49 protein-coding genes and 1 pseudogene (1 of these 50 only partly in view) are annotated in these 56,328 nt (G+C 65.8%); 15 read left to right on the forward strand and 35 right to left on the reverse strand.

The window, feature by feature from the left end; all coding sequences use genetic code 11:
• Positions 1-980 (forward strand): annotated as a pseudogene (locus tag OEJ36_RS21500) (ribonuclease E/G); the annotation flags it as partial.
• Between the two features lie 171 nt (positions 981-1,151).
• On the opposite strand, the gene murB reads toward OEJ36_RS21500, so the two are convergent.
• From murB to OEJ36_RS21540, 8 genes are all read right to left on the reverse strand, one after another.
• Positions 1,152-2,171, reverse strand: coding sequence for a UDP-N-acetylmuramate dehydrogenase (gene murB / locus OEJ36_RS21505; RefSeq protein WP_263403288.1), 1,020 nt, complete (start codon positions 2,169-2,171; stop codon positions 1,152-1,154).
• Positions 2,168-2,626, reverse strand: coding sequence for a low molecular weight protein-tyrosine-phosphatase (locus tag OEJ36_RS21510; RefSeq protein ID WP_263403289.1), 459 nt, complete (start codon positions 2,624-2,626; stop codon positions 2,168-2,170). The genes murB and OEJ36_RS21510 overlap by 4 nt, the downstream gene beginning before the upstream one ends.
• Positions 2,626-3,390: a 3-deoxy-manno-octulosonate cytidylyltransferase gene (gene kdsB / locus OEJ36_RS21515; RefSeq protein ID WP_263403290.1), complete on the reverse strand. Its 765-nt coding sequence runs from the start codon at positions 3,388-3,390 to the stop codon at positions 2,626-2,628. The genes OEJ36_RS21510 and kdsB overlap by 1 nt, the downstream gene beginning before the upstream one ends.
• A complete protein-coding gene (locus OEJ36_RS21520) occupies positions 3,390-3,575 on the reverse strand; it encodes a Trm112 family protein (protein ID WP_021219506.1) in 186 nt (61 codons plus the stop codon). The genes kdsB and OEJ36_RS21520 overlap by 1 nt, the downstream gene beginning before the upstream one ends.
• 40 nt (positions 3,576-3,615) lie before the next feature.
• Entirely contained in the window at positions 3,616-4,620 is a 1,005-nt protein-coding gene (gene lpxK / locus OEJ36_RS21525; protein ID WP_263403291.1) for a tetraacyldisaccharide 4'-kinase, read from the reverse strand.
• Positions 4,620-5,060 (reverse strand): ExbD/TolR family protein, encoded by a 441-nt coding sequence (locus OEJ36_RS21530; protein ID WP_021219508.1) that lies wholly within the window; start codon positions 5,058-5,060, stop codon positions 4,620-4,622. The genes lpxK and OEJ36_RS21530 overlap by 1 nt, the downstream gene beginning before the upstream one ends.
• Positions 5,057-5,692: a MotA/TolQ/ExbB proton channel family protein gene (locus OEJ36_RS21535; protein WP_031287691.1), complete on the reverse strand. Its 636-nt coding sequence runs from the start codon at positions 5,690-5,692 to the stop codon at positions 5,057-5,059. Before OEJ36_RS21535 ends, OEJ36_RS21530 begins: the two co-directional genes overlap by 4 nt.
• Before the next feature lie 72 nt (positions 5,693-5,764).
• Positions 5,765-7,987, reverse strand: coding sequence for a DNA internalization-related competence protein ComEC/Rec2 (locus OEJ36_RS21540; RefSeq protein ID WP_263403292.1), 2,223 nt, complete (start codon positions 7,985-7,987; stop codon positions 5,765-5,767).
• A gap of 150 nt (positions 7,988-8,137) precedes the next feature.
• On the opposite strand from OEJ36_RS21540, the gene OEJ36_RS21545 reads away from it, so the two are divergent.
• Positions 8,138-8,668, forward strand: a complete 531-nt coding sequence (locus tag OEJ36_RS21545) for a DUF2062 domain-containing protein (RefSeq protein WP_263403293.1) — start codon at positions 8,138-8,140, stop codon at positions 8,666-8,668.
• Between the two features lie 83 nt (positions 8,669-8,751).
• Here OEJ36_RS21545 and OEJ36_RS21550 read toward each other — a convergent pair whose 3' ends face one another.
• The 3 genes from OEJ36_RS21550 to OEJ36_RS21560 are packed head-to-tail and all read right to left on the reverse strand — an operon-like array spanning position 8,752 to position 11,933.
• Complete coding sequence (locus OEJ36_RS21550; RefSeq protein ID WP_263403294.1) at positions 8,752-9,996, reverse strand: lipoprotein-releasing ABC transporter permease subunit; 1,245 nt, start codon at positions 9,994-9,996, stop codon at positions 8,752-8,754.
• 1 nt (position 9,997) lies between these two features.
• Positions 9,998-10,681 carry a lipoprotein-releasing ABC transporter ATP-binding protein LolD gene (gene lolD, locus OEJ36_RS21555; RefSeq protein ID WP_162164733.1) on the reverse strand — a complete coding sequence of 228 codons (684 nt, stop codon included), beginning with the start codon at positions 10,679-10,681 and terminating at the stop codon, positions 9,998-10,000.
• Between the two features lies 1 nt (position 10,682).
• A complete protein-coding gene (locus tag OEJ36_RS21560; protein WP_043244256.1) occupies positions 10,683-11,933 on the reverse strand; it encodes a lipoprotein-releasing ABC transporter permease subunit in 1,251 nt (416 codons plus the stop codon).
• A gap of 96 nt (positions 11,934-12,029) precedes the next feature.
• Here OEJ36_RS21560 and OEJ36_RS21565 point away from each other — a divergent pair, with 96 nt between their 5' ends.
• Genes OEJ36_RS21565 through OEJ36_RS21575 form a run of 3 tightly spaced genes read left to right on the forward strand, consistent with a single transcriptional unit; the run spans position 12,030 to position 13,632 of the window.
• Positions 12,030-12,617, forward strand: a complete 588-nt coding sequence (locus OEJ36_RS21565; RefSeq protein ID WP_263403295.1) for a PilZ domain-containing protein — start codon at positions 12,030-12,032, stop codon at positions 12,615-12,617.
• A gap of 5 nt (positions 12,618-12,622) precedes the next feature.
• Positions 12,623-12,916 (forward strand): phosphodiesterase, encoded by a 294-nt coding sequence (locus OEJ36_RS21570; RefSeq protein WP_263403296.1) that lies wholly within the window; start codon positions 12,623-12,625, stop codon positions 12,914-12,916.
• The gene (locus OEJ36_RS21575) at positions 12,913-13,632 is read left to right on the forward strand and encodes a glycerophosphodiester phosphodiesterase (protein WP_263403297.1); all 720 of its coding nucleotides are present in this window, start codon (positions 12,913-12,915) and stop codon (positions 13,630-13,632) included. The genes OEJ36_RS21570 and OEJ36_RS21575 overlap by 4 nt, the downstream gene beginning before the upstream one ends.
• 290 nt (positions 13,633-13,922) lie before the next feature.
• Here OEJ36_RS21575 and sthA read toward each other — a convergent pair whose 3' ends face one another.
• The 4 genes from sthA to OEJ36_RS21595 form a co-directional block, all read right to left on the reverse strand.
• Positions 13,923-15,317, reverse strand: a complete 1,395-nt coding sequence (gene sthA, locus OEJ36_RS21580; protein WP_021219518.1) for a Si-specific NAD(P)(+) transhydrogenase — start codon at positions 15,315-15,317, stop codon at positions 13,923-13,925.
• 192 nt (positions 15,318-15,509) lie between these two features.
• On the reverse strand, positions 15,510-16,499 hold the full coding sequence (locus tag OEJ36_RS21585; protein ID WP_263403298.1) for an FAD:protein FMN transferase: 990 nt from the start codon (positions 16,497-16,499) through the stop codon (positions 15,510-15,512).
• Between the two features lie 52 nt (positions 16,500-16,551).
• On the reverse strand, positions 16,552-17,949 hold the full coding sequence (locus tag OEJ36_RS21590; RefSeq protein ID WP_263403299.1) for an amino acid permease: 1,398 nt from the start codon (positions 17,947-17,949) through the stop codon (positions 16,552-16,554).
• A 93-nt stretch (positions 17,950-18,042) separates the two neighbouring features.
• Positions 18,043-19,491 (reverse strand): glyceraldehyde-3-phosphate dehydrogenase, encoded by a 1,449-nt coding sequence (locus OEJ36_RS21595; protein ID WP_263403300.1) that lies wholly within the window; start codon positions 19,489-19,491, stop codon positions 18,043-18,045.
• Positions 19,492-19,643: 152 nt separating this feature from the next.
• On the opposite strand from OEJ36_RS21595, the gene mfd reads away from it, so the two are divergent.
• The 3 genes from mfd to OEJ36_RS21610 all read left to right on the forward strand — a co-directional run bounded on the left by mfd (position 19,644) and on the right by OEJ36_RS21610 (position 26,286).
• Entirely contained in the window at positions 19,644-23,087 is a 3,444-nt protein-coding gene (mfd, locus tag OEJ36_RS21600) for a transcription-repair coupling factor (RefSeq protein WP_021219529.1), read from the forward strand.
• A 20-nt stretch (positions 23,088-23,107) separates the two neighbouring features.
• Positions 23,108-23,632: a peptidoglycan binding protein CsiV gene (locus OEJ36_RS21605; protein WP_263403301.1), complete on the forward strand. Its 525-nt coding sequence runs from the start codon at positions 23,108-23,110 to the stop codon at positions 23,630-23,632.
• Positions 23,633-23,751: 119 nt separating this feature from the next.
• Positions 23,752-26,286, forward strand: a complete 2,535-nt coding sequence (locus tag OEJ36_RS21610) for a DEAD/DEAH box helicase (protein WP_263403363.1) — start codon at positions 23,752-23,754, stop codon at positions 26,284-26,286.
• Between the two features lie 7 nt (positions 26,287-26,293).
• On the opposite strand, the gene OEJ36_RS21615 is transcribed toward OEJ36_RS21610, so the two are convergent.
• From OEJ36_RS21615 to OEJ36_RS21630, 4 genes are read right to left on the reverse strand one after another with little or no spacing between them, the layout of a single operon-like run.
• Positions 26,294-27,031 (reverse strand): S-methyl-5'-thioinosine phosphorylase, encoded by a 738-nt coding sequence (locus OEJ36_RS21615; RefSeq protein ID WP_263403302.1) that lies wholly within the window; start codon positions 27,029-27,031, stop codon positions 26,294-26,296.
• Between the two features lie 10 nt (positions 27,032-27,041).
• A complete protein-coding gene (gene nagZ, locus OEJ36_RS21620) occupies positions 27,042-28,040 on the reverse strand; it encodes a beta-N-acetylhexosaminidase (RefSeq protein WP_263403303.1) in 999 nt (332 codons plus the stop codon).
• A 9-nt stretch (positions 28,041-28,049) separates the two neighbouring features.
• The gene (locus OEJ36_RS21625) at positions 28,050-28,574 is read right to left on the reverse strand and encodes a L,D-transpeptidase (RefSeq protein ID WP_184489229.1); all 525 of its coding nucleotides are present in this window, start codon (positions 28,572-28,574) and stop codon (positions 28,050-28,052) included.
• A gap of 44 nt (positions 28,575-28,618) precedes the next feature.
• Positions 28,619-29,326: a TetR/AcrR family transcriptional regulator gene (locus OEJ36_RS21630; RefSeq protein WP_263403304.1), complete on the reverse strand. Its 708-nt coding sequence runs from the start codon at positions 29,324-29,326 to the stop codon at positions 28,619-28,621.
• Positions 29,327-29,566: 240 nt separating this feature from the next.
• On the opposite strand from OEJ36_RS21630, the gene lexA reads away from it, so the two are divergent.
• Both lexA and sulA read left to right on the forward strand, forming a co-directional pair.
• Complete coding sequence (gene lexA / locus OEJ36_RS21635) at positions 29,567-30,175, forward strand: transcriptional repressor LexA (protein WP_031287703.1); 609 nt, start codon at positions 29,567-29,569, stop codon at positions 30,173-30,175.
• A gap of 11 nt (positions 30,176-30,186) precedes the next feature.
• Positions 30,187-30,648, forward strand: a complete 462-nt coding sequence (gene sulA / locus OEJ36_RS21640; protein ID WP_263403305.1) for an SOS-induced cell division inhibitor SulA — start codon at positions 30,187-30,189, stop codon at positions 30,646-30,648.
• 95 nt (positions 30,649-30,743) lie between these two features.
• On the opposite strand, the gene OEJ36_RS21645 is transcribed toward sulA, so the two are convergent.
• The 6 genes from OEJ36_RS21645 to fadB form a co-directional block, all read right to left on the reverse strand.
• Positions 30,744-30,977 (reverse strand): hypothetical protein, encoded by a 234-nt coding sequence (locus tag OEJ36_RS21645; protein ID WP_021219537.1) that lies wholly within the window; start codon positions 30,975-30,977, stop codon positions 30,744-30,746.
• A gap of 71 nt (positions 30,978-31,048) precedes the next feature.
• Positions 31,049-31,567, reverse strand: coding sequence for a DUF6586 family protein (locus OEJ36_RS21650; RefSeq protein ID WP_263403306.1), 519 nt, complete (start codon positions 31,565-31,567; stop codon positions 31,049-31,051).
• A 69-nt stretch (positions 31,568-31,636) separates the two neighbouring features.
• Complete coding sequence (gene topA, locus OEJ36_RS21655) at positions 31,637-34,246, reverse strand: type I DNA topoisomerase (RefSeq protein WP_263403307.1); 2,610 nt, start codon at positions 34,244-34,246, stop codon at positions 31,637-31,639.
• A gap of 114 nt (positions 34,247-34,360) precedes the next feature.
• A complete protein-coding gene (locus OEJ36_RS21660; RefSeq protein WP_263403308.1) occupies positions 34,361-34,597 on the reverse strand; it encodes a DUF1653 domain-containing protein in 237 nt (78 codons plus the stop codon).
• 148 nt (positions 34,598-34,745) lie between these two features.
• Positions 34,746-35,921 carry an acetyl-CoA C-acyltransferase FadA gene (fadA, locus tag OEJ36_RS21665; RefSeq protein ID WP_263403309.1) on the reverse strand — a complete coding sequence of 392 codons (1,176 nt, stop codon included), beginning with the start codon at positions 35,919-35,921 and terminating at the stop codon, positions 34,746-34,748.
• Between the two features lie 30 nt (positions 35,922-35,951).
• Positions 35,952-38,099 carry a fatty acid oxidation complex subunit alpha FadB gene (gene fadB, locus OEJ36_RS21670; RefSeq protein ID WP_021219542.1) on the reverse strand — a complete coding sequence of 716 codons (2,148 nt, stop codon included), beginning with the start codon at positions 38,097-38,099 and terminating at the stop codon, positions 35,952-35,954.
• A 475-nt stretch (positions 38,100-38,574) separates the two neighbouring features.
• Between fadB and OEJ36_RS21675 the strand changes: the two genes are divergently transcribed.
• Positions 38,575-39,387 carry a hypothetical protein gene (locus OEJ36_RS21675; RefSeq protein ID WP_021219543.1) on the forward strand — a complete coding sequence of 271 codons (813 nt, stop codon included), beginning with the start codon at positions 38,575-38,577 and terminating at the stop codon, positions 39,385-39,387.
• A 50-nt stretch (positions 39,388-39,437) separates the two neighbouring features.
• Here OEJ36_RS21675 and OEJ36_RS21680 read toward each other — a convergent pair whose 3' ends face one another.
• The gene (locus OEJ36_RS21680; RefSeq protein WP_263403310.1) at positions 39,438-39,875 is read right to left on the reverse strand and encodes a hypothetical protein; all 438 of its coding nucleotides are present in this window, start codon (positions 39,873-39,875) and stop codon (positions 39,438-39,440) included.
• 87 nt (positions 39,876-39,962) lie between these two features.
• On the opposite strand from OEJ36_RS21680, the gene OEJ36_RS21685 reads away from it, so the two are divergent.
• A complete protein-coding gene (locus tag OEJ36_RS21685) occupies positions 39,963-40,403 on the forward strand; it encodes a universal stress protein (RefSeq protein ID WP_263403311.1) in 441 nt (146 codons plus the stop codon).
• A gap of 20 nt (positions 40,404-40,423) precedes the next feature.
• Here the strand turns inward: OEJ36_RS21685 and OEJ36_RS21690 are convergent, their stop codons facing one another.
• Positions 40,424-41,110 carry a DUF6901 family protein gene (locus tag OEJ36_RS21690; protein WP_021219546.1) on the reverse strand — a complete coding sequence of 229 codons (687 nt, stop codon included), beginning with the start codon at positions 41,108-41,110 and terminating at the stop codon, positions 40,424-40,426.
• Positions 41,111-41,133: 23 nt separating this feature from the next.
• On the reverse strand, positions 41,134-43,053 hold the full coding sequence (locus OEJ36_RS21695; RefSeq protein ID WP_263403312.1) for an ATP-binding cassette domain-containing protein: 1,920 nt from the start codon (positions 43,051-43,053) through the stop codon (positions 41,134-41,136).
• A gap of 180 nt (positions 43,054-43,233) precedes the next feature.
• Between OEJ36_RS21695 and OEJ36_RS21700 the strand changes: the two genes are divergently transcribed.
• On the forward strand, positions 43,234-45,162 hold the full coding sequence (locus OEJ36_RS21700; protein ID WP_263403313.1) for a transglycosylase SLT domain-containing protein: 1,929 nt from the start codon (positions 43,234-43,236) through the stop codon (positions 45,160-45,162).
• 72 nt (positions 45,163-45,234) lie between these two features.
• On the opposite strand, the gene OEJ36_RS21705 is transcribed toward OEJ36_RS21700, so the two are convergent.
• The 3 genes from OEJ36_RS21705 to yegS all read right to left on the reverse strand — a co-directional run bounded on the left by OEJ36_RS21705 (position 45,235) and on the right by yegS (position 48,083).
• Entirely contained in the window at positions 45,235-46,038 is an 804-nt protein-coding gene (locus tag OEJ36_RS21705) for an MOSC domain-containing protein (RefSeq protein ID WP_263403314.1), read from the reverse strand.
• Between the two features lie 83 nt (positions 46,039-46,121).
• Complete coding sequence (locus OEJ36_RS21710) at positions 46,122-47,048, reverse strand: chemotaxis protein CheV (protein ID WP_021219550.1); 927 nt, start codon at positions 47,046-47,048, stop codon at positions 46,122-46,124.
• 129 nt (positions 47,049-47,177) lie between these two features.
• On the reverse strand, positions 47,178-48,083 hold the full coding sequence (yegS, locus tag OEJ36_RS21715) for a lipid kinase YegS (protein ID WP_021219551.1): 906 nt from the start codon (positions 48,081-48,083) through the stop codon (positions 47,178-47,180).
• A gap of 208 nt (positions 48,084-48,291) precedes the next feature.
• Here yegS and OEJ36_RS21720 point away from each other — a divergent pair, with 208 nt between their 5' ends.
• Positions 48,292-48,990: a pirin family protein gene (locus OEJ36_RS21720; protein WP_263403315.1), complete on the forward strand. Its 699-nt coding sequence runs from the start codon at positions 48,292-48,294 to the stop codon at positions 48,988-48,990.
• Between the two features lie 154 nt (positions 48,991-49,144).
• Here the strand turns inward: OEJ36_RS21720 and OEJ36_RS21725 are convergent, their stop codons facing one another.
• The 3 genes from OEJ36_RS21725 to OEJ36_RS21735 are packed head-to-tail and all read right to left on the reverse strand — an operon-like array spanning position 49,145 to position 53,896.
• A complete protein-coding gene (locus tag OEJ36_RS21725) occupies positions 49,145-50,704 on the reverse strand; it encodes an FGGY-family carbohydrate kinase (protein WP_263403316.1) in 1,560 nt (519 codons plus the stop codon).
• A 16-nt stretch (positions 50,705-50,720) separates the two neighbouring features.
• Positions 50,721-52,298, reverse strand: coding sequence for a glycerol-3-phosphate dehydrogenase/oxidase (locus OEJ36_RS21730; protein ID WP_263403317.1), 1,578 nt, complete (start codon positions 52,296-52,298; stop codon positions 50,721-50,723).
• A 2-nt stretch (positions 52,299-52,300) separates the two neighbouring features.
• Positions 52,301-53,896 (reverse strand): FAD-binding oxidoreductase, encoded by a 1,596-nt coding sequence (locus OEJ36_RS21735; protein ID WP_263403318.1) that lies wholly within the window; start codon positions 53,894-53,896, stop codon positions 52,301-52,303.
• 131 nt (positions 53,897-54,027) lie between these two features.
• Here OEJ36_RS21735 and OEJ36_RS21740 point away from each other — a divergent pair, with 131 nt between their 5' ends.
• Entirely contained in the window at positions 54,028-55,050 is a 1,023-nt protein-coding gene (locus tag OEJ36_RS21740) for an AraC family transcriptional regulator (protein WP_263403319.1), read from the forward strand.
• A 196-nt stretch (positions 55,051-55,246) separates the two neighbouring features.
• Here the strand turns inward: OEJ36_RS21740 and glp are convergent, their stop codons facing one another.
• Positions 55,247-56,328: the 3' portion of a gephyrin-like molybdotransferase Glp gene (glp, locus tag OEJ36_RS21745; RefSeq protein ID WP_263403364.1), read on the reverse strand. The gene runs 106 nt beyond the window's last position; only the last 1,082 of its 1,188 coding nucleotides appear in the window; its start codon lies off the right edge, out of view; the stop codon is at positions 55,247-55,249.

The raw sequence follows: 56,328 nt of genomic DNA on the forward strand, positions 1-56,328 counted from the left end.
GCGAAGGCCAGGAAAACCGCCGCGAACGTGGCGAGCGTCCGCCGCGCGAAGAGCGCCAGCCCCGTGAAGAGCGCGCCCCGCGCCCCGAGCAGGTTGCCGCCGAGGCCAGCGAAGAAGAACTGCTGAACAACGAAGAGCTGCTGGATGATGCCGATGGCCAGGAAGGCGCCGAAGGCGACCGCCCCCGCCGCCGCTCCCGTGGCCAGCGTCGCCGTAGCAACCGCCGTGAGCGCCAGCGTGAAGTCGAAGGCGAAGAAGGCGAGGAAGGCAGCGAAGAGGCCAATGTCGATGGCAGCGTCCCCACCGCCGTTGTCGTGACCGCCGTCGCCGCAGAAGTGATCGCCGAGCAGGTCGAAGGCCAAGCCAGCAGCGAGCCAACCCAGGTCGAAAGCGCCGCCAGCGAAGCCACGGTCGCAGCCCCTGCCGCCGAAGCCGTCGCCCAGGAGCAGGAACCGGTCGAAGCGATCGAGACCAGCGCCCCTGCCGTGATCGAAAGCGAAGTGTCCGTCGTGGTCGTCGAGCCGGTTGCCGAAACCGTGGTCGAAGCCCCCGTCGAGACCGCTCAGGTCACAGAAGTGGAAGCACCGGCTCCGGTCGTGGCCCCTGTTGTCGAAGCCGAACCGGCTCCTGCCCCCGCGGCAGCACCGGTAAGCGCCGGTGGCCGTGCGCCGAACGATCCTCGCGAAGTACGTCGCCGTCAGCAGGAAGCCGAGCGTCTTGCACGTGAAGCCGCCGCAGCCCCCGTGGTAGAAGCCCCGGTGGTCGAGGAAGCTGCTCCGGTCGTGGTTGAAGTCGCCGCTGAGCCGGCGGCGGAAGCCCAGCCCGAGCCCGTTGCTGAAGCTGTCGTGGAAGCCCAGGAAGTTGCGGAAGAGCCCAAGGTCGAAGTGACCGAGGCCAGCACCGAAGCTGCCGAAGCAACCGTCGCTGACGAAGCGAAGGAAGAGGAAGAAGCCAAGGACGAGTCCAAACCGACCGTCTAAGGCCCTGCCTGAATGAACAAGGGATGCCTCGGCATCCCTTTTTCTTTGGCACGAGAAAAGTGCCCGCCCCGCCCACCGTCCACCGCAACCTGCGCACCCTCCTCCCCTCACTGCACCGCAAATGAAAAAGGGACGCCTGAGCGTCCCTTTGTCTATTGCGTGCAACCCATGTCAGAGCAGATTGGGCTCCATCTCCAGCGCCACACCAAAGCGTTCGGCGACATCGGCCTGGATACGCTGCGCCAGGTCCAACAGCTGCAGGCCGGTAGCCGCACCATAGTTCACCAGAACCAGGGCCTGCAGGCGATGAACACCCGCATCGCCATCACGGAACCCCTTCCAGCCGGCACGCTCGATCAGCCAGCCTGCGGCCAGCTTCACCTGGCCATCGGCCTGGGGGTAGGCCACCAGGTCCGCGTGTTCGCCACGCAGGCGCTCGGCCAGCTCGGCCGGTACCAGCGGATTCTTGAAGAAGCTGCCTGCATTGCCCAGTTGAGCCGGGTCCGGAAGCTTCTCGCTGCGGATGGAGCAAATGGCGCGGCTCACATCCAACGCCGTGGGAGCATCGACGCCCTGCTCCTGCAGCCGCTGGCGCACAGGCCCGTAGTCGAGGTGCAAGCTCAGCGCGCGGCTCAACTTGAAACGAACTCTGAGGATCAGCCAGCGGCCGACCTCACGCTTGAACAGGCTGTCGCGATAGCCGAAGGCGCACTCTTCCAGGCTGAAGTCACGCAGCTCGCCACTCAGGCGGTCCATCGCGGTCAACCCGGCGAATACATCCTTGATCTCCACCCCGTAGGCGCCGATGTTCTGCATCGGTGCCGCCCCGACGGTGCCGGGAATCAGGCTGAGGTTCTCCAGCCCCGCCAGCCCCTGCTCCAGGGTCCAGAGCACGAACGGGTGCCAGGGCTCGCCGGCTTCGGCCTCCACCAGCACCTGCTCACCGTCATCGCCCAGCAAACGCAGGCCGCGGCTGGCCATGCGCAGCACCAGCACGTCGATATCACCGGTCAGCAACAGGTTGCTACCCCCGCCGATCACTTGCAGCGGAATACCGCGTGCGCTCGCCAGAGCCAGCGCCTCACGCACATCAGCATCGCCATGCGCCTCGGCGAACAGGCGCGCACGCACCTCCACACCAAAGGTGTTGAAGGGCTTCAGGGAAACGTTTTCGGAAACGACCAGGCTCACAGGCGCCCCCGAATCTCGGCAACCAGACCATCACAGGCCTGCTCGATCAGATTCAGCACCTCTTCGAAGCCTTCCTCGCCGCCGTAGTAAGGATCCGGGACCTCTTCCGGCACCAGGCCATAGCGGCGCAGGAACAGGTCCGGCTCGCTGCCATTGCGACGCAGCCCCTTGAGATCACGCAGGTTGCCGTGATCCATCGCCAGCACCAGGTCGAAACGCGAGAAGTCCCCCACGCTCACCTGGCGCGCCCGCAGCAGCGACAGGTCATAGCCACGTCGCAGCGCCGCCTGGCGGGTGCGTGTGTCGGGAGCCTTACCAACGTGCCAGTCACCGGTGCCGGCGGAATCGACCTCGACCTGCTCCGCCAGCCCCGCCTCGTGCAGCTTGTGGCGCAGTACGCCCTCGGCGGTGGGCGAGCGGCAAATATTGCCCAGGCAGACGAACAGGACCTTCATCAGGCCCCCAGCAAGCGGCGCACCCGCTCCAGGTCTTCAGCGGTATCCACACCGGCAGCCGGCGCCTCCAGGGCATCGGCTACGTGGATGCGCACGCCATGCCAGAGCGCACGCAGCTGCTCCAGGCATTCGGTGTTCTCCAGCCAGCACGGGCCCCACGCGACGAAGTCGTGGAGGAACTGCACGCGGTAGGCGTAGATACCGATATGACGGCGGTAAGGCACCCCTTCGGGCAAGGCATCACGCCCCTGGGCGAAGGTGTCGCGGGCCCAGGGCAGCGGTGCACGGCTGAAGGTCAGGGCCAGGCCCTGGGTGTCGGTCGACACCTTGACCACATTGGGGTTGAACAGTGCATCCACGTCATGGATGGGCTCGGCGAGGGTGGCGATGCCCGCCTCCGGGTGAGCCGCCAGGTTGGCTGCTACCTGGTCGATGATCGCCGGAGGGATCAGCGGCTCATCGCCCTGCACATTGACCACGATGGCGTCGCCGGCCAGCCCGAGCTGGATGGCCACCTCGGCCAGGCGATCGGTGCCGGAGTTGTGGTCGACCCGGGTCAGCACCACCTCAGCGCCAAAGCCCTTGCACGCCTCGACGATACGCGCATCGTCGGTGGCCACCACCACGCGCTCGGCAGAACTGCGCCGCGCCTGCTCCCAGACGTGCTGGACCATCGGTTTGCCGGCGATGTCCTGCAGCGGCTTGCCGGGCAGGCGCGTGGAGGCGTAGCGCGCCGGGATGACGACGGTGAATGCCTGGGCCATTACTTGTCCAGCCGCTCGTCGACGTTGAGGGTGCGCGCCTCGCTTTCCAGCATCACCGGGATGCCTTCGCGAACCGGGAAGGCCAGCGCATCGGCCTTGCACACCAGCTCGCTCTTGTCTTCGGCGAGCTTGAGCGTGCCCTTGCACAGAGGACAGGCGAGGATATCGAGCAGTTTCGTGTCCATGGGTATCCTTGAACGCCACCCGAGGGGCGGCTGGAATGAGTTAGGAGCGTTCGGCCGGCAGGCTTGCCAGTCGCGCATCGAGCCATTCGATGAAGCCCGCAGTGGGCACCGCATCGACGGCCAGGTACCACCAGTCGGCGGCCGCGAAGGCACGGCACTTCACCGCATCCTTCTCGGTCATCACCAGGGGCAGTGCCGGGCTGAACTGCAGTTCGGCGGCACCGAAGCTGGCGTGGTCGGCGAAGGCATGGGGAACCGGGCGCCAGTTTAGCGCCTCGAGCGTGGTGAAGAAACGCTGCGGATTACCGATGCCGGCCACAGCATGGAGCGCCTGGCCAGGAGGGAAATGATCGAGCGCGACCCGCTCACCACTTTGCAGGTTGACCAGCGCGGTCGGCTGCAGGCGGAAGCCATGGGCGCCGCCAGGGCCGGAGTCGGCGCCGTTGTAGAGCACTGCATCGACGCTTTCCAGGCGCTGCGCCGGCTCACGCAGGGGACCGGCCGGCAGGCAGCGGCCGTTGCCCAGGCCACGGGCGGCGTCGATCAGTACCAGTTCGATGTCCCGCGCCAGGCGGTAATGCTGCAGGCCGTCATCGCTGAGCACGAGGTCTAGTGGCCCCTCGGCCAGCAGCGCGTCGACGGCACGCCCACGGTCCGGGTCGATGACCAGCGGCACACCGCTGCGCTGCACGATCAGCAACGGCTCGTCACCGGCGACGTCGGCGCCCTGCTCCGCCCGTACCCGCCAGGGCAGGCTCGGCGGGTTGGCACCGTAGCCACGGCTGACCACGCCCACGCGCAAGCCAAGGCTGCGGCAGTGCTCGATGAGCCAGAGAATCATGGGGGTCTTGCCGGTGCCGCCCACGGTGATGTTGCCCACCACCATCACCGGCACCGGGGCACGGTAGATGCGGCCTTCGCCGGCCAGGAAGGCCTCGCGCTTACGCTTCACCACCAGGCGGTAAAGCGCCTCCAGCGGGCGTAGCAGCACCAGGGCCGGGTGGCCCCGGTACCAGGCGTCCAACAGCCGATCGGAGAAGGCCATCAGGGCTTGTCCGAGGCCTCGACGGTGGTGATGCGCAACTTGCTGAAGCCCAGCTTGCCGGCCGCATCCATGGCGGTGATCACCGTTTGATGGGTGGTCTTGGCGTCGGCGCTGATGATCATCGGCAGGCTGTTGTCGCCACCGGACTCCTTGCTCAGGGCCGTCATCAGCGTCGCCAGGTCGTTCTTCACCAGTACCTGGCCATTGAGTGCGTACTGCCCGTCGGCACTGATAGACAGCTCCAGGGTCTTCACCTCGGTGGCCTGGGCCGGAGTACCGCTGACGGCCTCGGGCAGCTCGATCTTCAGCTCGCTCGGGCGGCTGAAGGTCGTGGTGACCACGAAGAACAACAGCAGCACGAAGATCACGTCGATGAACGAAGTCAGGTTGAGGAAGACCTCTTCACGCGCGACGTTGCCCGCACGGCGACGGAACTTCACGCTTTGCCTTCCTCTGCGAAGTCCACTTCACGATCGCCCTGGGTCACTTCCACCAACTTGATCGCCTCCTGCTCCATGGCCACTACCAGTTCGTCGACGCGACGCAGCAGGAAACGATGGAAGAACACTGCAGGAATAGCGACCACCAGGCCAGCTGCAGTGGTAATCAGAGCCTTGCCAATACCGCCAGCCAGTGCCGGAGCGTTGGCCATGCCGTTGTCCATGAAGCCGCTGAAGATCTCGATCATGCCGAACACGGTGCCCAGCAGGCCCAACAGCGGGCCCATCGCGGCGATGGTGCCCAGGGTGTTGAGGTAGCGCTCCAGTTCGTGGATGACGCGGGAAGCGGCCTCCTCGATGCACTCCTTCATGATCTCGCGACCGTGCTTGGAGTTGGCCAGGCCCGCCGCGAGGATCTCACCCAGGGGGGAAGACGCACGCAGCTCCTTGAGCTTCTGGGCGTTGAGCTGCTTGTCCTTGACCATGCGCCACACCTGGCCGAGCAATTGCGGCGGTGCGATGCGGTTGGCGCGAAGCGTCCACAGGCGCTCCACGATAATGGCGGTGGCTGCGATGGAACTCAGAATGATAGGCAGCATCATCCAGCCGCCTGCTTTGACCAGCTCCCACACGGTGGCAAATCCCCTTGAAAAAAGTGGCGCAACTCTAGCACAGGGTCAGGGCCCCGCCGACCGCCGCCGTTCTCATTTTTCCCGCCAGAAACGTGCCTGGGTCCGCAGTCCACGCACCTCGTCACGCTCACCAAGGCGGATCAGCAGCGCACCGGACTCCGCCGTGTCATGGATTGCAGCACCCGCTGCCCGGTAACGGGCGATCACGGCCGGGTGCGGATGGCCGAAGGCGTTGTGGCTGCCCCGGGTGATCAACGCACCACGGGGCGCTACCGCCTCGATAAGGGCCGCCGATGAAGAGCTGGCGCTGCCATGGTGCGGTGCCAGCAGCCAATCGGCGGGCAAGGGTTCACCACTGGCGACCCAGGCGGCTTCGGCCTGGGCGCCGATATCGCCGGTCAGGTGAATGCGCTCGCCCCGCGCCTCCACACTGAGCACGCAGGAGCGGTCGTTGCCCGTGCGCGCAGCGTCCCAGTGCCAGGTCCGCAGGCGCACGCCGTCCCACTCCCAGGCTTGGTCACGGCAGGCTTCAGCCCCCAGGGTAGCCGGGAGGCGCTCCGGTTCACCGCTCACCACCCGCGCCACCGGCATGCCACGCATCACGGCACCGGCACCTCCTGCGTGGTCGTTGTCGGCATGGCTGAGGAGCATCTGGTCCAGGCGCCGCACACCCAGCCCCAGCAGGCTCGGCAGCACCACACGCTCGCCCATGTCGAAATCGCCCCGCCGCGCGCCGGCGTCGTAGAGCAGCGCATGCTCCCGCGTGCGCACCAGCACCGACAGCCCCTGCCCCACATCCAGCAACCAGATATCCGCCCTCCCCCAAGCTGGGCGCTCCACCGGCGGAAACAGCGTTGGCAGCAACAACACCAATCCCAGGGCACGCACCGGTATCCCGGCAGGCAGGATCAGCAGCAGGCAACCGAGCATGCCCAGCAACCAGGCCCAGCCGGGAACGGCGGTCGCCTGCCAGGCGGGAATCCACTCGGCTATCCAGCCCAGCAGGCGGAACAGCAGCTCCAGCGAACCGCCCGCCAGCCACAACAACCCCGCACCAAGACCCGGCACGCCCTGCAGGGCCGTGCCTATTAAAGACAGCGGCACCGAAACCAGGCTGACCCAGGGCACCGCAATCAGGTTGGCAAGCGGGCCGCTCAGGCTGATAGGCAGGGCCATGGCCAGCAGCAAGGGCGACAGTGCCAGGCCCATGGTCCATTGCGCGCGCCACCAACTGCGCCACCAGGGCGGTACGCCCAGGCGCCCGGCGAAGATCAGCACCAGCAATGCCACGGCCCCGAAGGACAACCAGAACCCCGCCTGCAGGGACGCCAGCGGATCGGCCGCCAGCACCACGCAGAAGGCCACCAGCAAGGGGCGCAGCACGCCCAGGTGGCGGAAGCGCAGGCGCCACAACAGCGCGATAGCGGTCATCAGGCAGGAGCGCTGCACCGGCACGTCGAAGCCGGCGAGAAATCCGTAGCCCAGCGAACCGACGAAGGCCAGCGCACAGGCACAAGGCAGCCAGGGCAGGCGTCGGGGCCAAAGGCCGAGCCGGGCCAGCAACGCCACGGCTCCGTACAGCACCGCCGCGAGCAAGGCGATGTGCTGCCCGGAAATCACCATCAGGTGCACCGTCCCGGTGTTCTGCAGCAGCTGCCAGTCCGCGCTGTCGACGCCCGAACCATCCCCCAGCACCAGCGCGGCGATGCCACCGTTGCGGCCATGGGCGGGCACGCTCTCGATGCCCTGTCGCAAGCGATCACGCCAGGCGGCCGGGCCACTGCCCCGCTGCAGCCGCTCGCCCGCCTTCACCGAGCCGGTGGCGCCGGTATGGCGGGCCAGCAGCCAGGCTTCGTAGTCGAACGCATGGGGGTTCACCAGGCCCCGGGGGCGCTTCAGGGTCACCGCCAATCGCCAGCGCTCACCGCCGCGCAACTCAGGGCCGCCATACCAGGACAGGCGCATACGCTGCGGCAAGCGCAATCCGGGGGCGACGGCATCCTCCAGCTCGAAACGCACCACCCCGTCGCCCCGCTGCGGCAGGCCGACAACCTGCCCTTGCAACCAGCGGGTCTCGCCATCCAGGGCCATGGGCAGGCGATCATCCAGGGCCTGCTGGGCAAGGACGCAGGCCCAGGCGCCGCCCAGGAGGAACAGGCCCGGCAGCCGCAACCGCGTGAATAGAAGAACGCCACCCAACATGGTCGCCGCCAGAAGCCAGCCGCCCGTCGGCAACCCCGGCATGAAACGCAGCGAGGCCAACCCGCAGGCCAGCGCAACCAACCCCCATGCCATGGCAAGGCTCCTTCCCTGGGCTCACCTCACCGGCGCAGGTCGATGACCGTTGATCGGTGCGGTTCCATTCATTTATCGACACAAACTGACCCGGCGGTGTCATAACCATGAATGCATAATGTCGGCGCTTCAGCCTGCCAGAGAGCCCACATGCCGCGTCGCCTCTTCAAACGCTACATGCCGAACCCGGACCTGATCAGGGAGCACAAGTCGCTGCGCTTCCTCGGTGCCCTGATCCACGACCCGAACCTCTGGCACCTCAACCGCCATTCGGTTTCGCGGGCGATGGCCATGGGTCTGTTCGCCGCCTTCATCCCGATGCCCTTGCAGATGCTGCTGGCAGCGGCGCTGGCCATCACCGTGCGCGCCAACCTGCCGATCTCCGTCGGCCTGGTCTGGCTGACGAACCCTATCACCATGCCGCCGGTGTTCTATTGCACCTACAAGATGGGCGCCTGGCTGATGGGCGTACCGCCGCGCACCCTGCCCGACGAGCTGACCTTCCACTGGATCACCCAGGAACTCTCCACCGTCTGGCAGCCCTTCCTGCTGGGCTCCATCGTCTGCGGCATCCTCGTCGGCGCCTTGGGCTACATGCTGACCATGCTCTACTGGCGCTGGTGGGTCGGTCACAGCTGGCGCAAGCGTCAGAAACGCCGCCAGCAGGCCGGGCTCAAATAGCGCCCTGGCCGCTGCGCCCACTCCGGGCCTGAAATGAAAAACGCCGCTTTCGAGCGGCGTTTTTCATGGTGCGGGGCTGTGCCCTATTCGTAGCGCAGCGCTTCCGCCGGCTGGGTCTGAGCAGCGCGCCAGGCCGGATAGAGCGTCGCGAGGAAGCTCATCAGCAGCGCAGCACCGCAGATCATCACCACATCGGCCACCTGCAGGTCGGACGGCAAATAGCTGACGAAGTACACGTCGGAACTGAAGATGTGCTGCCCGCTGGCACGCTCCAGGGCGGCGATCCAGGTGCTGACGTTGAGCGCCGTGACGATGCCCAGCCCGGTGCCGATCAGGGTACCGACCGCGCCGATGACGCTGCCCTGCACCATGAAGATGGCCATGATCTGCCGGGGCGTGGCGCCGAGGGTGCGGAGGATGGCGATATCGGCGCGCTTGTCGGCCACCACCATGATCAGCGTGGCGATGATGTTGAACGCCGCCACCGCGACGATCAGCAGCAGGAGCAGGCCGATCATGGTCTTCTCCATCTTCATCGCGCTGAACAGGCTGCCCTGGGTGTGGGTCCAGTCATCCGACCGGTAGCCCGCGCCCAGCGCCTTGACGATCTGCGCGGAAACGCGCGGCGCCTGGTAGAGGTCCTTCAGGGCAATGCGCACGCTCTGCACCTGGCCTTCCTGCAGGCGCTGGATAGTGGCGGCGTCGGCGACGTTGATCAGCGCCAGGGAGCTGTCCAGCTCGGCGCCCACCTTGAATACGCCCACCACGCTGAGGCGCTGCATGCGCGGGGTGATGCCACCCGGCGCGCTGCTGACCTCGGGCACGATCAGGGTCAGCTTATCGCCGACATTGAGGTGGAAGCGGCGCGCGGTGATCTCGCCGACGACGATGCCGAACTCGCCGGGCACCAGGTCGTCCAGCGCGCCCTGCACGATGTGCTTGCCGATGATGGAGACCTTGGGCTCTTCCGCCGGGTCGATGCCGTTGATCTGCACCGGCTGCATCATGCCCTTGTAGGAGAGCATCCCCTCCAGCTCGGCGAAGGGCACGGCACCGGTCACCTCCGGGTGCTTCATCGCCGTAGCGGCGACGCTGCGCCAGTCGTCCAGCGGCTGCTCGGCGGCAAGCGTGGCGTGGGGCACCATGCCGAGGATCCGCGAGCTCATCTCCTTCTGGAACCCGTTCATCACCGAGAGCACGACGATCATCGCCAGCACGCCCAGGGCGAGGCCGATCATCGAAGTCAGCGAGATGAAGGAGATGAAGTGGTTACGGCGTTTCGCGCGGGTGTAGCGCGCGCCGATGAAGATGGCCAGGGGTCTGAACATGTCAGGCAGCCACCAGCCGGCCTTCTTCCAGGCGCAGCACCCGGTCCATCTGCTGGGCCAGTTGCGGGTCGTGGGTCACCACCAGGAAGGCGGTGCGCAGCGAACCGCTGAGCTCCAGCATCAGCTCCTGGATGCTCTGGGCGGTGTGCTTGTCGAGGTTGCCAGTGGGCTCGTCGAGCAGCACCAGCTCCGGGTTGTTGACCAGGGCACGGGCGATGGCCACGCGCTGGCGCTCGCCGCCGGACAGCTCCGCCGGCTTGTGCGACAGGCGATGGCCGAGGCCGACGCGCTCCAGCAGCGCGGTGGCACGCTGGCGCGCCTCGGCGATCGGCGTGCGGCCGATCAGCAGGGGCATGCAAACGTTTTCCAGCGCGGTGAACTCAGGCAGCAGGTGGTGGAACTGGTAGACGAAGCCCAGCGCGCGGTTGCGCAGCAGGCCACGGGCCTTCTCGTTGAGAGCGGACAGTTCCTCCCCCGCCAGCCAGACACTGCCGGTGCTGGGGGTGTCGAGCCCACCGAGCATGTTCAGCAGGGTGCTCTTGCCCGAGCCCGAGCTGCCGACGATGGCGATGCGCTCGCCCGGGTGCAGCTCCAGCTCGACGCCGGACAGCACCTGCACCGATTGCGGGCCTTCCTCGTAGCTCTTGCCAAGGTTGCGGCAGCTCAGCACCGCGCGATCTTTCACGTCACTCATAACGAAGCGCCTCTGCGGGCTGGGTGCGCGCAGCACGCCAGGCCGGGTAAAGGGTGGCGAAGAAACTCAGGACCAGCGCGGCGCCGCAGACCAGCACCACGTCCTCCAGCATCAGCTGCGAGGGCAGGTAGTCGATGAAGTAAACGTCGGCGCTGAGGAACTTGTGGCCGAGCACGTCCTCCAGCCAGGAGATGGCGGCGCTGACGTTCAGCGCGGCGAGGATACCCAGCACGCAGCCGATGGCGGTGCCGACCACACCGATCACCGTGCCCTGGACCATGAAGATGCCCATGATCTGCCCCGGCGTGGCGCCAAGGGTACGCAGGATGGCGATGTCGCCCTTCTTGTCGGTGACCACCATGACCAGGGTGGAGATGATGTTGAACGCGGCGACCGCGACGATCAGCAGCAACAGCAGGCCGATCATGGTCTTTTCCATGCGGATGGCCTGGTAGAGGTTGCCGTGGGTGCGGGTCCAGTCGCGGGCGTAGAAGTCCTCGCCCTTGAGCTGCCCAGCGATCTGCCAGGCCACGCGCGGCGCCTGGAACAGGTCGTCGAGCTTGAGACGCAGGCCCTGTACCTGGTCGGGCTTCCAGCGGTGCAGCCGGGCGGTGTCCTTGATGTTGGCCACGGCCAGGGCGCCGTCCAGTTCACCGGCGCCGACATGGAAGATGCCGACCACGGTGAAGCGCTTCATGCGCGGGAACACGCCGGCCGGGGTGACCGCCACTTCCGGCAGCACGAAGGTGACCTTGTCGCCCATGCCGACGCCGAGCTTGGTGGCTGCCTTGTCGCCGATGACGATGCCGAACTCGCCGGCGCGCAGCGAGGCCAGGTCGCCCTGCTTGAAGTAGTCGTCGATGATCGAGACCTGCCCTTCCAGCGCCGGGTCGACGGCGTTGACCAGCACCTTCTGCACCTTGCCGTTGTTGGTCAGCAGGCCCTGCATCTGGGTGAAGGGCGCCACGGCGGCGATGCCCGGCTGCGCGCGGACCTTGTCGGCCAGCGCCTGCCAATCGTTGATCGGGGTGGCGGACTCGATGGTGGCGTGGGGCACCATGCCCAGCACGCGCTCGCGCATCTCTCGGTCGAAGCCGTTCATCACCGACAGCACGAGGATCATCACCAGCACGCCGAGGGCGAGGCCGATCATGGAAGTCAGGGAGATGAACGAGACGAAGTAACTGCGACGCTTGGCGCGCGTGTAACGGGCGCCGATATACAGGGGCAGCGGTCTGAACATAGAAAAAAGGTTCGCTTGCGAAGAAAGGAACGTCCTTGTGGCGGGGTCAGGCGAGCAGCTTTACACTCAGACCACCCCTGCACCCATGGGTTCGCCATGTCGACACAAGACGCAGATGACCGCCGCGAATACTACCGTATCGAAGATACGATCGCACTGGAATTTACCCCCCTGACCGGCACCCAGGCCCAGGCCAGCGAAGAGCTCCACGACGCGTCGCCGCTGTTCAATCTGCTCAGCGATCTTCACCTGATGGACTTCGAGTCGCAGCACCTGCTGCGGCATATTTCCGAGCGCGACCGGACCCTGGCCAATTACCTGAAGGTGATGAACAAGCGCATCGACCTGCTGGGCCAGGCCGTGGCCCAGAGCCTGATGCGCGACATCGGCCCGCCGCGCCGGGTAACCCTGTCCGAAGGCGGCGTCGGCTTCCTCTGCCCGCAGCCCTTCACGCGGGGCAGCCACCTGGCGATCAAGATGGTGCTGATGCCCCAGGCCCTTGGCCTGCTGCTGCGCGCCGTGGTGATCCACAGCCAGTTGCGCGAGGACGGCGAGTACGAGATCGGCACCGAATTCGAAGCGCTGACTGACGCACAGCGCCAATTGCTCGCCCGGCATATCCTGCAGAAGCAGGCCCAGGCTCGCCGCCAGGCCCGCGCTCGCTCGGTTCCGCCTCCAGGATGATCCCCATGTCGCGCCTTCTGCTTCTGCTCTGCCTGTCCCTCCCCCTCCCGGCCCTGGCCGAAACCATCGAGATCCCCGTCGGCCAGCAAGGCGACAGCGGCCTTTCGCTGCCTGAGCGCGGCGAATCCCAGCGGGCGGTACTCGAACGTTTCGGCCTGCCGGACGAAGAGCATCCCGCCGTCGGCAAGCCGCCGATCGCGCGCTGGGACTACCGCGAGTTCTCCGTCTATTTCGAAAGCGGGCATGTCGTCGACAGCGTCCGCCATCACCAACCCCGACACCCCGAGGTTTCCCAGTGACCCTGATCTACGGCCATCGCGGCGCCAAGGGCGAATGCCCTGAAAACACCCTGGCCAGCTTCCAGCAGTGCCTCTCCCACGGCGTGAAGCGCTGCGAACTCGACCTGCACCTGTCCCGCGACGGCGAGCTGATGGTGATCCACGACCCGACGCTCAAGCGCACCACCGGCCGCCGCGGCAAGGTGGTGGAGCACGACGCCGAAGAACTGGTCACCTACGACGCCCGCCAGGGCGGCCCGGGCTGGATCAAGCCCTGCCCCATCCCGCGCCTGGAAGAGCTGTTCGAGCAGTGCGACTTCGAACACTGGCAACTGGAAGTGAAGAGCGCCTCCCGCGTGCGTGCCGCGCGCACCGTGCTGGCCATCCGTGAGCTTGCCGAGCGCCACGGCCTGCTGGACAAGGTCACCGTCACCTCCAGCTCCCGCGAAGTGCTGCGTGCATTGAACCGCCTGACGCCCGACCTCGCCCGCGGCCTGGTGGCCGAATACGCCTGGCTCGACCCGCTGAAAGTCGCGGCCAATCATGGCTGCAACCTGCTGGCGCTGAACTGGACCCTGTGCACCCCCGAACGCCTGCAGAAGGCGCAGAAGCAGGGGCTGCACGTGTCGGTATGGACGGTGAACGAGCCGGCCCTGATGCGCCGTCTCGCCGACTTCGGCGTGGACAGCATCATCACCGACTTCCCTGGCGTGGCGGTGAGCACGCTGGCGCGCTGAAGCCTCGTTGTTCCGGGGCTGAAGCCCGGGCTCGGCACCTTAGGCTGGCGCCGAGCGCAGCGAGGCCCAACGGTGCGAGGTTCAGCATCGTTCCCTGAGCAAGCGGCGGGCTGAAGCCACCCTGCGCCCATCCGAGCGTCACTCCCTCCCAGAACGAAAAAACCGGCCGCAAGGGCCGGTTTTTTCATGGGCGTCGCCTGATCAGAAGCTCTCCCGATTCGGCCAGCGCCAGGTGCGCGGATCGTCGAGAGGGTCCTCCCCGGCCGGTTCAGGCGCCCGGCCGGTGCCGCTCAAAAAAGCCGGTTGAGGCCGTCGAACGCCGCCACCCGATAGGCTTCCGCCATGGTCGGGTAGTTGAAGGTGGTGTTGATGAAGTACTTGATGCTGTTGGCTTCGCCCTTCTGGTTCATGATCGCCTGGCCGATGTGGACGATCTCAGACGCCTGGTAGCCGAAGCAGTGCACACCGAGCACTTCCAGGGTCTCGCGGTGGAAGAGGATCTTCAGCATGCCCACCGGCTCGTGGGAAATCTGCGCGCGGGCCATGCCCTTGAAGAAGGCCTTGCCCACTTCATAGGGGATCTTGGCCTGGGTCAGCTCGCGCTCGTTCTTGCCGATCGAGCTGATCTCCGGAATGGTGTAGATGCCGGTCGGCACGTCATCGACGAAGCGCCAGCTGTCGTTCTCCACCGCGCTGCCGGCGGCCGAGCGCCCCTGGTCGGCCGCGGCACTGGCCAGGCTCGGCCAGCCGATCACGTCACCGGCGGCGAAGATGTTGCCCACCTCGGTGCGGTAGTACTGGTCGACGTTGATCTGGCCACGGCTGTTGACCTTGATGCCGACGTTCTCCAGCCCCAGGCGGTCGGTGTTGCCGGTACGGCCGTTGCACCACAGCAGGCAGTCGGCCTTGATCTTCTTGCCGGACTTCAGGTGCAGGATCACCCCGTTCTCCAGCCCCTCGATGCGCTCGTACTCCTCGTTGTGACGGATGAGCACGTTGTTGTTGCGCAGGTGGTAGCTGAGGGCGTCGGATATCTCGTCGTCGAGGAAGCTGAGCAACTGGTCGCGGTTGTCGATCAGGTCCACCAGCACGCCGAGACCGCTGAAGATCGAGGCGTACTCGGAGCCGATCACCCCGGCGCCGTAGATGATGATGCGGCGCGGCGTGTGGGTAAGGCTGAGGATGGTGTCGCTGTCATAGATACGCGGGTGGTGGAAGTCGACATCGGCCGGGCGATAGGGGCGCGAGCCGGTGGCGACGATGACCTGCTTGGCCACCAGTTTCTCCACCACGCCGCTGGTGCACACCACCTCGACGGTCTGCTCGTCGGAGAAGCTGGCCGTGCCGAAGAACACGTCGACGCGATTGCGGGCGTAGTAGCCGGTGCGCGAGGCCACCTGCTTGGAGATCACCCGCTCGGCGCTCTTGAGCACGTCGGGGAAGGAGAACCAGCGCGGCTCGCCGATCTGGCGGAACAGCGGGTTGGTGTTGTACTGCATGATCTGCCGCACCGAGTGGCGCAGGGCCTTGGACGGGATGGTGCCCAGGTGGGTGCAATTGCCGCCGACCAGCGGGCGGTTGTCCACCACTGCCACCTTGCGTCCGGCCTTGGCGGCGTTCATCGCCGCTCCTTCCCCGGCCGGGCCGGAACCCAGCACCACTACGTCGTAGTTGTAGACAGCCATGCTTACTCCTCATAACGGGCCGGAGGGCTCTCTGTGGCCTCCGGCAGGGCCGCGGAACTCGTCACCGCGGCGTTTCGAACTCGGCGCGCAGCTTAGTCAGGCTGCGTGGCGCTGCACATTAGCGCTTGGTCGCGTCGTAGGCGAATTTTGCATGCACTACATCGCCGGCCTTGCGCGCCTTCATGGTGTGGATCACCCATCCGCCCCCACCAGTTCGCGGAAACGGCTGCTGGTGTGGATCACGAAGCCCTGGCCCTGGCGGCTGACGAAGAACGCGGCCACGCCCCGGGCTTCGGCGAACGCGGGCCCGGCCTGCGGCCCCAGTACAAGCAACAGCGTAGACAAGCCATCGGCACGCAGCGCGGAAGGGTCGAGAACGGTCACCGCCGCGAGGTCGTGGGCGATGGGTGCGCCACTGTGGGGATCCAGGGTGTGAGAATAGCGCCGCCCGCCCTCCAGGAAGTAGTTTCGATAGTCACCTGAGGTGGAAATCGCCATGTCCTGGAGTGCAACAATCCGCTGCGCTTGCTGCTCGTCGTCCCGCGGCGCCTCGATGGCGACCCGCCAGGGCGAGCCATCGGCCTTGCGGCCACGGGCCTTCATCTCGCCGGTGATCTCCACCAGCGAACTGCGCACGCCCAGCTCGGCCAGGCGCGCACTGACCCGATCCACCGCATAGCCGGCGGCGATGGCGTTGAAATCCAGCTTCAGGTCCACGTCCTTGCACAGCTGCCCATCGCGCACCGCCAGGTGGCGATGGCCCGTGCGCGCCAGGGCGGCGGCCAGCTCGGCCTCGCTCGGCACCCGTTGCGAACGGGCCTGGGGGCCGAAGCCCCAGAGGTCCAGCAGCAGCTCCAGGGTCAGGTCGAAGGCGCCATCGCTCTCGGCGGACAGCCGCTCACCGAAGCCGACCAGTTCCAGCATCGGCGCGGGCAGCGCCATGCAGCGGCCGGCCGGCAGGGCGTTGAAACGGGACACCTCGGAGTCGGCCCGGTAGGTGGAGAACTGCTGGTCGATTTCGGCCAGGATCGCCTCGGTGGCCTGGCGGGCCTGCTCGGGGGCTGGCGCCCCGGCCTCGCGCAGGTACTGCACCGAGTAGCGACTGCCCATGGTCGGGCCCTCGAAACGCTCGGTGCGCTCGCCACAGCCCGCCAGGGCCAGGCAGCCCAGCAGAGAAAGCACCCCAAGGCCCCATGAAAAACGGGAGCCTGGGCTCCCGTTTTCATCGCTGGCGTCAGTGCGCGGAGGCACGGCTCGACGAGCGCTTGATGAAGTAGCAGACGGCGATGAAGGCCAGCCAGAACGGAATGGCGTAGACCGACACGTTGATGCCCGGAATCATCAGCATCACACCCAGGATCAGCGCCACGAAGGCCAGGCACAGGTAGTTGCTGAAGGGGTACCAGAGCGACTTGAAGAACGGCTCGATGCCCTGGCGCTGCAGGGACTTGCGGAACATCAGGTGCGACAGGCTGATCATCGCCCAGTTGATCACCAGGGCCGCTACCACCAGCGCCATCAGCAGCTCGAGGGCCTTCTGCGGCGCCACGTAGTTGACCACCACGCAGAGCAGGGTCACCAGCGCGGACACGGCGATACCCAGCACCGGCACGCCACGGCGGTTGACCTTCATCAGCGCCTTGGGCGCATCGCCCTGCTCGGCCAGGCCGTAGAGCATGCGGCTGTTGCAGTAGACGCCGCTGTTGTAGACCGACAGCGCGGCGGTCAGCACCACGAAGTTGAGGATGTGCGCGGCCAGGTCGCTGCCGATCAGCGAGAAGATCTGCACGAAGGGGCTGCCGCTGTAGGGGTCGCCGGCGGCGCCCAGGGTTTCCAGCAGCTTGTCCCAGGGGTAGAGCATCAGCAGCACGCTGAGGGCGCCGATGTAGAAGATCAGGATGCGCCAGATCACCTGGTTGATCGCCTTGGGGATCACCTTCTTCGGCTCGCTGGCCTCGGCAGCGGTGATGCCCACCAGCTCCAGGCCACCGAAGGAGAACATGATGATCGCCAGGACCATCACCAGCCCTTCCAGGCCATTGGGGAAGAAGCCGCCATGGCTCCACAGATTGCTTACCGCCGCCTGCTCGCCACCGGCGCCGCTGATCAGCAGGTAGAGACCGAGCACGATCATGCCGATGATCGCCACTACCTTGATCAGCGCGAACCAGAATTCGGTCTCACCGAAGGCACGGACGTTGGACAGGTTGATCAGGTTGATCAGCACGAAGAACGCCGCCGCCGTGGCCCAGGTCGGTACCTCCGGCCACCAGAACTGCACGTACTTGCCCACCGCAGTCAGCTCGGCCATGCCCACCAGCACATAGAGCACCCAGTAGTTCCAGCCGGACAGGAAGCCCGCGTAGCCGCCCCAGTACTTGTGGGCGAAGTGGCTGAAGGAACCGGCCACGGGCTCCTCGACGATCATCTCGCCGAGCTGGCGCATGATCAGGAAGGCGATGAAGCCGGCAATGGCGTAGCCGAGGATCATCGACGGGCCAGCGGATTTGAGCACCCCGGCCGAGCCGAGGAAGAGTCCGGTGCCGATGGCGCCGCCAAGGGCGATCAGCTGGATATGGCGATTTTCCAGGCCGCGCTTGAGCGAGCCGGCGTGCAGCTGTTGTCCGTCCATCAAGGGATATCCAAACAGAAGGTGGGTAAAGCGATTACAGACCTAAAAATGAAAAACGGGAGCCCGAAAGCTCCCGTTCTTTTCACCGTGGTATCAGCGGGGGAAGGCAGGCGGGTTGACCCCGGCCATGTCTTCCATCACGCGGACCACCTGGCAGCTGTAGCCGAACTCGTTGTCGTACCACACGTAGAGCACGACGCGGTTGTCGTTGGCGATGGTCGCCTCGGCATCCACGACGCCGGCATGGCGCGAACCGACGAAGTCGGTGGAGACCACTTCCTGCGAGCTGACGAAGTCGATCTGCTTCTGCAGGTCGGAGTGCATGGCCATCTGGCGCAGGTACTCGTTGATCTCTTCGCGGGTGGTGGCCTTTTCCAGGTTCAGGTTGAGGATGGCCATCGACACGTTCGGCGTCGGTACGCGAATGGCGTTGCCGGTCAGCTTGCCCTTCAGTACCGGCAGGGCCTTGGCGGCAGCGGTGGCGGCGCCGGTCTCGGTGATCACCATGTTCAGCGGCGCGCTGCGGCCACGGCGATCGCCCTTGTGGAAGTTGTCGATCAGGTTCTGGTCGTTGGTGTACGAGTGAACGGTTTCGACGTGGCCGTTGACGATGCCGTACTGATCGTTGACAGCCTTGAGCACCGGCACGATGGCGTTGGTGGTGCAGGAGGCGGCCGAGATGATCTTGTCTTCAGCGGTGATTTCGGTGTGGTTGATGCCGTGCACGATGTTCTTCAGCGCGCCCTTGCCGGGTGCGGTCAGAACCACGCGATCGACACCCGGGCAGCTCAGGTGCTGGCCCAGGCCCTCGGCATCACGCCATACGCCGGTGTTGTCGACCAGCAGGGCGTTCTTGATGCCGTACTGGGTGTAGTCGACTTCGGTCGGCGACTTGGCGTAGATCACCTGGATCAGGTTGCCGTTGGCGGTCAGGGTGTTGTTTTCTTCGTCGATGGTGATGGTGCCATCGAACTTGCCGTGTACCGAGTCGCGACGCAGCAGGCTGGCGCGTTTGACCAGGTCGTTGCTGGCGCCCTTGCGCACGACGATGGCGCGCAGACGCAGGCCGTCGCCACCACCGGTTTTCTCGATCAGGATGCGCGCCAGCAGGCGGCCGATGCGGCCGAAGCCGTACAGGACGACGTCGGTGCCTTCACGGGCAGCGCTGTTCTGCTTGCCGACCACGTCAGCCAGCTCGTCCTTGACGAACTGCTCGACGGCACGGCCATTGCCTTCGGCCTTGAACTTGCTGGCCATCTTGCCCAGGTCCACGGAGGCCGCGCCCAGCTTGAGCTCGCTCATGGCCTTGAGGATCGGGAAGGTGTCATGGACCGACAGTTCGCTGTCGTCAACCAGGCGGTGACGGGCGAAACGGTGGGCCTTGAGAATGTCGATCACCGAACGGTTGATCAGACCACGGCCATAGATCGAGGTCACCACGCTGTTGTTACGGTAGAGCTGGCCAATCAACGGAATCATCGCTTCCGCGAGGGCTTCACGATCGATCCACTCACCGAGACACTGGTCGGGCTTCTGAGTCACGGGCAGTACCTTCCACTATGTAGGGGCTGAAAAAAGGGGCTACATTATGACGGCGCGCGCAAGCGGCGGCAATCTGCAGCGGACGTAAGACTGACATCCGTCAGTCGGGATAGTTACAATCGCCCGGGTCCATTTTCCGACCGGAGCCTCCTTTGCCCGAGTCCGTCCTGCGTCTCCCGTCCCTGCCCACCGCTGCCGGCAAGCAGCAGTGGAGCAATCTCCCCGGCGCCGCCCTCAGCCTGGCGATAGCCGAAGCTGCCAGCGCGGCCAAGCGCTTCACCCTGCTGCTGACCGCCGACAGCCAGAGCGCCGAACGCCTGGAGCAGGAGCTGAGCTTCTTCGCGCCGTCCCTGCCCGTGCTGCACTTCCCCGACTGGGAAACGCTGCCCTATGACCTGTTCTCGCCGCACCAGGACATCATCTCCCAGCGCATAGCCAGCCTCTATCGCCTGCCAGGGCTGACCCACGGCGTGCTGGTGGTGCCCATCACCACCGCTCTGCACCGCCTGGCCCCGACGCGCTTCCTGCTGGGTTCGAGCCTGGTGCTGGATGTTGGCCAGAAGCTTGATGTCGAGCAGATGCGCAGCCGCCTGGAGGCTGCCGGCTATCGCTGCGTGGACACCGTCTACGAACACGGCGAATTCGCCGTGCGTGGCGCTCTGATCGACCTGTTCCCGATGGGCAGCGACGCGCCCTTCCGCATCGACCTGTTCGATGACGAGATCGAGACCCTGCGCACCTTCGACCCGGAAACCCAGCGCTCGGTGGACAAGGTCGAGTCGATCCGCCTGCTGCCGGCCCGCGAGTTCCCGCTGGACAAGAAGGCCGTGACCGACTTCCGCGGCCGCTTCCGCGAGCGCTTCGACGTCGACTTCCGCCGCTGCCCCATCTACCAGGACCTGGCCAGCGGCATCACCCCGGCCGGTATCGAGTACTACCTGCCGCTGTTCTTCGAGGAAAGCGCCACCCTCTTCGACTACCTGCCGGCCGACACCCAGGTGTTTTCCCTGCCCGGCATCGAGCAGGCTGCCGAGCAGTTCTGGAACGATGTGCGCAACCGCTACGAAGAGCGCCGCGTCGACCCGGAACGCCCGCTGGTCCCGCCCGCCGAGCTGTTCCTGCCGGTGGAGGACTGCTTCGCCCGCCTCAAGGGCTCGCCACGGGTCGTGGTCAGCCAGGAGGACCAGGGCACAGGCGTGGGCCGCGAACGCTTCCCCGCCCGCCCGCTGCCGACACTGGCCATCGAAGCCAAGGCCAGCGAGCCCCTGGCCGCGCTGCGCCGCTTCCTCGAAGAATTCCCGGGCCGCGTGCTGTTCAGTGCCGAATCCGCCGGCCGCCGCGAAGTGCTGCTGGAATTGCTCGCCCGCCTCAAGCTGCGCCCGCAGGAAGTCGGCGGCTGGCCGGAGTTCGTCAGCAGCAAGGAACGCCTGGCCATCACCATCGCCCCCCTCGACGAAGGGCTGCTGCTGGATGACCCGGGCCTGGCGCTGATCGCCGAAAGCCCGCTGTTCGGCCAGCGCGTGATGCAACGCCGCCGCCGCGACCGTCGCGGCGACGGTGGCGACAACGTCATCAAGAACCTCGCCGAGCTGCGTGAAGGCGCGCCGGTGGTGCATATCGACCACGGCGTCGGCCGCTACCTGGGGTTGATCACCCTGGAGATAGAAGGCCAGGCCGCGGAATTCCTCGCCCTGCAGTACGCCGAGGAAGCCAAGCTCTACGTGCCGGTGGCCAGCCTGCACCTGATCGCCCGCTACACCGGCAGCGACGACGCCCTCGCCCCGCTGCACCGCCTGGGCTCGGAAACCTGGCAGAAGGCCAAGCGCAAGGCCGCCGAACAGGTGCGCGACGTCGCCGCCGAGCTGCTGGACATCTACGCCCGCCGCGCCGCCCGCGAAGGCTATGCGTTCAAGGACCCGCTGGCCGACTACGCGACCTTCTCCGCCGGCTTCCCCTTCGAGGAAACGCCGGACCAGCAGACCGCCATCGAGGCCGTGGTGGCCGACATGCTCGCGCCCAAGCCGATGGACCGCCTGGTGTGCGGCGACGTCGGCTTCGGCAAGACCGAAGTCGCCATGCGCGCCGCCTTCGTCGCCGTGCACAGTGGCAAGCAGGTGGCCGTACTGGTGCCCACCACTCTGCTCGCCCAGCAGCACTACAACAGCTTCCGCGACCGCTTCGCCGACTGGCCGGTAACGGTCGAGGTGATGAGCCGCTTCAAGTCGGCCAAGGAAGTGGAAGGCGCCGCGCAGGAGCTTGCCGAGGGCAAGGTCGATATCGTCATCGGCACCCACAAGCTGCTGCAGGACGACATCAAGTTCAAGAACCTGGGCCTGGTCATCATCGACGAGGAGCACCGCTTCGGCGTGCGCCAGAAGGAGCAGCTCAAGGCCCTGCGCAGCGAGGTGGACATCCTCACCCTGACCGCCACGCCGATCCCGCGGACCCTGAACATGGCTGTGGCCGGCATGCGCGACCTGTCGATCATCGCCACGCCACCCGCGCGCCGCCTGTCGGTACGCACCTTCGTCATGGAGCAGCAGAACACCGTGATCAAGGAGGCCCTGCTGCGCGAGCTGCTCCGCGGCGGCCAGGTCTACTACCTGCACAACGAAGTGAAGAGCATCGAGAAGTGCGCCGCCGACCTGGCGGAGCTGGTGCCCGAGGCACGCATCGGCATCGGCCACGGGCAGATGCACGAGCGCGAACTCGAACAGGTGATGAGCGACTTCTACCACAAGCGCTTCAACGTGCTGATCGCCTCGACCATCATCGAGACCGGCATCGACGTGCCCAGCGCCAACACCATCATCATCGAGCGCGCCGACAAGTTCGGCCTGGCCCAACTGCACCAGCTGCGCGGCCGCGTCGGCCGCAGCCACCACCAGGCCTATGCCTACCTGCTGACGCCCCCGCGCAAGCAGATGACGCCGGATGCCGAGAAGCGCCTGGAGGCCATCGCCAACGCCCAGGACCTGGGCGCCGGCTTCGTCCTCGCCACCCACGACCTGGAGATCCGCGGTGCCGGCGAGCTGCTCGGCGACGGCCAGAGCGGGCAGATCCAGGCGGTGGGCTTCACCCTCTATATGGAAATGCTCGAGCGCGCGGTCAAGGCCATCCGCAAGGGCGAACAGCCGAACCTGGAACAGCCGCTGGGCGGCGGCCCGGAGATCAACCTGCGCCTGCCGGCGCTGATCCCCGAGGACTACCTGCCCGACGTGCATGCGCGCCTGATCCTCTACAAGCGCATCGCCTCGGCCGCCGACGAGGACGGCCTGAAGGAACTGCAGGTGGAAATGATCGACCGCTTCGGCCTGCTGCCCGAGCCGACCAAGAACCTGGTGCGCCTGACCCTGCTGAAACTGCAGGCGGAAAAGCTCGGCATCAAGAAAGTGGACGCCGGCCCGCAAGGTGGTCGGATAGAATTCGCCGCCGACACCTGCGTCGACCCGCTGGTGCTGATCAAACTGATCCAGAGCCAGCCCAAGCGCTACAAGTTCGAAGGGGCCACGCTGTTCCGCTTCCAGGTACCGATGGAGCGCCCGGAAGAACGCTTCAATACACTCGAGGCGCTGTTCGAGCGCCTGACTCCGTAATCCGCTTAAAGGACTGATCCATGCGTGCGTTCCGTTTCCTCGCCCTGATGCTTGCCCTGCTGGCCCCCAGCGCCTTCGCCGACGGGCTCTACCAGGTCGAGCTGATCCTCTTCCGCCAGTCGGGCGAAGCCACCCCGGCCAGCCAGCCGGCCCCGGACGACTGGGCCAACGGCGCCCAGGGCCTGGACAGCGTCGGCGAGCGCGCCACCGCACTCAATGGCGAAGCCGCCAAGCTCAACGCCGGCAATGGCTACCAGGTGCTGCTGCACAAAGCCTGGTCGCAGAGCGTCGGCGCCAACCCCAGCCGCGTGGCCATCAGCACCGGTGATCAGCAACTCGGCCACTTCCCGGTCGAAGGCACCGTGACCCTGTCCCAGGTGCGCTACACCGATGTCGCCGTCGATTTCTGGGTCAACCAGTTCGATGGCAGCGGCCTGCTCAGCGGCAGCGAGCGCATCAAGCAGGGCACCCGCCTGAAGAATGGCGAGCTGACCTACCTCGATCACTCCAGCCTGGGCGTCCTGATCCGCATCAGCCCGCTCTGAGCCACGTGCCGACACTGCTCGAACACCTGCGCCAGCACGACTGGCAGCAGGACTTCGACCCGGGCGCGCTGCAGCGCGGCGCGAGCTATGCCCGCCAGCGCCTGGCGCGCCTGACGGCGATGGACGACACCCTGCTGCAATCCAGCTGCGCCGGCTCGGGCGACAACCGCTACCAGCAGAACATCCGCCTGGCGCCCCACGGGCTCGGGGTGATCGGCCGCTGCAGCTGCCCGGTCGGCATCAACTGCAAACACTGCGTGGCCGCCATCTTCCAGGTCCTGGCGGAAGGGCCACCCAGCGCGCGCCCCGAACGGCTGGTGCCGGCCTCAGAGCCGCCGGTGGTCAGGCGCGTGCTCAAGGACATCCAGCCGCGCCCGCTGCTGACCCTGGGCAGCCTGGCGCAGAGCCTCTACGACCTGCGCAGCGGGCGCATGGTCGGCAGCCAGCAGCACCGTGCCGGGTTGGCCTTCGACTACGCCGGCATAACCACCCGTGGCAAGAACAGCCGCCAGCCCGCCGTGAGCAAGCGCCAGGGCGAACTGCTGGAAGTGCAGCGCCAACCGGCCACCGAAGAAGCCCTGCGCGAGCGCCTGCGCCAACTCGGCTTCAAGGAATCCCTGCGCCAGAGCCTGGCGCTGCCGAGCGACCTCTACGAACTCTTCGAACTGCCTGGTGACAGTGCCTGGCAGCGCTTCATGAACAAGGGCCTGCCGGAACTGCGCGCCGAAGGCTGGGAAGTGGACATCCGCCCCGGCTTCCATTTCGACCTGTCCAGTGTGGACGGCTGGTACGCCGAGCTGGAAGAAGAGCCCGGGCAGCACTGGTTCGACCTGGAGCTGGGCATCGTCGTCGAGGGGCAACGCATCAGCCTGCTGCCCATCCTGCTGCGGTTGATCCAGCAGAACCCCAAGCTGCTCAGCCCGAAAAGCCTGCAGAAGCGCCGCGACGACGAGCACCTGCGCCTGCAGCTGGACACCCTGGGAGCCGACACCGGCCGTCCCTTGCAGGTGGTCCTGCCCTTCGGCCGCCTCAAGCCGCTGCTGGCGACCCTGGGCGAGCTCTATCTGCGCGACCGACCGGAAGGCCGTAGCCTGCGCCTGAGCCTGCCCGATGCCGCGCGGCTGAACCAGCTCGACGAGCTGGAGCTGGATTGGCAGGGCGGCGAGCGTCTGCGCAGCTTCGCCGAGCGCCTGCGCGATAGCCGGCAAACCCGCCACGAGCCCCCTGCCGGCCTGCAGGCCGAGCTGCGCAGCTACCAGTTGCAGGGCCTGGCGTGGCTGCAAAGTCTGCGCGAGCTGGGTGCCGGCGGCGTGCTGGGCGACGACATGGGCCTGGGCAAGACCCTGCAGACCCTGGCCCACCTGCTGACCGAGAAGAACGCCGGGCGCCTCGACCGCCCCGCTCTGGTGGTGATGCCCACCAGCCTGATTCCCAACTGGCAGGACGAAGCCATGCGCTTCGCCCCGGAGCTGCGCGTGCTGGCCCTGCACGGCCCGAACCGCAAGAAGGATTTCGAGCGCCTGGGCGACTTCGACCTGCTGCTGACCACCTACGCCCTGCTGCCCCGCGACCTCGCCGCCTGGAAGGTACAACCGCTGCACCTGCTGGTGCTGGACGAGGCGCAGAACATCAAGACACCCACCAGCAAGGCCGCCCAGGCGGTGCGTCAGCTGGAAGCCCGACAGCGCCTGTGCCTCTCCGGCACGCCACTGGAAAACCACCTGGGCGAACTCTGGTCGCTGTTCCACTTCCTCATGCCCGGCTGGCTTGGCGACGCCAAGCAGTTCGCCCGCGACTACCGCACTCCCATCGAGAAGCGCGGCGACACCGAGCGCCTAGCGCACCTCAACGGCCGCATCCGCCCCTTCCTGCTGCGCCGCACCAAGGAATCGGTGGCCACCGAGCTGCCGGCCAAGACCGAGATCGTCCAGCGGGTCGAACTCAGCGAAGGCCAGCGCGACCTGTACGAAACGGTGCGCCTGGCGATGGACCAGAAGGTCCGCGCGGAAATCCAGGACAAGGGCATGGCGCGCAGCCAGATGGTGATACTCGAGGCGCTGCTGAAGCTGCGCCAGACCTGCTGCGACCTGCGCCTGGTGGAGCACGAGCGCACCCGCCCCTTGCGCGGCAGCACCTCGGGCAAGCTGGACAGCCTGATGGAAATGCTGGTGGAGCTGTTCGCCGAAGGCCGTAAGGTGCTGCTGTTCTCCCAGTTCACCAGCATGCTGGAACTGATCGAGGCGGAACTGCAGCAGCGCGGCATCGACTACCTGATCCTCACCGGCTCCACCCGCGATCGCCGTACACCGGTGAAGCGCTTCCAGGACGGCGAAGTGCCGCTGTTCCTCATCAGCCTCAAGGCGGGCGGCACCGGCCTCAACCTCACAGCTGCCGACACCGTGATCCACTACGACCCCTGGTGGAACCCGGCCGCCGAACGCCAGGCCACCGACCGCGCCTACCGCATCGGCCAGGACAAGCCAGTGTTCGTCTACAAGCTGATCGCCCGCGGCACGGTGGAAGAGAAGATCCAGCAGTTGCAGCAACGCAAGGCGCTGCTCGCAGACGGAATTCTCGGGCAGAGCGAAGGCGCTGACTGGCAGCTGCGCGAAGAGGACCTCGACGCCCTCTTCGCGCCCCTGCCGAAAGCCTGAAGCCCGATCAGCCCTTGAACAGCAGGGCCAGCGCTTCGCGCACCTTGCCGATCCCCTCGGCCAAGGCGGCCTCGATCTCGGCCATGGTGATGATGCCGCTGGACTTGCCGGCAGCCGGGTTGACCACCAGGGAAATGCACGCGTAGGGCAGGTCCAGCTCACGGGCGAGCACCGCCTCGGGCATGCCGGTCATCCCCACCAGGTCGCAGCCATCACGCTCCATGCGGGCGATCTCGGCCACGGTCTCCAGGCGCGGGCCCTGGGTGCAGCCATAGACGCCCTCGGCGCTGTAGGCATGGCCAGTCTTGGCGAGCGCCGCCAGCAGCTTCTGCCGCAACGCCTCGTCATAGGGGTGGCTGAAATCGATGTGGGTGACGTGATCCAGCTCGCCCTCGAAGAAGGTATCGGTGCGGCCATGGGTGTAGTCGATCACCTGGTGCGGCACGACCAGGTGCCCGGTGCCCATGGCGGCGTTGATACCACCAACGGCGTTGACCGCGATCACCGCCTGGGCGCCGGCCTGCTTCAGTGCCCAAAGGTTGGCGCGGTAGTTGACCTGATGCGGCGGAATGCGGTGCGGGTGGCCGTGGCGGGCGAGGAACAGCAGGTCACGCCCGGCGTACTCCCCTTGAACGATGCCCGCCGAGGGGGCGCCATAGGGCGTCTCGGGGTTGAGCAGCGCCTTCATGGTCAGCCCTTCGAGCTGGGTGAGGCCGGTACCACCGATAATCGCGTAAACGGTCATGTCGCTTCCTTCAGTCGATCAGCTGGGCTTCGCGCAGGGCGGCGATTGCCGATTGCCAGCGCGGGTCTTGACGGTATTCGGTGCCGGGGAAGGCACGGCGACGCATGCGTTCGAGCTGCGCGGGCGGGCTGACACGCAACTGCTGCAAGCGCGACAGGGCCAGCTCGGCCGAGGCGCGGTCGTTGCACACCAGCCCCATGTCGCAGCCAGCGCTCAGCGCGGCCTCGATGCGCTCGGCGGCATCACCCACCACGTGAGCGCCGGCCATGGACAGGTCGTCACTGAAGATCACCCCGGAGTATTTCAATTCGCCACGCAGGATGTCCTGCAGCCAGCGCTTCGAGAAGCCGGCGGGCTGCGGGTCGACCTGGGGATAGATGACATGGGCGGGCATCATGCCGTCCAGCTCCGGGGCCAGCCGCGCGAAGGGCACGAGATCCGTGGCGCGGATCTGCTCCAGGCTGCGCTCATCGGTGGGAATGGCCACGTGGGAGTCCGCCTCGGCCCAGCCGTGCCCGGGGAAATGCTTGCCGGTGGCGGCCATGCCGGCGGCACGCAGTCCACGAATGAAGGCACCGGCGAGCACGGTGGCGCGCTGCGGGTCCCCCTCGAAGGCACGGCTGCCGACCACCGCGCTGCGCTGGTGGTCGAGGTCAAGCACGGGCGCGAAGCTGATGTCCAGGCCAACGGCGAGCACCTCAGTGGCCATCAGCCAACCGCAATGCTCGGCCAGGGCTTCGGCGTTGTCGTTGTCCGCCAGAGCGCGCATGGCCGGCAGGCGCACGAAACCGTTGCGCAGGCGCTGCACGCGACCGCCTTCCTGGTCGACGGCGAGGATCAGGTCGGGACGCACGGCGCGGATGGACGCGCACAGCTCGCGCACCTGGCGCGGGTCCTCGATATTGCGGGCGAAGATGATCAGGCCGGCCACTTCCGGTTGCCGCAGGATCTGCCGATCCTCAGCGGTCAGCCAGGTGCCGCCGATGTCCAGCATCAGAGAGCCTTGCATGGGATTTCCTTAGGAGAGTTCGGCCACGGACCACTCGGGGCAAGGTGCTTCGTCTATCAGCACCGCACAGTGGACGGGCACGCGGGGGAAGAGTTCAAGCAGGTCGGCATTGCGCAGGCGTACGCAGCCATGGGACAGCGGCACGCCCATGGGTTCGCTGTCCGGCGTGCCGTGCAAATAGATATAGCGGCGCATGCTGTCGACCTTGCCGAGGCGGTTGCGCCCGGGCTCGCGGCCGCTCAGCCAGAGGATGCGGCTGAGTATCCAGTCGCGTCCGGGAAACTGGGCATGCAGATCCGGCGTCCAGGTCTCTCCGGTCCAACGCCTGCCACGCAATACGGCCCCTTGCGGCAAGCCCTCACCGATCTTCGCGCGCACCTGGTGAAGGCCGCGAGGGGTGCAATTGGAGCCGCTGAGTTCACCGGCGCCATTGAGCGCAGTGGAAACGGGAAGGCGCAGCACCAGACGCTCTCCGGCGAAGCCGTAGAGGCGCTGATCAGCAATGGAGACATGGAGTAGATCGAGGTCGGACATGGGGCGCTAGCTTAGCCGATCCCCATGACCTCGCCCACCGGCGATCAAGCCTTGGCAGGCGCGCTCGGAGACTTGCTGCGCGGCTTGAGCACCGCCTTGGAAAGGGTCTCGTCGGCCAGGCCCGTATCCGCGCGCATGCCGGCCGCAAGGAACGGCACCATCAGGCGCATCACCTGCTCGATGGACGTATTCACGCCGAAATCGGTTTCGGCCATCGCGCGCAGCGCCTTGATGCCGGACATGCTGAACGCTGCGGCGCCGAGCATGAAGTGCACGCGCCAGAACAGCTCCAGCGGCGGCACCTTGGGGGCCGACTCATTGACCAGCAGCATGTAGCGGCGGAAGACCTTGCCGTACACCTCTTCGAGGTACTTGCGAAGGTGCCCCTGGCTCTGGCTGAAGGCCAGGCCCAGCAAACGCATGAAGATGGACAGGTCGTTACCGCTGCGCGGCTTCACCGCCAGCGCCTGCTCGACCAGCATTTCCAGGAGTTCTTCGAGGGTCGCGCGTGCTTCGGTCTTCGCCTGCCGGCGATCGAGCTCGCGCTCCAGGCTCTGGCAGAAAGGCCCCAGGAAGCGCGAGAACACCGCCTGGATAAGCGCCTTCTTCGAGCCGAAGTGATAGTTCACAGCAGCCAGGTTCACACCTGCCTTGCTGGTGATCAAACGCAACGAAGTCTCGGCGAAGCCTTTCTCCGCGAACAGCTGTTCCGCTGCATCAAGAATGCGTTCGACGGTTTCCGACTGGGCCATGGCTCCTCCGCCTGACAAACACTTGTTTGAAACATACGTTTCAGGCCGCTGGCTTGTCAAGCCGCATACACCATCTTCTGACGCTCCGGTCACGGCTCGCAGGCGACATATTCCCGCAAGACAGCGGGCAAGTCACTAGAGCTCAATGGCCGCCCGGCAGAGGATGCAGAGAACACTTGTTGCCAAGCGATGATCACTGTATATAATTCCAGTCACTGTATAAAAAGACAGAGCGCCGACATGCTGAAACTCACGCCCCGCCAAGCCGAGATCCTCGCCTTCATCAAGCGCTGCATAGAAGACAACGGCTATCCGCCCACCCGCGCGGAGATCGCCCAGGAGCTGGGCTTCAAATCGCCCAACGCCGCTGAAGAGCACCTCAAGGCACTGGCCCGTAAGGGTGCCATCGAGATGACCCCCGGCGCCTCGCGAGGCATCCGCATCCCCGGCTTCGAGCCCAGCACCGAGGAAGAAGGCCTGCCCATCATCGGCCGCGTGGCCGCTGGCGCTCCCATCCTCGCCCAACAGAACATCGAGGAATCCTGCCGCATCAACCCGGAGTTCTTCCATCCCCGTGCCGACTATCTGTTGCGTGTACGCGGCATGAGCATGAAGGACATCGGCATCCATGACGGCGACCTGCTGGCCGTGCACACCACGCGTGAGGTCCGCAACGGCCAGATCGTCGTCGCCCGCCTGGATGACGAAGTCACCGTGAAGCGCTTCAAACGCGAAGGCGACAAGGTCTGGTTGATCGCCGAGAACCCGGATTTCGCACCGATCGAGGTGAACCTGCAGGAGCAGGACCTGGTCATCGAAGGCTTGAGCGTCGGCGTCATCCGCCGCTGATAGGAGGCGTCATGCAGTTCCCGCAATCGTTTGGCCGAACCCAATTGCCGCTGTTCCACGATGCCATTGTCGCCAACCCGGTGCCCCTGGCCCTGGAGCCGCAGTGGGAGGAGGAACCCGAAGCCTTCAGTGAGCTTTCGCTGAGCGGAGCTGCCGGGCACTGCCGCCACTTGCTCGCCCCCATCCTGCGGGAACTCAGCCAGGAACAGGATGCCCGCTGGCTGACGCTGATCGGTGCACCTGCCAGCCTGACCCAGGCCTGGCTACGGGATGCCGGACTGAACCGGGAGCGCATCCTTCTTCTCGATCCAAGGGGAGAACGCAGCGCGCTGGAACTGGCTTGCGAAGCCCTGAGGCTGGGTCGCAGCCATACGGTCGTCAGCTGGCTGCCACTGAGCCGCACCGAAAAGCAGGCGCTCGCACACGCCGCACGCCAGGGTGGCGCGCAGAGCCTGAACATCCGATTGGGATAAGAGACCGCTACCCGTAAACAGGCCATGTAGCCGCAACAGGTTGGTAACACGCGTGGGGAATAATCGGTTCCAGCGGGAGCCGACAAAGCGTCCCGTCAGTGCAGGACGCGCGGGCCTTCTTCGTGGTCCACTTCGCCTTCAGCCAGGCGGCCAGCCATCTGCACGCCCACATTGAGCATGGCCTTGGCGACTTCCAGGTGATGCCCCTGCAGGAATGCCTTGGCATCGGAAGAGAAGTCCAGCGTCACCAACGCCTCCTCGTCTTCCGCACGGCGCAGGATGATGCGGCCGTCGGGCAGCTCGACTATTTCCAGAAAGGACGTTGGCATGGGGTCATCTCTCCACTAAAGGCGGGCATTGTACCAGCCGGCTGACGGGCCACCCTAGCCCATCGATCAACTCAGCACTCCGACAGCGCCTCGCGGAAACGCAATGCCAGGTTTTTCAGGTGTTGCCGCCACTCTTCCAGGGTTGCACGGGAAAGGGCCGGCGGTTCTTCATCGACGCTCACCGCTTCTATCAAAGGCAACGTCGGATCGACCTTGGCCTTCTTCGGCGCCTGGGGCGGCAGGAACAGCGCGCCATAGGCGGCCAGCAGCTCGGCAAGCCAGGTTTCCGGTTGCTGGGCCAGTTCCACCAGCTCCGATAGTTCAGGGCTCGGCGCAGCAGCCAGCACGTCGGCAGTCAGCAGCATCTCGGGTCGCGGTGCATTGGCCTCGGGCAGGCGGTAGTAGCCGGCAATCTCGTGGCAAAGCCCGAGCAAGGCACCGTACAGGTGGAAGAGCGCCGCTTCGCGCTCGGCCTGGACCAGCGCCTGGGCATTCATCGCCCTGCCCTCTTCTGCCCTGCGCCAGGATTCGAGCGCCAGGCCGGCGAAATAGAGCTTCTGGTTGGTACGGGTATAGAGTTCATGCGCCATGGCGGCCACTCCGTCGCTAAATCGGTTGGCTAGTATGCGCGCCAGGCTACCCCGGCGCGCAACAGTCCATCAGCGCTTGTCTTCGACCTTCCACTTGCCGCCGTCGAAGAAGGCGCGCCAACCGGTAGGCTTGCCGTCCACTTCCGACTGCACGTACTGCTCCTTGGTCTTGCGACTGAAGCGGATCACTGCCGGACGGCCATCCGGGTCCTTGGCAGGCGCGCTGAGCAGGAAGTGGTACTTGGGATCGAGTTCTTCCTTGTGCGGAATCAGCTCGAGCACCAGGGGCGCACGGGTTTCGCGGTTCTTGGGGAACTGGCTGGCGGCCAGGAACAGGCCCGAAGCACCATCGCGCAGCACGTAGGTGTCGTCCACCTTCTCGCACTTGAGCTCCGGCATCTTGATCGGGTCGATCTTCGGCGGTGCAGCCTCGCCGCTCTTCAGCAGCTTGCGGGTGTTCTTGCACGAAGGATTGGTGCAACCGAAGAACTTGCCGAAACGACCGGTCTTCAGCTGCATCTCGCTGCCGCACTTGTCGCATTCCAGGCTCGGGCCTTCATAGCCCTTGATGCGGTATTGGCCCTGCTCGATCTCGTAGCCGACGCAATCCGGGTTGTTGCCGCAGATGTGCAGCTTGCGGGTCTCGTCCAGCAGGTAGGCATCCATCGCGGTGCTGCAGATGGGGCAACGGTGCTTGCCAAGCAGTACGCGGGACTCCGACTCACCTTCGTCGTCCGCAGCGATTTCGTCGCCCGGCACCAGGTTGATGGTGGCCTTGCAGCGCTCTTTCGGCGGCAGGCTGTAGCCCGAGCAACCGAGGAATACACCCGTGGATGCCGTGCGGATCATCATCGGCCGGCCGCATTCGCGGCAGGCGATATCGGTGGGCGTCGGCTGGTTGGCGCGCATGCCGCTGTCCGCGACCTCGGCCACTTCCAGCTTCTTCTTGAAGTCGCCGTAGAACTCGTCCAGCAGGTTCTTCCAGTCGCGCTCGCCCTGGGCGACGTCGTCCAGGTTCTCTTCCATGCCGGCGGTGAAGCCGTAGTCCATCAGGTCGGAGAAGCTTTCATTCAGGCGCTCGGTGACGATGTCGCCCATCTTCTCGGAATAGAAGCGGCGGTTGTGCACCGTGACGTAGCCGCGATCCTGGATAGTGGAGATGATCGCCGCATAGGTGGACGGGCGACCGATGCCACGCTTTTCCAGCTCCTTGACCAGGCTGGCTTCGGAGAAGCGTGCCGGCGGCTTGGTGAAGTGCTGGCTGGGGTCGAGCTTGATCAGCTTCAGGCCTTCGCCTTCCTTCATGTCCGGCAGCACGTCGTCTTCGCCCGGCTTGCTCTGTTGCGGCAGTACGCGGGTGTAACCGTCGAACTTGAGGATGCGGCCCTTGGCGCGCAGCTCGAAATCACCGGCAGCCACGGCAACGGTGGTGGACAGGTATTCGGCCGACGGCATCTGGCAGGCCACGAACTGGCGCCAGATCAGGTCGTACAGGCGCTCGGCGTCACGTTCCATGCCCGACAGCTGGGTCGGCTTGAGGTTGACGTCGGAAGGACGGATCGCCTCGTGCGCCTCCTGGGCGCCCTCCTTGCTCGAATAGAAGTTCGGCTTGGCCGGCAGGTACTTCTCACCGAACTCGCCCTCGATGAAGCCGCGCACCATGGTGACGGCGTCGGCAGAGAGGTTGGTCGAGTCGGTACGCATATAGGTGATGTAGCCCGCCTCGTAGAGACGCTGGGCCATCATCATGGTCTTCTTCACCCCGAAGCCCAGGCGGTTGCTCGCTGCCTGCTGCAGGGTGGAGGTGATAAAGGGGGCGGACGGACGGCTCGAGGTCGGCTTGTCCTCGCGCTTCATGACGCTGTAGCTGGAGGACTTGAGCTTCTCCAGCGCGGCCATGGCCTGGGCTTCGTTCAGCGGCTTGAAGGCAGAACCCTTCTCCTTGGCCACTTCGAAACGCACGTTGGCGCCCTTGGCGGTACCCAGGTCGGCGTGGACTTCCCAGTACTCTTCCGGAACGAAGGCACGGATCTCGCGCTCACGCTCCACGACCAGCTTCACCGCCACCGACTGCACGCGGCCAGCGGAAAGGCCGCGGGCGATCTTCTGCCACAGCAGCGGCGAGACCATGTAACCCACGACGCGATCGAGGAAGCGACGGGCCTGCTGGGCGTTGACACGGTTGATGTCCAGCTCGCCCGGGCGGGAGAAGGCTTCCTGGATGGCCTTCTTGGTGATTTCGTTGAATACCACGCGCTTGTAGCGGCTGTCGTCACCACCGATGGATTCCCGCAGGTGCCAGGCAATGGCCTCCCCTTCGCGGTCCAAGTCGGTTGCGAGATAGATGGTGTCGGCATCCTTGGCCAGACGACGCAGTTCCTCGATCACCTTTTCCTTGCCGGGAAGGATCTCGTACTTGGCCTTCCAGCCATGTTCGGGGTCGACGCCCATGCGGGTGAACAGCTGGCGCTTGGCTTTTTCCTTGGGCGACAGTGCGGGAGCCTCGGACGCGGCCGCCTTGCCGCGCTTCACCGGTTCCTTGCTGGCACTGGCCGAACCGCTGGTAGGCAGGTCACGGATATGGCCGATGCTCGACTTCACCACGTACTGGTTGCCCAGGTACTTGTTGATGGTCTTGGCCTTGGCCGGGGATTCCACGATGACCAGCGATTTGCCCATGGATCGGAAATTTCCTGAATTCGATAAATGAAAGGCGGGAGCCACCTGACGCGGCACCGCTATATATAGTGGCGAACAAGACAAGGTCAAGCTTACCCGCCGCCCCGCGATACCTCAGCGGCGCGGAAAGAGATCTGACTCGGCGGTCACCAATGCGAAGCGGGCGATCTGCTCGCCATTCACCTCGACCGTCTCGGTGAACATCGCCAATGGGCGTACCCAGAGGCCGTATTCGCCATAGAGGGCCTGGTAGACGACCAGCTCCTCCTCGGTCTCGGAGTGCCGTGCCGTGCCGATCACGCGGTACTCCTGGCCTTTGTAGTGACGATAGAGTCCAGGTTGCAGGCTCATGTTCCCCTCCTATCCATCTATAGCCGGCTCGCGAAGGGTGCGCATGGTGCCCACTCGGGCGCCCGCTGGCCAGCCCCTGCTGACGAAATAAGCCTTATAAAAGCAAAAACCGGGGCGCCAGGCCCCGGTCTTTCCCCTCCTCGTACGCTTAGATGCGTTCGAAGACGGTGGTGATGCCCTGGCCGAGGCCCACGCACATGGTGGACACGCCCAGGGTACCGCCGTTCTGCTTCATCACGTTCAGCAGGGTGCCGGAGATACGTGCACCGGAGCAGCCGAACGGGTGACCCAGAGCGATGGCGCCGCCGTGCAGGTTGACCTTCTGCTCCATCTTGTCGAGGAGTTTCAGGTCCTTCAGCACCGGCAGGGCTTGAGCGGCAAAGGCTTCGTTGAGTTCAACGAAATCGATGTCGTCAATGGTCAGGCCGGCACGTTTCAGGGCCTTCTGAGTGGACGGCACCGGGCCGTAACCCATGATCGCCGGGTCGACACCGGCAACCGCCATGGCACGTACCACGGCCATCGGCTGAATGCCGAGGTCCTGGGCGCGCTGGGCACTCATCACGATCATGCAGGAAGCGCCGTCGGTGATCTGCGAAGAAGTACCCGCAGTCACGGTGCCACCTTTCGGGTTGAACGCAGGACGCAGGGCGGCCAGGCTCTCGATGGTGGTTTCCGGACGGATGGTTTCGTCGAAGTCGAACACCTTCAGGAAGCCGTTCTCGTCGTAGCCTTGCATCGGGATGATTTCATCCTTGAACTTGCCTTCGACGGTGGCTTTGTGCGCCAGGCGGTGAGAACGCTCACCGAAGGCGTCCTGCTGCTCGCGGCTGATGCCGTGCATCTTGCCCAGCATCTCGGCGGTCAGGCCCATCATGCCCGAAGCCTTGGCGGCGTACAGGGACAGGTGCGGGTTCGGATCGACGCCGTGCATCATGCCTACGTGGCCCATGTGCTCCACGCCACCGACCACGAACACGTCGCCGTTGCCGGTCTGGATAGCCTGCACGGCAGTGTGCAGGGCGCTCATGGAGGAACCGCACAGACGGCTGACGGTCTGGCCGGCGCTGGTGTGCGGGATCTGGGTCATCAGCGACGCCATGCGCGCGATGTTCCAGCCCTGCTCCAGGGTCTGGTTTACGCAGCCCCAGATCACGTCTTCCACTTCGGCCGGGTCCAGCTTGGTGTTACGGGCCAGGACGCCGCTGATCAGGTGCGCCGACATGGTCTCGGCACGGGTGTTGCGGTGCATGCCGCCTTTGGAACGACCCATCGGGGTACGGCCGAAGTCGACAATGACTGCATCTCTAGGATTCAGGCTCATATTTCTACTCTCGCTCTGTTCGTTCCGCGATTAACCGAAAAACTTCTGGCCCTTGGCGGCCATTTCACGAAGCTTCGCGGTCGGGTGGTACAGCGCGCCCAGTTCGGCGTACTTGTCGGCCAGGGCAACGAATTCGGCTACACCGACGGAGTCGATGTAACGCAGTGCACCACCACGGAAGGGCGGGAAGCCGATGCCGTAGATCAGGCCCATGTCGGCCTCAGCTGCGGTCTCGACGATGCCGTCTTCCAGGCAACGAACGGTTTCCAGGCACAGCGGGATCATCATGAAGTTGATGATGTCTTCGTCGGTCAGCTCGCGCTGCTCAACGACGATGGACTTCAGCAGCTCGTAGGCTTCCGGATCGGAAACTTTCTTCGGCTTGCCGCGTTTGTCGGTCTCGTAGGCGTAGAAGCCCTTGCCGTTCTTCTGGCCCAGGCGATTGGCTTCGTACATCACGTCGACGGCGGTCTTGCCTTCCACGGCCATGCGGTCCGGGAAGCCTTCGGCCATGACGTCACGGCCGTGGTGGCCGGTGTCGATGCCGACCACGTCGGAGAGGTAGGCCGGGCCCATGGGCCAGCCGAATTTCTCCATGATCTTGTCGATGCGCACGAAGTCGACGCCGAAGCCCAGCAGCTTGGAGAAGCCGCCGAAGTACGGGAACAGCACGCGGTTGACCAGGAAGCCGGGGCAGTCGTTGACCACGATCGGGTTCTTGCCCATTTTCTTGGCGTAGGCAACGGTGGTGGCCACGGCCACTTCGCTGGACTTCTCGCCACGGATGACTTCGACCAGGGGCATCATGTGCACCGGGTTGAAGAAGTGCATGCCGACGAAGTTCTCGGGGCGCTTCAGCGCCTTGGCCAGCAGGCTGATGGAGATGGTGGAGGTGTTGGAAGCCAGGATGGCGTCCTCACGAACCACGCCTTCCACTTCGGCCAGCACGATCTGCTTGACCTTGGGGTTCTCGACCACTGCTTCAACGACGATGTCGACAGCGCCGAAATCACCGTAGGACATGGTCGGGCGAATGGCGGTCAGGGCCTCAGCCATCTTGGCCGGGGTCATGCGGCCTTTCTCGACGCGCTTGCCGAGCAGCTTGGAGGCCTCGTTCAGGCCCATCTGGATACCCTCTTCACGGATATCCTTCATCAGGATCGGAGTGCCTTTGGAAGCCGACTGGTAGGCGATACCGCCGCCCATGATGCCAGCGCCGAGTACGGCAGCCAGTTTCACGTCGCGAGCGACTTCGTCGTACTGCTTGGCTTTCTTTTTCAGTTCCTGGTCATTCAGGAACAGGCCGATCAGGCTTGCCGCGACCGGGGTCTTGGCCAGCTTGACGAAGCCGGCGGCCTCGACTTCCAGCGCCTTGTCACGACCGAAGTTGGCGGCTTTCTGGATGGTCTTGATGGCTTCGACCGGAGCCGGGTAGTTCGGGCCGGCCTGGCCAGCCACGAAACCCTTGGCGGTTTCGAAGGCCATCATCTGCTCGATGGCGTTGAGCTTGATCTTTTCCAGCTTGGGCTGACGCTTGGCCTTGAAGTCCAGCTCGCCGGAGATGGCGCGCTTGACCAGGTCCAGAGCGGCTTCCTGGAGTTTCGCAGGAGCGACAACAGCATCGACGGCACCCACTTTCAGGGCGTCGGCAGCCTTGTTTTCCTTGCCGGAGGCGATCCACTCGATGGCGTTGTCGGTGCCGATCACACGCGGCAGACGCACGGTGCCGCCGAAGCCCGGGTAGATACCCAGCTTGACTTCCGGCAGGCCGATCTTGGCGGTCTCGCTCATGACGCGGTAGTCACCGGCCAGGCACATTTCCAGGCCGCCACCGAGGGCGATGCCATTGATGGCGACCACGGTCGGAACCTGCAGGTCTTCGAAATCGCTGAAGATCTTGTTGGCTTCGAGGTTGCCTGCCACCAGCTCTTCATCGGGCAACTTGAAGTTGTCGACGAATTCGGTGATGTCCGCACCGACGATGAACACGTCCTTGCCACTGCTGACGATAACGCCCTTGACCGACGCATCGGCCTTGATGGCATCAACCGACTGACGCAGTTCATTCAGGGTTAGACGGTTGAATTTGTTGACGGACTCACCCTTGAGGTCGAACTTCAGTTCGACGATGCCGCCCTCAAGAGCCTTAACCGTGATGGCTTTACCTTCGTAAATCATCAACTGATCTCCACGGTATGGAAGCTGAACAGTACACATCGGAGCCAACCGGCGAACCGGCTCGAGGCATTGCCGTCGAGCTTAGTCCGATTCGGTCCGGCACACCCACCGACGCGATATCGGGTAGTTATTGGACGTTGTCTGTAAGGCAAACGCTCAATTCATACGCCCGTTTGATTTGGGTGCGCACACATTCACGGAAAAGTCCGCTGTTGTCAATTGTGCTTCGTGACCGTACGGCCACGCTCAATCCGCTCTGCCACCAGCCTTTGCGCAGGCCCGGGGCCTCTCTGGAAAGCAACATGCGGGATGGTTATGACAGACCATCAAGCGGGCGACGGGAGGCTCAATAACGTGACCTGCAGCACGCTAGCCAAACGCCAGCGCAGCAGGTTAGAGTCGCCCGATAAGGCCGGGACAGGCCGAATAACAAAAACAACTAGATGAAGCCCCTAGAGGCACACGGAGTAGCGACATGACGAGCCGTACGCTTGCCATTCTGCTGGGCACCCTGCTCACCCTTTCCACCTTCGCAATTCCCGCTCAAGCCGCCGACCCCGCAACAAGCCTGCTCAAGCTGCACCAGATGCGCCTCGCCGCGCAGAAGAGCCTGGGCGACTTCTATATGTACAACGGCATGGAAGGCGATCAGCGCTATGCGCGGATGATCGACGAGTCCGTCCAGCAGGCCGATGCGCGCCTGAAGGAACTGACCGAGATGCCCGGCGACGGCTCCAAGGCCCTCAGCGCCCAACTCAACCAGCAATGGAAGGATTATTCCGGCGAGCTGACCAATCTCGTCGTGGCGCTCAAGACCAAGGGCTTCACCGACCTTCAGCCCATCGCCGACATGACCGCGCGCAACCAGAAGCTGCTGGCCCTGGCCAAGGAGCTGTACGGCAAGATCCAGCAGGAAAGCGGCGTCAACGTTCCCCCGCTGACCCAGCAAAGCCGCGAGCAAAGCCTGCTGATGCAGACCATCGCCGTCGACTACGCCTCGCGCAGCGCCTCGGTCGGCGCCTCCTTCTTCGGCGGCGGCGAAGGCAAGCCCATCGACGAACTGGCGCGCGATTTCGCCGGCCAGCTCAACGCCCTGGAGCAGCAGCCGAAGAACACCCCGGAGATCAAGCAAGCCCTGACCAGCATCGGCACCAAGTGGCGCTACATCGAGAAATCGCTGCAGAACTACAACGAGAACAGCGTGCCCTTCCTGATCAACAAGTACTCCGACAGCATCATCGACGGGCTCGAAGGCGTCTCCGCCCAATACGCCGCCACGCAGCTCTGAAGCGCCCCGCCGTCACCCGGGCCCATTGCGCGGCCCGGGTCACCTCAAGCTCACACCACCGCGCGCAGCACCTCGGCGATGCGCTGCAGGTCCTCGGGCGTGCCCCGCTCGCCCCAGCACAGTGCGATCATCTGCGCATTCGCCTCGATCTTGTAGACATCAGCTGGCAACCCCTGGAGTCGCGCCAGCATGGCCGGGTCTTCCAAAGGCTCGCGCCACTGGTTCTGCCACTGCCCAGGCGCCACCTGCCAATAGCACCAGGCACCAGGCGCCCCGCGGGGACGCGGGCGATGGTACTGGGCACAGGAATGAGGCGGCTCCACCGGCAGCCAGTGCGGCCACTCCTGGCGCGACAGCTGCATGGCCAACCCCATGCGTCGCGCCTCCATGCGCAGCTCCATGCGGCCACGCTGCCCTTTGGACGGCAGCAACCAGACCAGGGGGCTGAGCACGGCGAGCAGGAGAAATACCACCAACCAGAGGGTCATAACGTCATCCCATGATGAAAATCATGCCGCCAGGCACCCATGGCGGCCATACTGAGTTCAAGCGCAAACCTTAAGGAGGAGTCACCCATGCCCTATAAGCACATTCTGGTCGCCGTCGATCTCACCGATGAATGCCATCCGGTGGTGCGCCGCGCCCAGGCCCTCGCCCAGGCGACTCAGGCCAGGCTGTCGCTGGTCCACATCGTCGAACCCATGGCCATGGCCTTCGGTGGCGATGTGCCCATGGACCTCTCGATGCTCCAGCAACAACAGTTCGAACAGGCCCGCGAACGCCTGGACGGCTTTGCCGGCCTCTACCCTGAACTGCTCGCCGAGCAGCGCCACCTGGCCTACGGCCAGCCCCGCCAGGAAATCCACCGCCTCGCCGAAGAACAGGGCTGCGACCTGATCGTCGTCGGCAGCCACGGCCGCCACGGCCTCGCCCTGCTCCTGGGCTCCACCGCCAATGACGTGCTCCACGGCGCGCCCTGCGACGTGATCGCCGTACGCCTGAAGAAAGCCGACTGACCCAGCAGCCGGCGGAGGCTTCAGAAGAAGCCTTCGTCGGCGCTCATCACCAGCGGGCGGATCTTCTGCAGCTGGGTTTCCAGCGAGTAGGTCATGCTCGAGGCCATGGAGAAGAAGGTCAGGAAGGCCTTCAGGTTCGAATCGCCATCGCACACATCGTGAATACGCTGCCAGAACGCCTGGTTGACCAGCTGTAACTGCTGGAACAGGCGCACCAACCCCTTCAGCTCCCAATCCGCATGCCGCCCTTCACGGAAGTTGAAGTACTGCCGCGACAGATACAGGGACACGGCGCGCAGGATGAACTCCTGGTTGCTGGCGAACGGCAGGTGCTGATGGGCCATCGGCTTGAGCCGGCCCAGCACCGGGCAGGCGCTGGTCGCCATGATCACGCCCAGCAGGGCACGCAGCCCTTCTTCCAGCCCCACCTGCTTGGTGTATTCACGCTCCGGCGTGCGCACCAGGAACACCGCCTTCTTGAAGGCCGGCAGCCCGTGGAAGTCCTCGATCACCCGGTGCAGGTCGACCGCCGCCGGGCAATGGCTGAACTTGTCCTTCGACAGCGGGCAGTTGCTGCACTGCTGGAATTCCAGGCGCGTCCACTTCGGCGCGGCGAGCGCGCGCTCCTCGTCGTACTGCCGATCCAGCTCGATGCGATAGCTGAACTCGTGTTCGTCATCCAGGGTGATGCGGTACTCGACAGCCATGGGCTCTCCAGCTCGGTGGTTCTTCAGTCGTCCAGTTCGGCCCAGCGCTCCAGCAGGCGATCCAGCTCCTGCTGTTGCTTCTCGAAGCGCTCCAGTACCGTGCGGGTCTGCTCTGCAGGCCGCTGGTAGAACGCCGGGTCGGAAATTTCCTGCTGTACCGCTGCCATCTCCGCTTCCAGGGTCTCGATCTGGCCGGGAAGCGCTTCCAGCTCACGCTGCAATTTGTAGCTGAGTTTCTTCTTCGGCGCCTCGGCCTCGCTCACCGCAGAGGCGGCGGCCACCGGAGCCGGTGCCACGGTCGCGGTGGGCTCGGCCTTGCCGGACTTGGTCTCGCCCACACCCAGCAGGCGCGGCGAGCCGCCCTGGCGCAGCCAGTCCTGGTAGCCACCGACGTACTCACGCACGCGGCCTTCGCCTTCGAAGACCAGGGTGCTGGTCACCACGTTGTCGAGGAAGGCCCGGTCGTGGCTCACCATCAGCACGGTACCCGGGAAGTTCAGCAGCACCTCTTCCAGCAGCTCGAGGGTTTCCACATCCAGGTCGTTGGTCGGTTCGTCCAGCACCAGCAGGTTGGCCGGCTTGCTGAACAGCTTGGCCAGCAGCAGGCGCGCACGTTCGCCGCCCGACAGAGCCTTGACCGGTGTACGCGCACGCTGCGGGCTGAACAGGAAGTCGCCCAGGTAGCTCAGCACATGGCGGTTCTGGCCATCGATGGAAATGAAATCACGGCCTTCGGAAATATTGTCGATCACCGTCTTCTCGGGCTCGAGCTGGTGACGCAACTGATCGAAATAGGCCACTTCCAGCTTGGTGCCCACCTCGATCGTGCCGCTGGTCGGCTCCAGATCGCCCAGCAGCAGCTTGAGCAGGGTGGTCTTGCCGGTACCGTTGGCGCCCAGCAGACCGATACGGTCGGAGCGCTGCAGCACCAGGGAGAAATCGCGGATCAGCGGCGCGCCGCCCGGATGGGCGAAGCCCACGTTCTCGGCGACCATCACCTGCTTGCCCGACTTGTCGGCGGTCTCCAGCTGGATATTGGCCTTGCCCTGACGCTCGCGGCGCTCGGCACGCTCGCTGCGCATCGCCTTCAGCGCGCGAACACGCCCTTCGTTACGGGTACGACGGGCCTTGATGCCCTGGCGGATCCACACTTCCTCTTGGGCCAGGCGCTTGTCGAACAGCGCGTTGGCGGCCTCTTCCGCCGCCAGTTGCTGCTCCTTGTGCACCAGGAAGCTGGCGTAGTCGCCGTTCCAATCGATCAGGTGGCCGCGATCCAGTTCGAGGATGCGCGTCGCCAGGTTCTGCAGGAAGGAACGGTCGTGGGTGATGAATAGCACGGCGCCGCCAAAGCCCATCAGCGCCTCTTCCAGCCAGGCGATGGCACCGATATCCAGGTGGTTGGTCGGCTCGTCCAGCAGCAGCAGGTCGGGCTCGGAAACCAGTGCCTGGGCCAGCAGCACGCGGCGACGCCAGCCACCGGACAGCTCGGCCAGGGTCTTGTCGGCCGGCAGTTGCAGGCGGCTCAGGGTGCTGTCCACCAGTTGCTGCAGGCGCCAGCCATCCTTTGCCTCAAGCTCCTGCTGCACGTGCATCAGCTTGTTCAGGTCTTCGTCGTTATGAATGTTCTGGCTGAGGTGGTGGTACTCGGCCAGCAGCGCACCGACGCCAGCCAGCCCTTCGGCGACCACGTCGAACACGGTGCGATCGTCGGCACGCGGCAGTTCCTGCGGCAGCTCGCCGATCTTCAGGCCCGGTGCGCGCCAGATCTCGCCGTCATCGCCATGCTGGTCGCCCTTCACCAGGCGCAGCATGCTCGACTTGCCGGTGCCGTTGCGGCCGATGATGCACACCCGCTCGCCACGGGCTATCTGCCATGACACCTTGTCCAGCAGCGGCATGGCGCCATAGGCAAGGGATACATCGCTGAACTTGAGCAGGGTCATGGGCGCCTCCGAAAACAGGGGGCGCATTCTACCCGGTTTGCGCCTTGGCATATCCGCCATTTTTTCATCATGTTTCCTCCATAGCATCCGATTTCACCCGGGCAGGGCAACAGGCTAAGCTACGCAGATCCGGTGGCGGCCAGGCCGTTGCCCCATACGATTTCTCTACCCGGAAGTGTCATGCGCGGTCGTCTGCTCAGCCTGTTCTCCTGCCTGCTTCTCACCACCGTCACCCTCGATGCAGCCCAAGCGGTCCCCCTTGCCCAGCAACGTCAGATGTACGACGAAGCCAAGCGCGCCCTGGCCAAGGGTGACAGCGGCCCCTACAAGCGTTACGCCAATGCCCTGGCCGACTACCCGCTGGAGCCCTACCTGGCCTACGACGAACTCACCGCCCGCCTGAAGTGGGCCAGCAACGACGAGATCGAGAAGTTCCTCGCCGAGCACGGTGACCTGCCCCAGGCCAACTGGATGAAGCTGCGCTGGTTGCGCTGGCTGGCCGAGCGCGGCGAATGGAAGACCTTCGTCAATTACTACGACCCGAAGATGAACTTCACCGAACTGGACTGCCTCTACGGCCAGTACCAGATCAAGAACGGCCTCAAGGCCGAGGGCTACAAGAGCGCCGAGAAGCTCTGGCTGGTAGGCAAGTCCCAGCCCGAGGCCTGTGACGTGCTCTTCGACCTGTGGCGTGCCGAAGGCCAGATGACCGAGCAGATGCGCTGGCGCCGCGCCAAGCTCGCTGCCGAGGCACGCAACTATGGCCTCGCCAGCTTCCTGGTGAAGGGCCTGCCAACCCTTCAGACCCAGGGCAAGCTGCTGCTGGATGTCGCACAGAACCCGCCGATGCTCAGCCAGACCGCCCGCTTCGCCCCGGCCGACAAGGCCATGGGCGATGTGGTCGGCCTCGGCCTGCGCCGCCTGGCCCGCCAGGACCCGGAAAAGGCCATGGCCCTGCTGGATGGCTACGCCGCGCGGATGAAGTTCTCCAGCAGCGAGAAGGTCGCCATCGCCCGCGAGATCGGCCTTACCCTGGCCAAGCGCTACGACCCCCGCGCCCTCAAGCTCATGACCCAGTACGACCCCAAGCTGCGCGACAACACCGTCAGCGAATGGCGCGCGCGCCTGCTGCTGCGCCTGGGCCAGTGGGACGACGCCTACAAGCTGACCAAGCAGATGCCCGCCGAGCTGGCCAACACCAACCGCTGGCGCTACTGGCAGGCTCGCTCCCTGCAGCTGGCTCAGCCGCAGAGCGCCGAAGCCGGCCGCCTCTATCAGCCCCTGGCCAAGGAGCGTGACTTCTACGGCTTCCTCGCCGCCGACCGCATCCAGACGCCCTACCAGCTCAATAACAAGCCGCTGGCCCTCGACCCGCGCCTGGTGCAGAAGGTGCGCAACACCGCGGGCATCCGCCGTGCCCTGGAGTTCCACGATCGCGGCCAGATCGTCGACGGTCGCCGCGAGTGGTACTACGTCAGCCGCCTGTTCAGCCGTGACGAAATGGTCGCCCAGGCCAAGCTCGCCTACGACATGCAGTGGTACTTCCCGGCCATCCGTACCATCAGCCAGGCCCAGTACTGGGACGACCTGGACATCCGCTTCCCCATGGCCCACCGCGGTGCCCTGACCCAGCAGGCACGCCTGCGTGGCCTGCATTCCAGCTGGGTGTTCGCCATCACCCGCCAGGAAAGCGCCTTCATGGCCGACGCCCGCTCCGGCGTCGGTGCCATGGGCCTGATGCAACTGATGCCCGGCACCGCCAAGGAGACCGCACGCAAGTTCGGCATCCCCCTCGCCTCACCGCAGCAGGCGCTCAACCCGGACGTCAACATCCAGCTCGGCGCCGCCTACCTCAGCCAGGTGCACGGCCAGTTCAACGGCAACCGCGTGCTCGCCTCCGCCGCCTACAACGCCGGCCCCGGCCGCGTGCGCCAATGGCTCAAGGGCGCCAACCACCTGGCCTTCGACGTCTGGGTGGAAAGCATCCCCTTCGACGAGACCCGCCAGTACGTACAGAACGTGCTGTCCTACTCCGTCATCTACGGGCAGAAGCTCAACGCCCCGCAGCCCCTCGTGGATTGGCACGAGCGCTTCTTCGACGACCAGTGATCGAAGCCGAAACGCAAAACGGGCGCCCATGGGGCGCCCGTTTCGTTTGTGCAGCCGTTGCAGCGCGGAGTCTTACTCCAGGACTTCCACTTCCATGCCCTCTTCCAGCGTGCCGGTGCTGCGGTTGATCAGGTTCTGGCCGAAGTACAGCCCGCCTTCGCGCTCGCGGTAGGTCTTGAGGGTGGTGAGGGGCTCGCGGTCAGGGCTGCGCTCGCCGGTGGCAGGGTCGATGGTGGTGAGGATGCACCGGGTGCAGCCCTTGGCCACGCTGAACTCGACACCGCCGATGCGAATGCGCTTCCACTCGTCCTCAGCGAAGGGCGCACTGCCCTCCACCACCAGGTTGGGACGGAAGCGCAGCATCTCCAGTGGGCGGCCAACACGGCTGGACAGGTCATCCAGCGAGGCCTGGCCGATCAGCAGCAGCGGGAAGCCATCGGCGAAACCGACCTTCTCCTCGGGCAGCAGGCTGCCGGGGATGTCCCGTGCCCGCTCGTTGGGCACATGCACCAGGCGGCACGGCTTGCCGATGAACTCGCTGAGCCAGGCAGCGGCCTCGTCGCCGGCGTCAGGCACCAGCATCGAGTCCTTCCAGATGAAGGTGCCGCGCAGGTCGCTGTTCGGGTCAGGCAGGGCCACATCCAGGCTGGGGCGGCCGGCGGCGCTCAGGGTCAGGCCACCGGAGGCGTTCCACAGCGCGCTCAGTTGCGACATCTGCGGCAGCGCGCGCTGGGTGAGGAAACGGCCATTGCTCGCGTCCACCAGCATCCAGCGTCGATCACCGGCCAGGCCGATGCCATCGAGTTCGGCACGCTGCAGGCGTTCGCCGATCGCGGATTTCATGGGGAAACGATAGAGAGCGGAGAGACGCAACATGGGCCGGCTTCCTTGGACGGTCAGCGAAAGCCCACTTATACGGAATCGTGGGCCGGGGCCTCAACCCCGGCACCACGAAAAGATCACTCGTCCTTCTTCAGGCGGTCCGCCACCACGTCCACCAGCTTGTCGGGCTGGAACTTGGAGAGGAAGTTGTCGCAACCGACCTTCTTCACCATGGCGTCGTTGAAGCTGCCGGACAGCGAGGTGTGCATCACCACGTAGAGCTCACGCAGGCGCGGGTCGTTGCGGATCTCGGTAGTCAGGCGGTAGCCGTCCATCTCCGGCATTTCGGCATCGGTGAAGATCATCAGCAGCTTGTCGGTCATCACCTCGCCGGTGTCGGCCCACTTTTTCAGCAGGTTCAGTGCCTTGAGGCCGTCGCTGACCGAATGGGTGCGGATACCCAGCTGCGAGAGGGTTTCGCGCAGCTGGGTCAGCGCGACGTTGGAGTCGTCCACCAGCAGCACTTCGCGGCCTCGGGCCTTCTCCAGCAGCGGGTTGCTCAAGCGCTCCTCGGACACCCGGGTGCTCATGGGCACGATTTCGGCGAGGACCTTCTCGACGTCGATGATCTCGACGATCTGGTCCTCCACCTTGGTGATCGCCGTCAGGTAATGCTGGCGGCCGGCACCACCGGGCGGCGGCTGGATGGACTCCCAGTTGAGGTTGAGGATGCGGTCCACGCCCCCGACCAGGAAGGCCTGCACCGAGCGGTTGTACTCGGTGACGATGATGGTGCTGCGCTCATCCGGCACCAGCGCGCGCATGCCGATGGCGCGGGACAGGTCGATCACCGGCAGGGTCTGGCCGCGCAGGTTGACCACACCGCAGACGAAGGGGTGGCGCTGGGGGATCAGGGTCAGCTTCGGCAGCTGCAGGACTTCCTGCACCTTGAACACGTTGATGGCGAACAGCTGGCGGCCGGCCAGGCGGAACATGAGGATTTCCAGGCGGTTCTCGCCCACCAGTTGGGTACGTTGATCGACTGTGTCGAGAATACCGGCCATTGCATGCTCCTGTTGGATGTTCGAGCCAGACTGCGGCTGCAGTTGCTTATCGGCAGAAGGCCTTGGAACTGTAGCCATCATGGCTTGGCGCCATCATGCACCACGGGGCGCGACGGCACCAGAAGCCACTCATCCCTCACTGCCTTGCAGCAACGGGGAACCGTCCGGCAGATGTAAGCGTAGTGCGTTGCGGCGCGCATTGAAGCGAACCTTGCTGCATTCCATGGGTTCTCCGTCGAGATTCATGTCCAGCCCCTCGGGCGCCTCCACTTCCACCCACGGCAACCGCGCACTCACCGACACCGCCTCCACCCCGCCGATGCCCCCCGAAAGCAGCGTGCCCAGGGTGCCGACCACATCCTGCGGGGCCGGCACGATGCAGAGCTCCAGCAGCCCGTCATCGACCTTGGCGCGCGGGCACAGCACATGCCCACCGCCCGCCTGGCAGCCGTTGCCGATGCCCACGGCGAGGAACTCGCCCTCCCATTCGAAATCCGGCCCCTTGAAGCGACCGAAGGCCGAATGCACCTCGGAGAAGCGCGTCAGCCCGGTGAGGAAATAGGCCGCACCGCCCAGTACCTTCTTCAGGTCTTCGGAGGTGTTGGCAGTGATCTTCGAGCCGAAGCCGCCGGTGGCCATGTTGAGGAACAGCCGCCCGTCGGCCTCTCCCAGGTCGATGGGCCGCGGCGGCACATCCAGCAGCGCCAGGGCCTCGCCGGGCAGCAGCGGCACGCCGGCGGCCCGGGCGAAGTCATTGGCGGTGCCCAGGGGCAACAGCGCCAGGCTGGCATCCTGGTCTGCCAGCGCCATGGCTTCGGCGACATCACGCAAGGTGCCATCGCCGCCCCCGGCGATGAGCGTGCGATACCCGGCGGCCAGGGCCTCTTCAACGATGCGCCCGGCATCGCCGCCCTCCCAGGTCACCCGCACCGCCAGTTCCCAGCCCGCCTCCCGGCGTGCCTCGACGGCCGCTCGCACGTCCTCGTTCAATGCCTGCTTGCCGTGCAGGATCAGCAATGCCTTGCGCTCGCTCATGGGCCACTCCATCCAGGGTGAGTCGGCCGAGTATATGCCTCGACCGTAAGAACAAGATGAGACAAGCGTCGGAGGCGGATTACACACCTATCTAATATGTCGATTTGTTTGTTGAATAATTTACGCTTTTTGTCGATAGGAACTTAATGAAAAATGGCCTCCAACACGCCGCAGAGCCCAACCCACTGCGAGCACTGAGGAGATTCCCATGATCGAAGTACGCCCTTTCAACCAGCTCGGCGGCGCCCACCACGGCTGGCTCAACGCCCGTCACCACTTCTCCTTCGCCGAGTACCACGACCCGGCACGGATGAACTGGGGCCAACTGCGGGTCTGGAACGACGACGAGATCGCTGCCGACAGCGGTTTCCCACCGCACCCTCACCGCGACATGGAGATCATCACCTACGTCCGTGAAGGCGCGATCACCCACCAGGACAACCTGGGCAACAAGGGCCGCACCGAAGCCGGCGATGTGCAGGTGATGAGCGCAGGCACCGGCATCACCCACAGCGAGTACAACCTCGAGGGCGAGACCACCAAGATCTTCCAGATCTGGATCATGCCCACCGAGTTTGGAGCCGCACCCTCCTGGGGTGCCAAGCCCTTCCCGAAAGGTGAGCGCGCCGGCAGCTTCGTGACCCTGGCCAGCGGCATAGACGAAGGCGGCGACGCCCTGCACATCCGCGCCAACGCCCGGCTGGTGGCCGCCACGCTGACCGCTGGGCAGACTGCGGAATACCGCTTGGAGAACGGCCGCAAGGCCTACCTGGTGGCCGCCAAGGGTCGCTACGAGGTCAACGGCGTAGCCGCCGAAGCCCGCGACGGCTTAGCCGTACGTGATGTCGAGGTGCTGAGCTTTACCGCCAGCGAAGACACCGAGATCGTGCTGGTGGATGTCGCCTGATCCAGGCCGTAACGAAAACGCCCCCGGAGTCCTGCTCCGGGGGCGTTTTTCATCGCCTGCGTGACAGGCGCCCGCTCCTCGTGAGAGCGAACTCATCCGCGATCAACCCGTCACCGCGACGCCGGGTCGACCCCGATCCGGGGCGTCAACCTCATCAGGCCGGGTACCCGGTGATCTCGCGGATCTTCTTGTACAGCGGCTTCAGCTGCCGGTACATGCGCTGGTACACACCCTGATAGAGCCGCTCGTAGATGCGTTGCGCTTGCGGGTCCGGGTGGAATACCTGGCCGACGCGGGTCATGGCGCGTATCGCCGTGGGGAAGTCCGGGTGCAGCCCCAGGCCGACCGCGCAGTCGATGGCGGCGCCCAGCCCCGAGGTTTCGTAGACGTGCGGCCGCTCCGCCGGCAGGCCGAAGATATCGGCCGTCAGCTGCATGGCCGCATCGCTTTGCGAACCGCCACCGGAGACGCGCAAGCGCCTGATCGGCGTGCCCGAGCGCTTCTCGATGCGCTCCTTGCCCTGGCGCAGCGCGTAGGCCAGTCCTTCGAGGATGGCGCGGTAGATGTGCGCGCGGGTGTGCACGTCGCCGAAGCCGATGATCGAGCCCTTGGCTTCAAGCCCAGGCTCGCGGATGCCCGGCGTCCAGTAGGGCTGCAACATCAGGCCCATGGAGCCCGGCGGCACGCTGTTGACCAGTTCGTCGAACAGCGCCTCGGGCTCGACGCCCAGCTCCTTGGCCCGCTGCATCTCGCGCAGGCCGAACTCCTGCTTGAACCAGCTGACCATCCAGAAGCCGCGGTAGATCATCACCTCGGTATTGAAGTGATCGGGGATCGCCGCCGGATAGGGCGGGATCAGCGGGATGGTTTCCAGGTAGCTGCGACGGGTGGTGTTGATGGTCGCCGTGGTGCCGTAGGAGAGGCAGGCCGTGTCCGGCTCCACCCCGCCCGAGCCCATCACCTCGCAGGCCTTGTCGGCGCCGGCGGCGATCAGCGGCAGGCCCTCGGGGATGCCGGTCAGGCGGCTGGCCTCGGCGCTGATGCTGCCCAGGCGCTCGCCCGGCTTGAACAGGTCCGGCAGCTGCTCGCGGCGCACCGGCATCGCCTGCCATTTCCAGTCCTTGGGCGAGGCCCAGTCCAGGCGCTTGTAGTCGAACGGTAGGTAGGCCACCTGGCAGGCCACCGAATCGACGAAGCGCCCGCACAGGCGGTGGGTGAGGAAGCCCGACAGCAGCAGCACCTTGTGGGTGCGCTGCCAGATGTCCGGCTGGTGCTGCGACACCCAGTTCACTTCGGCCTGGGCACGGAAGTAATCCACCGTGCCTTCGATGCGCAGCAGGCGGAACAGCCAGCCCCAGGGGCCCTTGATGCGCCCTTCGACCTCGGCGCGGCGCTGGTCCAGCCAGATGATCGCCGGGCGCAGCGGTTCGCCCTGCTCGTCGACGTTGATCACCGTGCCGCGCTGGGTGGTGACGGAGACGCCACGGATCAGGCTGCGGTCGATGTCCACCGATTCCCACAGCAAACGGCAGGCTTCGGCGAGGTTCGACCAGTAGTACTCCGCATCCTGCTCGGCCCAGCCGGGCTGCTTGGAGTAGTAGGCCTCCAGCGGCACCTTGCCCTTGCCCACCAGGTTGCCTTCCAAGTCGAACAGCAGCGCACGGACGCTCTGGGTGCCGTTGTCTATCGCCAGCAGGTAGCTCTTCTCGCTCACGGTGGATTCCTTGTTCTTATTCTGCGGGCAGGCTGTAGCTGCGCTGCCAGAGCGCAGCATAGGCCCGTTCCTCGTCTTCCCAACGCCCATCGCTCCAGCCCAGGCGGGCCTGGCACAGCGTGCGGATGCGCGGCATCAGCGTCGCACCGCCACCGGGCAACAACAGGCCCAGGCGGGTGCGCCGCAGCAGCAGGTCGTCCAGGTGCAGCACCAGCTCGCCTTCCGCCGCCCAGGCCAATTCCGCCCAGAGGGTATCGGTGGCGCCGACGCGCTCGCTGCCCAGCTCATCGATCAAACGCGCGACAGCGACCAGTTCCGGGCCATGCCGCCCCGCCAGGCGCCGCTGCGCCAAGGGGCCCAGGCCAGGCAGGCTCACCAACGGCGCCGGCTTGAATACCGCGGCACCGAGATCATCCACCGTGCGGCCGTTGAAACCGGCGCATGCGCGCAGCACCTCCAGCGCCAGCAGGCGGAAGGTGGTCAGCTTGCCGCCGGCCAGGGTCACGCAGCCGGGCTCGGTCCACAGCGCATGCTCGCGCTTCTCGTCGGAGGGTTTCAGCGACGCCTCGCCGTCGCTCACCACCGGGCGTACGCCGGCCCAGGTGGAGAGCACGTCCGCACGCCCGATGGCGGCAGCGGGGAACTGCTCGCGGCAGGCAGCCAGCAGGTAGTCCACCTCCTCGGCGCTGATGCGGGCATCCAGGTCCAGCTCGTCGCGGTGGTCGAGGTCGGTGGTGCCGACCACGGTCGCGCCTTCCCAGGGGAAGACGAACACCGGGCGGCCATCGGCCGGGTGCATGAAACTGATGGCGTGGGCCAGCGGCAGGCGCCAGCCCGGTAGTAAAAGGTGGCTGCCGCGCAGGGGGCGGATGTGCTCGCTGCCCTCGCGGCGACGCAGGCGATCGGCCCAGGCACCGGTGGCCTGGGCCACGGCGCGGGTACGCAGGGTGTAGCGCTGGCCGCTCTCGATGTCTTCCGCCACCAGGCCGACCACCTGGCCCTGCTCGCGGGTCAGCTCCACCACGCGCAGGCCATTGAGCGCCTCGCCGCCATCGCGGCGGGCCTCGGCCAGCACGCGCATCACCAGGCGTGCATCGTCGGTGACTGCATCGAAGAACTGGGTACCGCCCTGCAGCTTCGCCTCGTCCAGCCCCGGGGTGAGGAAGCGCAGCTGCTGCAATGAGTGATAGAGGTGGTTGCGCTTGCCGGCCAGGGCGTCGTAGACCGCCAGCAGGCTGCCGAACACGCGGGGGCCGGGGAAGCCACCACGGTGGGGCATGACGAAGCTCAGCGGGTCTACCAGCCCTGGCGCCTCGGCCAGCAGGCGCTGGCGTTCGCGCACCGAGTCACGGGTCAGGCCGAACTGGCCCTTGGCGATATAGCGCAAGCCGCCGTGGACCATCTTCGAGGAGCGGCTGGAGGTGCCCCAGGCGAAGTCGCGCTGCTCCAGCAGCAGGCACTTCCAGCCACGCCGGGCCGCCTCGCGAAGGATGCCGGCGCCGGTGATGCCGCCGCCGACGACGATCAGGTCCCAGTCCCGCGCCGCCAGCTCCGACAGCGCGCGCTCGCGCCAGGCCGCGTTCCAGGGCTGCATGGTCAATCCTGGATCAGCACGCCGGGGGCCAGGCGGCCCTCGGGGTCGAAGTGCCCGGCCAGTGCCTTGAGCACCGCCATGCCGCGCTCGCCTTTCTCCACCGGCAGCCAGGGCGCGTGGTCACGGCCGACGCCGTGCTGGTGGCTGATGGTGCCGCGGTTGTGCGCGATCACCTCGCTGGCCGCGCGCTTCAGGCGGCTCCAGCGCTGCAGGGCCTGCTCGTAGCTGGCGCCCGGACGGAACACGTAGGTGGTGTAGATGCTGGAGCCCTCGCCGTAGACGTGGGACAGGTGGGTGAAGACGTGAACGCGCTCGCCCTCCTCCGCCAGGCCCTCGCGCAGGCTGGCCTCCACCTTGTTCAGCAGGTTGTCGACGTTGATCCAGTCGGTGGCGGTTTCCAGGGTGTCGACCACGTAGCCGGCATCCCACAAGCCATGGCGCAGGTAGGGGAAGCGGAAGCGGTTCTCTGCCCACTTCTTGCCCAGCAAGGTGCCGGTAAACACGCCACCGAAGCCCTTCAGCAGCTTCTTCGCCTGGCGCAGCGATACGGCGTTCTGCTGGCGGTTACCGGTGACGCCGAAGGTCAGCATGCATTTGCCGGTGCGCGCACCGCGGAAGGCCAGGTACTTCTCCAGCAGGGCGATCTGCTCGGGGTGGCCGGCCAGGGCCAGTTGGGTCTCGGTCTCGATGGCGTTGGACAGGCGCAGCATCGACAGCGGCACCCGCGCCTGGGCCAACGCACGGATGCCCGCCAGGGCCTGCTCCCAGCTGGGCAGGAACACGGCGTAGAAGCTTTCCTGGTCGGCTAGGCGGGTGACCCGCACGCGCACTTCGGAAATCACCCCGAAGCGGCCTTCGGAGCCCAGCACCACTTCGCGCAGGTCCGGCCCCGCGGCCGAGGCCGGGAAGGTCGGCAGCTCCAGCGGGCCGTCGAAGGTTTCCAGGGTGCCGCCGGCGAACAGCTGCTCGATGCGGCCATAGCGCAGGGATTGCTGGCCGCTGGAACGGCTGGCGACCCAGCCGCCGATGGTCGAGAGCTCCCAGGACTGCGGGAAGTGGCCGAGGGTGTAGCCCTTGGCACGCAGCTGGCTTTCCACCTGCGGCCCATTGGCACCGGGGCCGAAGGTGGCGATCAGGCTTTGCTCGTCCAGGTCCAGCAGGCGGCTCATGCGTTCGAGGGACAGGGTCAGCACCGGCCGCTCGCCGGCCTGCGGGTTGATGTGGCCAGCCACCGAGGTGCCGCCGCCGTAGGGGATGAGCACGATGTCGTGGGTCCGGGCCCAGGCCATCAGCTGGCGGATGTCCTCGGCGGTTTCCGGGTAGGCGACGCCGTCGGGGAACACCTCGAAACGGCCTTCGCGCATGGCCAGCCAGTCCGGCAGGCTCTGGCCACGGGCGTGGCGCACGCGCTCCTCGGCGTCCTGGCTGACCAGCACATGGGGCGGCAGGCGCGAGGCCGGCACCTGCGCCAGCACCTGCGCGAGGGTGGCGTCGTCCAGGCGTTGCCCGGCACCGACGCGCTGGGCCAGAAAATCCGTGCCATTGGCCGGCAGTTCCACCACGGTCGACTCTTCACCCCAGCCGTTCCAGCGTCGCATGCCCTTCTCCTTGTTCGAGTTGTTTCGGAGGCTTTCAATGGGTGCCTATACTAGCCAGCCGCGCAAGGGCGTCACTGTCGGATCGGGACAGTGGCTATCGCCAATCAAGACATTCAGAACAAGAAGAAACCATGGATTCCCTCGGCTATACCTCCGTCCCCGCCCTGCTCAAGTACCTGCGCCATGCCGAGCACCTCGGCCTGGACGTGGCCGCTGCGCTCGACGCTGCCGGCATCCGCGCCGAGGAGTTGGCCGACAACGGCAAGCGCATGCCCAGCGAAGCCCATGAACGCCTGCTGCAGCACCTGATGGCGGTCTCCGACGACCCCTTGTTCGGCCTGCATTCCGCGCGCTTCGTGCAGCCGGGCTCGTGGAGCGTGCTCGGCTACATCACCATGAACTGCGCCACCCTGGGCGAGGCCATGAGCCGCATCGTCCCCTACGAAAAACTGGTGGGCGACATGGGCACCAGCCGCATGGAGGCCGCAGGCGACCACATCCGCCTGATCTGGAACTGCCGCCACGAAGCCCCGGAGATCCGCCGCCACATGGTGGAGAACGTGCTCGCCTCCTGGCTGCTCTACGCCCGCTGGATCGCCGACATGGAGCGCTCGCCCCGCGAGGTCTGGTTCGAACACACCCAGCCCGCCGGCACCCGCCTGGAGGATTACGAAGAAGTCTTCGGCTGTCCGATCCGCTTCGACCAGGCCTGCAACGCCCTGCTGGTGCCCATGGAGTACCTCGGCGTGCCCCTGCGCCAGGCCGACGCCAACCTGCTGCGCACCCTCGAGGAACATGCCCTGGCGCTGATGGCCGGGCTGGACCAGGACGAACCCCTGCCGCAACGGGTGAAGAACGCCCTGCGCCTGCTGCTCAAGGACGGCCTGCCACGCAAGGAACGGGTCGCGGAGAAATTCCACATGACGGTGCGCACCCTGCAGCGCCACCTGCAGCAGGCCGGCACCAGCTACCAGCAGATCCTCGACGAACTGCGCCAGGAACTGGCCGAGCACTACCTGCTGCGCAGCGACCTGGCCATCCAGGACATCGCCAGCTACCTCGGCTTCACCGAGTCACGCTCCTTCCACCGCAGCTTCAAGACCTGGACCGGGCAGACTCCGGGGGAGTACCGCGAGGCCAAGCGGCAGGGCTAAGCCGCATCCGACATGTTCACCGGTCAGTGTGTAGGGCGGGTGAAACCCGCGAGGGGTGTAGAGCTGAGCTGTCGGGTTGTACCCGCCCTACGTTCGATGCCTGCCGCAACGCAAGACAACACACCTCTCCTGACGTAGCCCGGGCTTCAGCCCGGGTACTCGCCTGCAACCCGGGCCGAAGTCCGGGTTGCAGGGTTCAGGCGTGCAATTCGCTCAGCGGGATGAAGCGCAAGCTGTCGCCTTCGGCCAGGGTGGTGCCTTCCAGCACTTCCACCAGGCCTTCGGCCCACGCGGCGCTGCGCAGCACGCCGGAGCTCTGGTTGCGATAGATCACCGCGCGGCCGTTTTCGAGGCGGGCGCGCAGGTATTCGCGGCGGTTGCCCGGCTTGCTCCAGGTGAAGCCGGCCGGCACCGGGAAGCCCAGGGGCACGACCTTGTCCACGCCGAGGCGGCGCAGCAGGTAGGGCCGGGTGAGCAGGCCGAAGGTCACCAGGGTGGAGGCCGGGTTGCCCGGCAGGCCGATCACCGGCACCCCCTGGAAGTGGCCAAAGGTCAGCGGCTTGCCCGGCTTGATCGCCAGTTTCCACAACGCCAGTTCGCCGGCCTCGCGCAGGGCCAGGCCGAGGAAGTCCGCCTCACCGACGGAGACGCCACCAGTGGAGAGGATCAGGTCGACGCCGGTCAGCTCGCCCAGGGCCTTGCGGGTCAGTTCCAGGTCGTCGGCGAGGATGCCGCCATCCACCACCTCGCAACCCAGGCGGCGCAGCCAGGCGATCAGCAGGGTGCGGTTGCTGTTGTAGATCTGCCCCGGGCCAAGCGGCTGGCCCGGGGCAACCAGTTCATCACCGGTGGAGAGCACCGCCACGCGAGGCCGGCGGCGCACCTGCAGGCGTGCGGCGCCGAGGGTGGCGGCCAGGCCCATTTCGATGGGGCCCAGCAGGGTGCCGGCATCCAGCACGGTTTCGCCGCTGCGGGTTTCCTGGCCTTTGGGGCGCACGTTCTGCCTGGCACTCATGGGCTCGATGAAGCGCACGCGGCCGTCGTCCAGCACCTCGGCGTTTTCCTGCATCTCCACCGTGTCCGCGCCTTCGGGCAGCGGCGCGCCGGTGAAGATGCGTGCACAGGTGCCCGGCTGCAGCGGGCCGGGGGCGCTGCCCGCCTGGATGCGCTGGCTGACCACCAGCGGCTCGCCGTTCCAGTCGGCCAGGCGCAGGGCGTAGCCATCCATCGCACTGTTGTCCCAGGGCGGCAGGTCGAGGCCGGCCACCAGGGGTTCAG

Source organism: Pseudomonas sp. PDM13, assembly GCF_025685765.1.
Taxonomy (GTDB): domain Bacteria; phylum Pseudomonadota; class Gammaproteobacteria; order Pseudomonadales; family Pseudomonadaceae; genus Metapseudomonas; species Metapseudomonas solani.

What these genes read in the sequence shown, in the direction of transcription:
- OEJ36_RS21510 (WP_263403289.1), bottom strand. Translation starts at nt 2,626, where the DNA reads ATGAAGGTCCTGTTCGTCTGCCTGGGCAATATTTGCCGCTCGCCCACC.
- kdsB (WP_263403290.1), bottom strand. Translation starts at nt 3,390, where the DNA reads ATGGCCCAGGCATTCACCGTCGTCATCCCGGCGCGCTACGCCTCCACG.
- OEJ36_RS21520 (WP_021219506.1), bottom strand. Translation starts at nt 3,575, where the DNA reads ATGGACACGAAACTGCTCGATATCCTCGCCTGTCCTCTGTGCAAGGGC.
- lpxK (WP_263403291.1), bottom strand. Translation starts at nt 4,620, where the DNA reads ATGGCCTTCTCCGATCGGCTGTTGGACGCCTGGTACCGGGGCCACCCG.
- OEJ36_RS21540 (WP_263403292.1), bottom strand. Translation starts at nt 7,987, where the DNA reads ATGGCATGGGGGTTGGTTGCGCTGGCCTGCGGGTTGGCCTCGCTGCGT.
- OEJ36_RS21545 (WP_263403293.1), top strand. Translation starts at nt 8,138, where the DNA reads ATGCCGCGTCGCCTCTTCAAACGCTACATGCCGAACCCGGACCTGATC.
- OEJ36_RS21550 (WP_263403294.1), bottom strand. Translation starts at nt 9,996, where the DNA reads ATGTTCAGACCCCTGGCCATCTTCATCGGCGCGCGCTACACCCGCGCG.
- OEJ36_RS21560 (WP_043244256.1), bottom strand. Translation starts at nt 11,933, where the DNA reads ATGTTCAGACCGCTGCCCCTGTATATCGGCGCCCGTTACACGCGCGCC.
- OEJ36_RS21565 (WP_263403295.1), top strand. Translation starts at nt 12,030, where the DNA reads ATGTCGACACAAGACGCAGATGACCGCCGCGAATACTACCGTATCGAA.
- OEJ36_RS21570 (WP_263403296.1), top strand. Translation starts at nt 12,623, where the DNA reads ATGTCGCGCCTTCTGCTTCTGCTCTGCCTGTCCCTCCCCCTCCCGGCC.
- sthA (WP_021219518.1), bottom strand. Translation starts at nt 15,317, where the DNA reads ATGGCTGTCTACAACTACGACGTAGTGGTGCTGGGTTCCGGCCCGGCC.
- OEJ36_RS21590 (WP_263403299.1), bottom strand. Translation starts at nt 17,949, where the DNA reads ATGGACGGACAACAGCTGCACGCCGGCTCGCTCAAGCGCGGCCTGGAA.
- OEJ36_RS21605 (WP_263403301.1), top strand. Translation starts at nt 23,108, where the DNA reads ATGCGTGCGTTCCGTTTCCTCGCCCTGATGCTTGCCCTGCTGGCCCCC.
- OEJ36_RS21610 (WP_263403363.1), top strand. Translation starts at nt 23,752, where the DNA reads ATGGACGACACCCTGCTGCAATCCAGCTGCGCCGGCTCGGGCGACAAC.
- OEJ36_RS21615 (WP_263403302.1), bottom strand. Translation starts at nt 27,031, where the DNA reads ATGACCGTTTACGCGATTATCGGTGGTACCGGCCTCACCCAGCTCGAA.
- nagZ (WP_263403303.1), bottom strand. Translation starts at nt 28,040, where the DNA reads ATGCAAGGCTCTCTGATGCTGGACATCGGCGGCACCTGGCTGACCGCT.
- OEJ36_RS21625 (WP_184489229.1), bottom strand. Translation starts at nt 28,574, where the DNA reads ATGTCCGACCTCGATCTACTCCATGTCTCCATTGCTGATCAGCGCCTC.
- OEJ36_RS21630 (WP_263403304.1), bottom strand. Translation starts at nt 29,326, where the DNA reads ATGGCCCAGTCGGAAACCGTCGAACGCATTCTTGATGCAGCGGAACAG.
- lexA (WP_031287703.1), top strand. Translation starts at nt 29,567, where the DNA reads ATGCTGAAACTCACGCCCCGCCAAGCCGAGATCCTCGCCTTCATCAAG.
- sulA (WP_263403305.1), top strand. Translation starts at nt 30,187, where the DNA reads ATGCAGTTCCCGCAATCGTTTGGCCGAACCCAATTGCCGCTGTTCCAC.
- OEJ36_RS21645 (WP_021219537.1), bottom strand. Translation starts at nt 30,977, where the DNA reads ATGCCAACGTCCTTTCTGGAAATAGTCGAGCTGCCCGACGGCCGCATC.
- OEJ36_RS21650 (WP_263403306.1), bottom strand. Translation starts at nt 31,567, where the DNA reads ATGGCGCATGAACTCTATACCCGTACCAACCAGAAGCTCTATTTCGCC.
- topA (WP_263403307.1), bottom strand. Translation starts at nt 34,246, where the DNA reads ATGGGCAAATCGCTGGTCATCGTGGAATCCCCGGCCAAGGCCAAGACC.
- OEJ36_RS21660 (WP_263403308.1), bottom strand. Translation starts at nt 34,597, where the DNA reads ATGAGCCTGCAACCTGGACTCTATCGTCACTACAAAGGCCAGGAGTAC.
- fadA (WP_263403309.1), bottom strand. Translation starts at nt 35,921, where the DNA reads ATGAGCCTGAATCCTAGAGATGCAGTCATTGTCGACTTCGGCCGTACC.
- fadB (WP_021219542.1), bottom strand. Translation starts at nt 38,099, where the DNA reads ATGATTTACGAAGGTAAAGCCATCACGGTTAAGGCTCTTGAGGGCGGC.
- OEJ36_RS21675 (WP_021219543.1), top strand. Translation starts at nt 38,575, where the DNA reads ATGACGAGCCGTACGCTTGCCATTCTGCTGGGCACCCTGCTCACCCTT.
- OEJ36_RS21680 (WP_263403310.1), bottom strand. Translation starts at nt 39,875, where the DNA reads ATGACCCTCTGGTTGGTGGTATTTCTCCTGCTCGCCGTGCTCAGCCCC.
- OEJ36_RS21685 (WP_263403311.1), top strand. Translation starts at nt 39,963, where the DNA reads ATGCCCTATAAGCACATTCTGGTCGCCGTCGATCTCACCGATGAATGC.
- OEJ36_RS21690 (WP_021219546.1), bottom strand. Translation starts at nt 41,110, where the DNA reads ATGGCTGTCGAGTACCGCATCACCCTGGATGACGAACACGAGTTCAGC.
- OEJ36_RS21695 (WP_263403312.1), bottom strand. Translation starts at nt 43,053, where the DNA reads ATGACCCTGCTCAAGTTCAGCGATGTATCCCTTGCCTATGGCGCCATG.
- OEJ36_RS21700 (WP_263403313.1), top strand. Translation starts at nt 43,234, where the DNA reads ATGCGCGGTCGTCTGCTCAGCCTGTTCTCCTGCCTGCTTCTCACCACC.
- OEJ36_RS21705 (WP_263403314.1), bottom strand. Translation starts at nt 46,038, where the DNA reads ATGTTGCGTCTCTCCGCTCTCTATCGTTTCCCCATGAAATCCGCGATC.
- OEJ36_RS21710 (WP_021219550.1), bottom strand. Translation starts at nt 47,048, where the DNA reads ATGGCCGGTATTCTCGACACAGTCGATCAACGTACCCAACTGGTGGGC.
- yegS (WP_021219551.1), bottom strand. Translation starts at nt 48,083, where the DNA reads ATGAGCGAGCGCAAGGCATTGCTGATCCTGCACGGCAAGCAGGCATTG.
- OEJ36_RS21720 (WP_263403315.1), top strand. Translation starts at nt 48,292, where the DNA reads ATGATCGAAGTACGCCCTTTCAACCAGCTCGGCGGCGCCCACCACGGC.
- OEJ36_RS21730 (WP_263403317.1), bottom strand. Translation starts at nt 52,298, where the DNA reads ATGCAGCCCTGGAACGCGGCCTGGCGCGAGCGCGCGCTGTCGGAGCTG.
- OEJ36_RS21735 (WP_263403318.1), bottom strand. Translation starts at nt 53,896, where the DNA reads ATGCGACGCTGGAACGGCTGGGGTGAAGAGTCGACCGTGGTGGAACTG.
- OEJ36_RS21740 (WP_263403319.1), top strand. Translation starts at nt 54,028, where the DNA reads ATGGATTCCCTCGGCTATACCTCCGTCCCCGCCCTGCTCAAGTACCTG.